Raw genomic sequence first — 56,756 nt, 5'->3', positions numbered from 1 at the left:
AGGACGCGATGTGCGCTTGAATGTGGGGGTTGGCGCCCTTATGGATGAGAGGCACGCGCGTGGCGTGGCCAACAAGATTGAACGCTGATCGATCTGCGATGCGGGTGTCCATGGTGACGTTCCCTTCTACGGTCAGTCGGAACCTGAGCTGTGATTGTGTGCGAAGGGGGCCGCCGTCTCGGCGGACGACGCCGGGCCCGACGCCGTGCACGGATCGGAACGCTCGACCGAAGGCTTCAGCAGACCCGTAGCCATGGCGCACCGCGATGCTCAGCAGATCTTCGCCGCCAAGTACCTCTGCCGCGGCGAGTGTCATTCTGCGGCGCCGGATGTACTCAGATAGCGGCATGCCAGCCAGCGACGAGAACATCCGTCGGAGGTGGTATTCCGTCGTGCCGAGTCCCGTTGCCAGAGCATTGATGTTCAGATCGCCAGTCATATGGTCCTCGACCAACTCGACGAGCCTGTTTAGTGCAGCGATCACGGCTCTCCCTTCACCAGCCATCCTTCCAACTCGACTCGATCGGCACCCTACTATCGCGGTCCGATTCGATCGCCCTAGCACCCGGCGTCCTGCCCGTAAGTTGATCCCCAAGGGCACCATGCTTCAAGTCTCAGACCAGCGGTCGGAGAACCCCGGGTCGACACGTACGGGTTCGGTCACGATGCGGCGTGGTGATTGGCATGGAGGCACCGCGGATCACGGTTTGCACGCGGCGCCTCCACGCTATATCCGGCGGGCCCAATTGTCGGTAGTGTCCACTTGGGGGATGAAGCAGGACAGGGTTCTTGTCGGGCGATTCCTTGCCGTCCACATTGCTTCGTTCTCAGGATTATCTCCATGCCCAAGCTGCCTTCCCTCCTCGCCCTCGCTGCGATCACGGCCCTCCTCGCAGGCTGCGCCAGCACCCCTGACGACGAGCCTGCTGCGGCTCCTACGGCTGCCGCCAAGACTGCTTCGGCATCCCCCAGTGCTCCAAAGCCGTCCGCCACACCCGTAGCGACCTCCGCTGCTGCCCCGCCAAGCACCCCTGCAGTGGAGTCGGCCGCACCGGAGGCTCCCGCGACGGTGCCCGCCGCGCCCGCGGTCGCCCCTCCAACCGCAGCGCCAGTTGAAACCCCCGCGGTGCCTGTAGTTCCCAAGGCTCCGACGGCGGCCACCACCATGGAGGCCGACCCAATGCCCGTCGTACCCGTAGGCGTGATCGTCACGCCGGAACCCGAGTACGGCATGGTGAACGCGAGCGTCACCCAGGGGGCCTCGTTCACGATCAACGGCGGTGGCTATCAGCCTGGGCAGCAGATCATCATCAACTTCGGGATCGCCCAGTCCGACGGCATGGTGATGGACGAGCAGTCGGCGATCGCCGACGCCGCTGGGAACTACAGCTTCACGATCACGGTCGGGACGGATCTTGCTCCCGGGACGTATGCCGTGCTGACGTACTCGGGTGCTGCACCGGGTGGTCCCGAACGCGAGGCGTCCAAGCGCTTCGCCATCATCGAGGTGACCGCACCCTAGGCGCGGGGAGTAAACGCCAACGTCATCGGCCTAATGACCCCCCCCGGCCTCACACAGTTCCCTTGAGAGCGGCCAAATCCCGGCTGCCCATGGACGGGAGCAGCGATGAGCGACGCGTACGAGAGCCAAGTCGACGGACGAATGCATTTGGCGGAACATGCCCTCGAGAAGGTGATCGAGCGCGACATCTCGCCCGCGGAGCTGGCCGAGGCCCTTTCGCGCCTGAACCGAATTTATCTGCAGGCCGGGTGTCGTTCTCACCCAATCGGGAAGGTGCGGCGGGGAACGGGCCCCTTCAACTGTCGACAGAAACACTCCTTGCTCGGCTTGATCGGGCCCTGGCAGCCGTGTGCGACAGCAACCACCGTTCAGGCAACGGGCACCGCAGTCGGCTGGGACCGACCTGAAGTGAAGCGTGACCGCAAGCCGGAGGCTCAGCGAGCGTGGTTCAGGACGCTCGGGCGCACCGAGGGATGGTTGAGCTGACCCCTTGATGGAGCGGTAGTTACCGTCGAGCTACGTCTCTACCCGGGGGGTGGGCAAACATCCCGAGACTGTAGGCGAGCAAGATCAAAGACATGACCAGCCCTGACCCAACGGCTGCTCCGAGAGCACTGGTCTGAGTGCCGATCAGCAGGCCCACACCACCCAGGACGGCAAGAACTCCGCCGAGGCTGTAGAACATGCGTTCCCTAAATGCCCACGCGAAGGGTATGAAGTGAAGCCCGACGACCAGAGCGATTAGCGCGGGTTGGAGCTCCAATTTGCCCATCGATGTGAGTCGTCCCGTGCCGAAAGCTATGAGCGCGAACTCCATCGCTACACATAGAAGGTAAATTCCGATTTGCTGCCCCCGAGGAGCAGTGAACGGGCCGAGGTAGCGCGGCGAGGCGAAGAGGAACCAGAGGGTGCAGGCAACGGCACCAACGACCAGGGTGCGAGAGACGACCACAAGGAGCTCTGCGATTCCTGGAGTGTAGGAGAACACGAAGACGCACGCGCCGAACAGCCCGATGAGAGTTCCCACTCGCCGCGGATCCGCGAAGCGCGGAGGCGCACCAGTCGAGGTCCACCCAGTGCTGCTGCTACCGCTCACAGAAAGACCCCCTGAGGATAAGTAGTTACCGCCGGCCGCCAGCTACAACTCGAGAACCACCGGCCGGCATCATTTCTGCGGGGTCTGGGAGGGTGTGGTCTCATCCTTGCTTGAGGTCTTTTGTGTCCCGAGGATGAGGAACGTGATGCCAATAGTGAAGAACGCGATCCAGGACGTCGTGCCCGTAAATATCATGCCAATCGCAACGACGAGGAACACGATCCCGATAGGCAGGAATGCTTTACCCCCGCCCCTCGATCGGCCGTCCGGCTCAGCCAGTGGTTCTCCGTCACCGTTCATCTGGCAGACGCTACGTCGGTGACTGGGAACGCGCAACGGTTGTCATGGGCCAGCGTCCGATACGCCCGTAAGACGAACGGCCTTCGTGCAGCGACGGTGGGGGTGAAGCCCTAAGCGCTGCCTTCTCGTGTCGAGTCGGCAGTCGTGGGTTTGCTGATGTCCAGCAAGCCCTCAGAGTTGCGTGCGTAGGTCGGTCTTTGTGAGATGTTCGGGGTTTGTAGGTCTCGCGAGCGGGAGACCGATGGTGCAGGCTGCCGAGGTGACCAGTAGTACTGACCAGCCCAGCAATGCGATGCCGATCCCGCCAATGTCTGCGGCCGCATTCTCAGCTGTGCGGAGTGAGAAGAGGTAAATGCCATTAGCGGTGAGCATCGGGATGGCAGCTATCGCGAGGAGGACGGCTCCGAGCTTGAGGAGATTGTGACGGCATCCCAGTGCTTTCCCGACCAGTAAGAAGGCTGTAGGGGCACCTACGCACAGCGAAGCGGAGCATATGTGCGCTGCGGCGAAGGGAAGTAAGCGGTCTTCCTGCGTCCATAGGTACCCGCTGAGAAAAGACAGCACCAGTGCGACCATCCCTGGCAGGAACCGCAGACGAGGAGGCATACATCACTGTCCCATATTCCACACATGTGGCTGCCCCGATAGCACTAGACAGACCGTCCGCAGGGGGATCCGTCAGTGGGGTCCCTTCGCGGGCGTTCAGAAGGACTTGTGCTATCACGGGGCCGGACGTGAGAAGAGGTTGACGAGGTTGCCGTCGGGATCGCGGAAGAGGGTAGATCTGTTGCCCCATGGCATGGTCGTGGGGCGGAGCGCGACGTTGTCGAGCACGTGGTGGAGGCGATCGAATTCAACGTCGACGTCTCTGACGAGAAACTCGATGATGATCGAGTTGTTGCTGGCAGTCTGTGGCGCGTTGTTGCCGAGCGCGGCGACGGTCGCGGTGCTTGCTATCGCCAAGATGCCCGAGGCCGTTCGCAGTTCGGCGAATACTGGAACGGGCCGTATAGCAGTGATACCTGTTACCTCCTCGTAGAAGCGGGTGAGGCGGTCGACGTCGTGCGTGATGATGCGAATTGATGCAAGATCCATGATCTTCCTTCCAGTCGCGCCATCCGGCCCTACGTCATTATCTTGGGTGGCCCGACCGACAACGTTGCGTCGGTGTTTAGGGCGTATTCTCGCCCAGCCCGACCGTTCGCAGCCGTCCCTCGCTAATGCCGAGATCCTCCGTTCGCAGCGATCGACGGGGTGCCCGCTCGATCAAAGGCTCAGCCCGCGCGATCCGGTCGCCCCGGAAATGCGCGAAGACCGTCGCGAAGCCGGGACCAAGCGATTAGATACCAGTTGTCACCCTTGCCGACGAAACCCATCGGTTCGACGTCCCGCTCGGTCGCGCCGCCATCACGATCGGTGTACGAGATCCGAAGGACTTTCCCCGTCCGTAAGGCTGCAGCCAGACCATCGGGCCCTCCGGTCGGTTTCTCGTCCGACGAAGTCGCCGCCCGCCTTGCCGAACTCGCCCTCGCGGAACCAGCCGGCCGTGTGGCCGATATCGTCGGACCGGAAGTGCTCGGCGTCGTCCAACTGCTCACCGTCTACTCGGACTTCTTCGGCCACCGTCACCCGAACCTGCCCATCCGCATACCCGGAGCGATCGGCCACGCCTACCGGGCTGGCGAGAATCTCGCCGGCCCGGGGGCGCAGCGCGGTGTGCGCAGCTGGGCAGAGTTCCTCGCCGAACAGGGTGTGGCAGCGCGAACAGCGTGATCGAGGAGAACCGGTGTGCATAAGGACCGGGAAACACCGTGCCTTCGAGGTGCACGTGCCCCGGGCAGGACGACGACGGCGACGCCGGAGCGCCCGCTCCAGCGTCGTATCATGAAGGGTCAGCTTTTTTCTACCTTTAGGGGCAAGTCGTGTCCACCGTTGAAGACAATTCGGCAACCACAGCGCAGACCGGTGGCAACCGGGTCAAGCGTGGAATGGCCGAGATGCTCAAGGGCGGCGTCATCATGGATGTCGTCACCGCCGAGCAGGCCCGCATCGCCGAGGACGCCGGTGCGGTAGCCGTCATGGCACTCGAGCGGGTTCCCGCGGACATCCGCGCCCAGGGCGGCGTATCCCGCATGAGCGATCCCGACATGATCGACAGCATCATCGAGGCCGTTTCCATCCCGGTCATGGCCAAGGCCCGTATCGGTCACTTCGTGGAGGCGCAGGTCCTGCAGTCCCTCGGCGTCGACTACATCGACGAGTCCGAGGTCCTCACGCCCGCGGACTTCACCAACCACATCGACAAGTGGAAGTTCACGGTTCCCTTCGTCTGCGGTGCGACCAACCTGGGGGAGGCGCTGCGCCGGATCAACGAGGGCGCCGCGATGATCCGCTCCAAGGGCGAGGCCGGCACCGGGGACGTCTCGAACGCCACCATGCACATGCGCAAGATCCGCTCCGAGCTCAACCGCCTGTCCTCCATGGCCGAGGACGAGCTGTACGTGGCGGCGAAGGAACTGCAGGCACCCTACGAGCTCGTCAAGGAGGTCGCCTCCGCGGGCCGCCTTCCCGTGGTCCTGTTCACCGCCGGCGGCATCGCGACCCCCGCGGACGCGGCCATGATGATGCAGCTCGGCGCGGACGGCGTGTTCGTCGGTTCAGGCATCTTCAAGTCCGGCAACCCGGCCGAGCGCGCCCATGCGATCGTCCAGGCGACCACGTTCCACGACGACCCCGACATGATCGCCAAGGTCTCCCGCGGCCTGGGCGAGGCCATGGTCGGCATCAACGTCGACGAGATCCCGCAGCCGCACCGCCTCGCAGAGCGCGGCTGGTAACAGCCACGCGAGCGAAAGGAAGGACCGCAGCCACCAGGCCGCGGTCCTTCCTTATTCCCGGTCGCGGGTGCTACCTCGTGAAGGGAACGGCGACGTCGCACACCTCCGCCTCGGGGTGCGCTGCGTCGAACGGGGCGAAGTAGATCTCCCGCGGTGGAAGCGATGGCGTCAGCCCCTCGCGCGCCAGCCACGCGTACACCGCGTCGTAGGCCTGCAGGATCTGCGGATACCGCACCTGCGCCTGGGTGATGCGGGTGAAGGCCTCCTCACCAACGGGCTCGACGAGGAGTTCGGCGGCTCCGTCGACGTCGTCCGGCGTGACGCCGTCCCGGACCGGGATGCCGTTCTCCACGACGCCGTCCGTCTCGTCGTTGACCGGGCTTCGGTAGATGGTCGTCAGCGGTCCTGCCCACCCGCCGAGCCGCTCGGCCACCGGCGCGAGGCGGGCACACGACGACTGGATGAAATCCGGGATCTCCTCCGGACTCACCCGTCGCCTCTCCGTCACATAGGTCCTGGCATCGCAGGCCCGCGTCGTCACATTCATGAGCTGATCCTTCCCCTCGGCGAGTTGCGACATCACGTAGGAGACCAGGTGCCGCTGGGCGAGCACGGTCGCTTCGACGCCGGCCCAGTACGCGGCGACGAGGTCCGCGCGTTCGCCGTCGTCGGCCACCAGGACGCGGGCAACCGTGTCGAGGGGCATGTCGAGTCCGCGGAGCAGGATGATCAGGCGCGCATCGGCAACCTGTTCGTCGGCGTAGTACCTGTAGCCGTTCCGCGCATCGACGTGCGCGGGCGGGAGCAACCCGCTCTCGGCATACAGGCGCAGGGCCTTACTGCTCAGGCGCGTCCTGCGACTGAAGGTCCCACTGCTCATCAGCGGCACTGCTGCCTCCTTGGATGCCTGCGTGGCGGTGGTGCCACGTTCCGACCTTCGGCCCGGCCCCAGGGGCAGGGTCAAGCGACCCGATCCTGCCCCGGTCGCACCGTCCCCGACGGCGGCCCGGTCAGAGCTGCAGGGAGTAGGTCCTGCCGCGCCCCAGCAGCGTAAACCCGCGGCGGGAGAAGAACGGGTACCCCTCGGGCGTGGCATGGACGCAGAGGTCGACGGCCCCGGCGTCGCCCGCCGCACGCGCCGTCGCGCTCAGCAGTGCCGTGCCCAGTCCACGCCGCTGGTGGTCGGGGAGGACTTCGAGGTGGTGGATCCCACCGAGCTTCCTGAGGCCGGCCACCCCGTGCGGGTAGAAGGAGTACGCGGCGCCCGTGACGGCGCCTCCCCGCTCGTCCCGCGTCAGCGCGTGCCATGCCTGCGTCGGCTGGGAGCGGGCGACGCGCAGTTCCTGCTCCAGTGGTCCCGAGTAGTCGGGCACCTCGGTGGTGAGGACGGCGGCGTCGTCGGCGGACCGCACCACGGCCGCGACGGGGGCCGCCATCCACCACGGCTGCCAGCTCGGGCTGAACCCCAGGGGGCCGAGCTCGGCGGCGTCGACCGCGCCGTTCAGCCAGACCCGGACGGTGGAGGCGCGCAGCCGCATGCCCTCGGCCAACGCGGGCTTCACGGCCTGCGCACTGACCTCGTCGGGGAACATCATCATCAGTTCGCGTCGAGCGGGCAGCCACACCCACGTGGTGCCGTGCGTCGAGAAGGTCTTCCCGCCCGTCGCCGAGGCGAGCGCGGTGAACCAGGCCGTGTGCAGCCGCTGGCTCTGGGCGATGGTCACCATGCGGGTGCGCCGCCCGCGACGCCGCTCACGCCAGGCCGCGGCGGACGAGCAGGGGATGCAGGTCCGCGTCCCGCCCGCGGAAGGTGCGGAATGCCTCCAGCGGGTCGATGCTGTTGCCCCTCGAGAGCAGTTCCCGACGGAAGTGGTCGCCGTTCCCGCGTGTCAGGCCGCCGGAGGACTTGAACCATTCGACGGTGTCCGCGTCGAGCATCTCGCTCCAGATGTAGGCGTAGTAGGAGGCCGCGTACCCGCCGGCGAAGATGTGCTTGAAGTAGGACGTGCGGTACCTCGGAGGGACAGGGGCGAAGTCGACCCCGGCGTCGGCGAGCGCCGCGGCCTCGAAGGCGAGGGGGTCCTCGACGACCGTGCCGGCGGGGATCGAGTGCCAGGCCAGGTCCAGCAGCGTCGCCCCGAGGTAGGCGGTGGTCTCGAAGCCCTCGCCCCAGGCCCCTGCTGCATGGATGCGGTCGATCACGTCCTGGGGGAGCGCCTCGCCGGTCTCATGGTGCCGCGCGTAGTTGGCGACGATGTCAGGCCAAAGGATCCACATCTCATTGACCTGCGACGGGTACTCCACGAAGTCCCGCGGGACGGACGTACCCGCGAACAGTGGATACGTGACATCGGAGAAGAGCCCGTGCAGGGCGTGTCCGAACTCGTGGAACGCGGTCACCACCTGGTCGTACGAGAGCAACGTCGGCTCGCCGGCCCCGGGCCTCGAGATGTTGAGGTTGTTGATGACGACGGCGCGCGTCCCGTCGAGGCGCGACTGGTCCACGAAGGAGTTCATCCAAGCTCCGCCGCTCTTCGTGTCGCGGGTGTAGTAGTCGCCGAGGAACAGGCCGAGTCCCGAGCCGTCCTCGTTGAAGACCTCCCACACGCGCACGTCGGGGTGGTACCCCACGAGGTCCGGGCGCTCGGTGAACGTCAGCCCGTAGAGCCGGTTGGCGGCGTAGAACACGCCGTCATTAATCACGCGTTCGAGCTCGAAGTAGGGACGGAGTGCGTCCAGGTCGACGTCGAACCTCGCCTTCCGGACCTTCCCCGCGTAGTAGGCCCAGTCCCAGGGCTCGATCGGGTGGCCCGCCTCGGCCTCCAGCTCGGCGGCCTCGGCCCGTGCATTGCGGACTGCCGGAGCAGCGAGCTCCCGCATCCGGTCCAGGATCGCCTCCAGCGACGGCGCCGTCTGGTTGTCCGTGGCGGCCGCGGCGTGCGTGTCGAAGCCGAGGAGGGCGGCGCGCTCCGCGCGGAGGGTGGCCATGCGGGTGGCGATCGCGAGGGTGTCGGCGTCGTTGCCGCGCGCGCCGCGATCGACGGACGCCTCGTGGAGCCGGCGCCGGACCTCGCGGTTGGTCAGCGACTCCAGGGCCGGCTGCGCAGTCGGCAGGATGAGTGTCAGGAGGTACTTGCCCTCGTGGCCTGCCTCGATGGCCGCCGAGGCGGCGGCGGAGATGGCATCGGCGGAGAGGCCGTCGAGCTCCCCCGCGGAGTGGAGCAGAAGCGCGGAATCGTTCGTGTCCTTCAGCAGTTTCTGCGAGAACTCGGTGCTGAGCGCCGACAGCTGGGAATTGAGTCCGCGGAGCGTGGCCTGGGCGTCGTCGTCGAGCTCGGCTCCTGCGCGCACGAAGCTGCGGACGTACTCCTCGACCAGGCGCGCGGACTCCTCGTCGAGCCCGTCGATCGGTACCTTCCGGAGGCGCTCGAACAGAGCGCGGTTGAGCTTGATGTTGTCCTCGTGCTCGGCGATGCGCGGAGCGACCTGCTGCTCGAGTTCCTGGATCGCCTCGGTCGCATGGCTGGAGGAGTTGCTGAAGAACACCCGCGACACCCGGTCGAGGGTCCTGCCGGCACGTTCGAGCGCGACGAGCGTGTTCTCGAACGTGGGAGCCTCGTCGGAGTCCGTGATGCGGTCGATCTCGGCCAGGTGCTCGGCGAAGCCGGCATCGAAGGCGGGCAGGTAGTGCTCGTCCCGGATGGCGGAGAAGGGTGGCAGCTGGTAGTCGAGGGTGCTGGGCTCGAGGAAAGGGTTGCTCATGGGAACTAACTTTTGCACGATGTCCTCCCTTGACGCACTACCTCCGTCGGGTTCCTGCGGTTGGGCGCGTCCGACGACGCCACCACGTCGGCTCCGCGAGGCCTCGGTCCTTGACAGCGTCCGGCTCCGCCGGAAGCCTTGCCGGATGGTACTGACAGCGGTGAAAGTGGTTCCGTCCCCGTCTCGGACCAGGAGCGGGCGCGCGATTTCTACGTGCAGTCGCTGGGATTCGTGGTGCTGTCCGACACGGTCATGGGGCCCGAGATGCGCTGGGTGATGGTCGCCCCCGCCGGATCGCAGACGGCGCTGACCCTGGTCACCTGGTTCCCCTCGATGCCGGCAGGATCGCTGAAGGGGCTCGTCCTCGAGACCGACGACCTGGACGGCGATTCCTCGCGCCTGAAGGCTGCGGGTGTGGCGGTCTCCGCCCTGCAGGAGGCACCCTGGGGGCGCTTCGTGCAGTTCGACGACCCGGACGGCAACGGCATCGTGCTGCAGGAATCGGCGCCGACGGACGGCCGCTGACAGCACGGCAACCCATCGGGGAGGGTCCGAAAGAAGCGTGCACGGGGAGACCCGGGGCGTTCAGCAGGCAATCTGCAGGGGTGCGGCAGGCGATCCGGAGCCTATCTGCCGGCGTGCAGTAGGCGGTCCGGAGGCGAGGCCGGCCGTCAGGGCATGACGGCGGCGACGGCACTGATCTCGACGAGGGCGCCCGGGACTCCCAGCCCGGCGACCAGGGGTGCTGTCACGAGTCCGGGTTCGTCCGACGCCAGGTCCGCCGCGATCGCTCCGTACCCGGTCGCAAGGTCGGCTCCGTCGACGAACAGCACCGCCCACTGCACGACATCGTCGAGAGTCGCAGCGCCTAGCGAGGCCTCGCGGCCGCGTGCTCCCGGGCCAGGTCCGCGAGGGAATCGTCCACGCCGTCGTCCTCGAACGCGCCGAACTTCCGTTCCGCCGCGGTGCGCAGCAGGAAATCGGCGATGGCGGGGTTCTTGGGCAGCAGGGAGCCGTGGAGGTAGCTCCCCACGATGTTCCTGTAGCGGGCGCCCTCGTGGTGCTCCTCGGCGTTGTTCCCCGCGCCCTTGAGGACGGTGGCCAGGGGCCTGAGCCCGTCGCCGAGGAAGGTCTGGCCACTGTGGTTCTCGTAGCCGTGGATCTCACCGAACTCGTCGCTCCGGGCGACGACGTTCCCGATCAGCCTCTCGGTGCCACCCCGCGTCTCCAGGTCCAGGACACCGATGCCCGGGATGACCGTGCCGTCCTGGGTGCGGAAGAAGTTGCCGAAGAGCTGGTACAGCCCGCAGATGAGGAGCATGGGGGTGCCGTCCTCGGCGAGCCCGCGCAACGTCGGGGCGATGGCCTGGAGGTCGTCCTGGATCACCACCTGCCCGCTGTCCTGGCCGCCGCCGCCGACGATGAGGTCGACGTCGTCCGGGAAGGCGTCCCCGGCGTTGTGCTCCAGGATCTCGGCGCCGTAACCGCGCCATGCGAGGCGCTGCTTCAGGACCAGGACGTTGCCGTAGTCGCCGTAGATGTTCATCTCCCGCGGATACAGCTGCAGGATGCGCAGGGAGCCCTTGGACGGGTCGGCGGGTGCCTTCGTCAAGGCGCCGGCGGATGGGGCGTCGCTCATCAGGAGACCACCTCGACCTTCGTGATCTTGGAGAGTTCGCGGCGCACCGCGAGCATGGCTGTGTAGGTGCAGAAGATGCGCTTGGGCCGTCCGTCGGAGCCGCGGATGAACTGCTGGAGAGCATCGGTGATGTCGGGTTCGACGGCGCCCACCCGGACGTCGTCGTACTTCAGCCGCAGTGCCATGTCGTACGCGCGGACACCGCTCACCACGTCCACCCCGCCGAGGCCGAGGGAATCGAAGTCGACGTCCCACAGCCAGGACATGTCCCGTCCGTCCGCATAGTTGTCGTTGATGGCGATCATCGTCGCGCACCCTGCAGGGTCGAAGGACTTCAGGCCCAGCCGGAACCCGCTCGGGTTCTTCACGAGGACCAGTTCGAGGGCCTGGCCGTCGACGACGAGGCTCTCGCCGCGTCCGAACGCGGGCTCCACCGCGGCCAGCGACGAGAACAGCCTGCCGTTGTCCGCCGTACCGCCGAGGACGGCGCGGGCCGCTGCCAGCGCCGCCGCCGCGTTGAAGATGTTGTAGACGCCGCGCAGGCGGAGATCGGTGCGCGTGGTCGTGCCCTCCACCTCGAACTCCGCCGAGTTGCCGTCGACCGATCGGAGGACGACGTCGGCCGGCAACGCTGAGGCGGGAGCGGTGCCCGCGGCGCCGCGCAGTTCGTCGTCGTTCGGGAAGGTGCTGCGGAGGGACGCGTCGAGGCCGAAGTAGACGACGCCAGCAGCCTGAATGGACGACGCCAGGCCGGCGACACGCGGATCCTCGCGGTTGAGGACCACCGTTCCCGTGGTGGCCAGTGCGATGCGCTCGAGCAGGCGGGTCGTGGCGTCGATCTCGCCGAAGCGGTCGAGCTGGTCGCGCAGGACGTTCAGGAGGAGCGAGTACCGCGGGGGCACGAGCTTCACGAAGTGCACGGCGTGCGCCTCGTCGAGTTCGAGCACGGCGACGTCGGCCTTCAGGCGCCCGCGCCAGTCGACCTCACCGAGCAGGGCAGCGGCGACGCCGCGCGTGAAGTTGCTGCCGGTCCGGTTCGTGAAGACGCTCAGGCCCTGGCCCTCGAGCAGTTCCACGACCATCTTGGTGGTCGTCGTCTTGCCGTTCGTCCCGCTCACGACGACGACGCCGTAGGGGAGGTTCGAGAGCGCGCGTCCCATGAAGCCGGGGTCGAGGCGCTCGACCACCAGACCGGGGAACGCGGAGCCGCCGCCACGCAGGCGGGAGGCGATGCGCACGGCCTTGCCGACGAGGACTGGAAGGGGATTCATGCCTACAAATTATCGCAGCCACGCCGACCTTTCCGGGACGCGGGAGGGAGGCGCTGCTCACGCCTGCCCCGACGGCGCCGGGAACCCGGGCAGGGCGACCTAGAATTGAGGGATGACTTCCCCGTCCTTCTCGGCCCCCCTGCCCACGTCCGGGCCTACCTCCGGGCCAGCATCCGGTGCCGCCTCCTCCGACAGTGAGGCCGGCGCGGCTGCCACGGCTCCTAGGACCGCCGGTGCGACGACCTCGCAGCGCCGCGACGTCGTCGTCGGCGTGCTCGCCGTGCAGGGCGACGTGCGCGAACACGTCGCCACCATCGAGTCCCTCGGCGGGCGGGCCGTTCCGGTCCGGCGGCCGTCGGAACTCCCAGCGATCGACGGCTTGATCATCCCGGGTGGCGAGTCGACCACGATCGACAAGCTGACCCGCACCTTCGGCCTGGCGGAGCCGCTGCGCGAACTCATCGCGGGCGGGCTGCCGGTGTACGGCTCCTGCGCCGGTATGATCCTGCTCTCCGACGTCATCGCGGATCCGTCCACGGACAGGCTCGGCAACCCGCAGCAGACGCTCGGCGGCCTCGACATGGTGGTGCGGCGCAACGCCTTCGGGCGCCAGCGCGAGTCGTTCGAGGCGGACCTGGACTTCCAGGGACTCGCCACCACCGGCAGCGCCGCGGGCGAGGACCCCGTGCGGGCCGTCTTCATCCGTGCGCCCTGGGTGGAGAAGGTGGGCGACGGCGTGCAGGTGCTGGCACAGGTGCCTGCCGCCGAGACGCCGCAGGCGGGCCCCCCGGCAGCTGGAGAAGCGGCTGGAGAGCACGGAGCGGAAGCCGACTTGGCGCCGGTCGCTAGAATTGTGGCAGTGCGTTCGGGGAACCTGCTGGCTACGAGTTTCCACCCGGAAGTGACGGGTGAGCGGCGGGTCCACGAATTGTTCATTCGGATGATCAGAGGAGAAGCGTAAGCATGTCGGGGCACTCTAAGTGGGCAACAACCAAGCACAAGAAGGCCGCGATCGACGCCAAGCGGGCGAAGTCCTTCGCGAAGCTGATCAAGAACATCGAAGTCGCAGCGCGCGCCGGAGGTGCCGATATCGCCGGTAACCCCGGGCTCGAACTGGCCGTCTCGAAGGCGAAGAAGACCTCCGTCCCCATCGACAACATCAACCGCGCCGTGAAGCGCGGGGCGGGCCTGCTCGGCGAGGCCGTCGACTACCAGACGATCATGTACGAGGCCCGCGGTCCCCAGGGTTCGGCCCTGCTGATCGAGTGCCTTACGGACAACAAGAACCGTGCCGCCTCCGAGGTGCGCGTCGGCATCACGCGCAACGGCGGAAGCATCGCCGATCCCGGGTCGGTGGCGTACCTGTTCGCACGCAAGGGCGTCGTCACCCTGCCGAAGAACGGCCTCACCGAGGACGAGCTGCTCATGGCCGTGCTCGACGCGGGCGCGGACGAGGTCAAGGAGTCCGACGACAGCTTCGAGATCATCTCGGAGCCGCAGGACGTCCGCGCCGTGGTCGGCGCGCTCGAGGAGGCCGGGATCGAGTACGACACCGACGAGATCGAGTTCGTGCCGTCCATGCAGGTGGACCTGGACGCCGACGGCGGCCGGAAGTTCCTTAAGCTGGTGGACGCCCTGGAGGAGCTCGACGACGTCCAGAACGTCTACTCCAACGCCAATCTCTCGGACGACGTGCTGGCCGAGCTCGAGAACGACGACTGACATCGCTCCGCTTGGGACCGCAGGGAGGGTAGCGCCGTGACCTACCGGGTCATGGGCGTGGACCCCGGCCTGACACGCTGCGGCCTCGCGGTCGTCGACATCGAGCCGAACCGGCGCTCCACGCTCGTCGCGGTCGGCGTCGTCGGCACGGAGGCGGGCCGGAGCCTCGACGAGCGGCTCCTGGTCATCTCGGAGGCCGTCGACCTGTGGCTGGACCTGCACGAACCCCAGGCCCTCGCCGTCGAGCGCGTGTTCAGCGGAACCAACATCAGTACCGTCATGGGGACCGCGCAGGCGTCCGGCGTCGTCATCGTCGCCGCGGCCCGGCGCGGCATCCCGGTGGCCCTCCACACACCCACCGAGGTCAAGGCCGCGGTCACGGGCAACGGCCAGGCGGACAAGGTGGCCGTCACGAAGATGGTGACGAAGATCCTCCGGCTCGAGACCGCGCCTCGGCCTGCCGACGCCGCGGACGCCCTGGCGCTCGCTATCACGCACGCCTGGCGCAGGGGAGTAGGGCTCCAGGGCGCTGCTGCATCCGGAGGCAGCGTGACCCCCGCGCAGCGCATCTGGGCCGAGGCGGAGGCGCGGGCGCGACGTCGCTAGCGCCGTTCCCGGTGTGGCTCCTCGCGTCCGGGGCGGGACGCCGGTACGGTTATCCATTAGAACGTATGTTCGACGCGGGCCCCGGCCCGCCGTCCCCGTCCCGCAAGTGCCTTGGAGCTCTTCATGATCAGTTCCCTGCGCGGAACAGTGACCCACGTGGGCCTGCACTCCGCCGTCATCGATGTCAACGGCTTCGGCATGCAGGTCCAAGCCACGCCGCAGACCCTCGCCGGGCTCCGCGTGGGCGAGCAGTCCACCGTCGCCACCGCGATGATCGTCCGCGAGGACTCGATGACGCTCTTCGGCTTCGAAGACGCGGACCAGCGCGAGGTCTTCGAGACCCTCCTGGCGGTCAGTGGCGTCGGCCCCCGCCTCGCCCTCGCCGTGCTGGCGGTCCACGCGCCGGACGCCATCCGGGTGGCCGCCTCCTCCGGCGACGACAAGGCCTTCAGCAAGGTGCCCGGCATCGGGCCCAAGGGAGCACGCCGCATCGTGCTCGAACTCGCCGGGAAGCTGGTCCCCCTGGAATCGGCACCGGGCGTTCCGAAGCAGACCTGGCAGGGCCAGGTGCTCACCGCCATGATGGGCCTCGGCTGGTCCGAGAGGGACGCCGGGGCAGCGATCGACGCAGCCGTCGCCGACGCGCCCGAGGTCGCGGCGACGGGTGATGTGGGCCAGATCCTGAAGCTCACGCTGCGCCGCCTCGGGCAGGACGGCGCGCGAAGCTCGGCGCGGGCGAAGGTCGGGTCATGACGGATCCACAGCCCCAGGACGCGCCGCTCGTCGCGCCGGCCGCCGATCCCGAGGACCGGGCCATCGAGGCCGCATTGCGGCCGAAGAACCTCGACGACTTCGTGGGGCAGAAGCGCGTCCGGCGGCAGCTGTCGCTCGTCCTCGAAGCCTCGCGACTGCGCGGACGCAGCGCCGACCACGTCCTCCTGTCGGGACCTCCCGGCCTCGGGAAGACGACGCTCGCCATGATCATCGCCGCGGAGATGAACGCACCGCTGCGCATCTCCTCCGGTCCCGCGATCCAGCACGCCGGCGACCTCGCCGCGATCCTCTCGTCCCTGACCGACGGGGAGGTGCTCTTCCTCGACGAGATCCACCGCATGTCCCGGCCGGCCGAGGAGATGCTCTACATGGCCATGGAGGATTTCCGGGTGGACATCATCGTCGGCAAGGGGCCCGGTGCCACGGCCATCCCGCTGGAACTGCCGCCCTTCACCCTCGTGGGTGCCACCACGCGCGCGGGACTGCTGCCCGGCCCGCTCCGGGACCGCTTCGGCTTCACCGGCCACCTCGAGTTCTACTCGACCGAGGAACTCGAGCTGGTGCTCCGGCGGTCGGCGATGCTCATGGACATGAAGGTGAACTCGGCGGCATTCGCCGAGATCGCCGGCCGCTCGAGGGGAACGCCCCGTATCGCCAACCGGCTGCTGCGGCGGGTCCGGGACTGGGCGCTCGTGCACGGCATCGACCTGATCGATGCGCGCTCGGCAAGCGCGGCGCTCGACATGTACGAAGTGGATGCGCGGGGACTCGACCGGCTGGACCGCTCCGTCCTCACCGCCCTCATCACCAAGTTCAACGGAGGTCCCGTGGGTCTCTCGACGCTGGCGATCGCCGTGGGGGAGGAGCCCGAGACGGTCGAGACCGTCGCCGAGCCCTACCTGGTGCGCGAGGGCATGCTCGGACGGACGCCGCGCGGGAGGATCGCGACGGCGGCCGCGTGGAGGCACCTCGGCCTCGAGATGCCCGAGACCGTCGCCGCAGCCATGCCGGAGGACCTGTTCTCCGTGGCGCCCGAGGACCTGCTCGGCAGCGAATCGGGCCTTGACAGCTGGGCCCGGCCGGACTCCTGACGCGGGATCGCCCAGCTTTCCCCTTTACACTGGTGTCTTCTAATGTGTGCCGGGGCACAGTCCTGCCGCCCACTCCCAGTCCCAGGAACGGAAATTCCCAGTGTTCGCACATGTAGTTGCCCAGACCGCCTCCGGAGATGCTCCTCCCTTCGACATCTTCTCCCTCCTCCTGCCGCTGGCGCTGGCTTTCCTGATCTTCACCATGTTCCGGCGCCAGCGAAAGGCGCAGAAGCAGGTGAAGGAGATGCGGACGAGCATGGAACCGGGTACCGAGGTCATGACGCAGTTCGGGCTCTTCGGCACGATCGTCTCGATCGACCAGGAGAACAACAAGGCAGTCCTCGAGCTGTCTCCGGGCAACCTGGCCACCGTGCATACCCAGGCCCTGTCCAAGGTCGTCGAGCAGGAGCGCGTCGACGACACCCGCGAGGAAGCCCTTCCGGGGACGCCGGTCGCGGAGGACACGTCCTCGATCGACGCCGTCGACCGCACCCCGTCCGCCGGTTCCACCGCCGCGGGAACCGCGGGTACCACCTCGGGCGTTGAGACGCCGGAGGAGACCCTCGAGCGGCTGAACAGGCAGTCCGCCCAGGAAAGCCGCGACTCGCGGGATCCCCGCGACCCCAAAGCGAACCCAGACAACTAACATTCCCAAGGCGTCGGTCCTCGCACCGCGCCTGTCAGAATCACCGCGGCCACGAGCCGCGCCACGAAATAAGGACACCCACCATGCCTCGTACCGGTCCCGGGACGGCAGCCAAGCGGACACTAGTCTGGCTGGGCGCATTGACAGCACTGCTCGCAATCCTGCTGGGAGCGGGTTCCTACTGGAGCACCGCGAGCTGGAGCCCCCGACTGGCCCTCGACCTCGAGGGTGGGACGCAGATGATCCTCGCCCCCCGCGTCCAGGGCGGCAGTGAGATCACTCCCGAACAGCTCGACCAGGCGGTGGAGATCATCCGACAGCGCGTGGACGGCTCCGGCGTCGCCGAAGCCGAGATCAACACGCAGTCCGGGCAGAACGTCATCGTGTCCCTCCCCGGGACACCGGACCCCCAGACCCGTGACCTGATCCAAGCATCGGCCCAGATGGAATTCCGGCCCGTGCTCGCGGGTGGCCCCGGACAGGCGGCAGCGGCGGAGACTCCGACGCCCGACGACCAGCTTCCCAAGCCGGCTGCGGAGCCGAAGGACGCCAGTGACCCGAACTGGATCACGCCCGAGCTCTACAAGCAGTTCGAGGCCCTGGACTGCCTCGATCCGGCGGCCCTCGAGCCTGCCGAGGAACCGGCTCCGGCCGACAAGCCCATGGTCGCGTGCGAACCCGACACGCAGGGCAAGTACATCCTCGGCCCCGTCGAGGTCCCGGGCACGGACATCTCCACCGCGAGCTACGGGCTGCAGCGCAGCCCGCAGGGCCAGGCACTCAACACCTGGGCCGTGAACATCGACTTCAACGACGAGGGCACCAAGACCTTCCGCGAAGTGACCGAGCGCCTCTACGCGATCGGCACCGGTGATCCGCGCAACCAGTTCGCCATCGTGCTGGACGGCCGGATCGTCTCGGCGCCGACCACCAATGCGGTCATCGCGGACGGCAACCCCCAGATCAGCGGAAACTTCACGGAGGAATCCGCCGCGGCCCTGTCCGAGCAGCTCAAGTACGGCGCCCTGCCCATCAGCTTCGAGATCCAGAGCGAACAGCAGATCTCCGCGACCCTGGGAGCGGACCAGCTCCGGCTCGGACTCGTCGCGGGCCTCATCGGGCTCCTGCTGGTCGCCGTGTACTCGATGTTCCAGTACCGCCTGCTCGGCCTCGTGACCATCGCCTCGCTCGTCGTCGCGGGTGTCCTGACCTACCTCGCGATCTGCATCCTCGGCTGGACCGAGAACTACCGGCTGTCGCTCGCCGGCGTCGCGGGCCTCATCGTCGCCATCGGCCAGACGGCGGACTCGTTCATCGTCTACTTCGAACGCATCCGTGACGAGCTGCGCGACGGCCGCGGCCTCATCTCCGCCGTCGAGAACGGCTGGCGCCGTGCCAAGCGCACCGTGCTCGCGTCGAAGGCAGTGAACCTGCTGGCGGCGCTCGTACTCTACTTCGTCGCCGTCGGCAACGTCCGCGGCTTCGCCTTCACGCTCGGCCTCACGGCGATCGCGGACCTCGTCGTCGTCTTCCTCTTCACCCACCCGGTCCTCCGGTTGCTGGCGAGGACGAAGTTCTTCGGCGAAGGCCACCCGTGGTCCGGCCTCGATCCGAGCCGCCTGGGCGGTATCCCGCTCTACCGCGGCGCCGGCCGCCTGCGCGATCCCGCCGAGAAGCCCGTCGTCATCACCCGGGCCAAGAACAAGGGCGCCTCGGCGGAAGCCGAACGGCGCATGACCATCGCCGAGCGCCGCCGCGCGGAGCAGCAGAAGGCCCTCGCGGGCCGCACCGGTTCTTCCCAGAAAGAGAACAACGAATGAGCCGCACGAGCTTCGCCACCTTCGGCAACGAGCTGTACTCGGGGAAGCGCTCCTACCCCTTCGTCGCCAAGCGGAACCTCTGGTTCCTCATCGCCGGCCTCGCCATCCTGATCTCGATCATCATCCCGGTGGTCAAGGGCGGCTTCAACCTCGGGATCGACTTCCGGGGCGGGTCCGAGTTCACCGTCTCCGCGACGGACAACACGGACGCCTCCATCGGTGAGGCGGCCGTGACCGACGTCGTCCCCGACGCCGTCCCGCGCGTCACCAACATCGCGGCGGACACGATGCGCGTCCAGACCGAGCGGCTGACGGACGACGAGACGCTCAGCGTCCGCGACAACCTCATCAGCGGCTACGGCGTGGGCGAGGACCAGGTGACCTCGAGCTTCGTCGGCCCGACGTGGGGCGAGGACGTCAGCCGCCAGGCCCTGATCGGCTTCGGGGTGTTCGTCCTGCTCGCCGCGATCCTGATGGCCATCTACTTCCGCACCTGGAAGATGGCCCTCGCCGCGATGGCCGCGCTCGTTGTGGTGATGGTCGTGACCGCCGGGCTGTACTCGCTCAGCAACTTCGAGGTGACGCCCTCGGCGATCATCGGCTTCCTCACGATCCTCAGCTACGCCCTGTACGACACGGTCGTGGTGTTCGACAAGATCCGGGAGAATACGGCGGACGGGGCCACCTCGACCAGGCGGACGTTCGCCGAGCAGGTCAACCTCGCCGTGAACCAGACGCTCGTCCGGTCGATCAACACCTCGGTGGTGGCGATCCTGCCCGTCGCCTCCATCCTGTTCATCGGCTCGTTCCTGCTGGGCGCGGGCACGCTGCAGGACCTCTCCCTGGCCCTGTTCATCGGCATCATCCTCGGCACGCTGGGCACGATCTTCATCGCGGCGCCGCTGTACGCGGCCCTGCGGCTCAACGAGCCGGACCTGAAGAAGCAGGAGAAGAAGGTCCTGGACCGCCGTGCGCTCGAGGCAGTGTCTGCGGGGGCGCACCCGGCGCGCTAGCACGCCGCGCACCGGGCCAGGGTGCATGCAGACGCCGCAGCCGCAGGATACCCACCGGGATCCTGCGGCTGTTGCCGTTCGAAGCGCGGCTAGACTTGGAGAGGTCGCGTTACCTGTGGCATCTTGAATCCTTCCGGGATTCTGGATCGAGATTGAGGGACTTGAATGGCTGAAGCGGTGAATCCCGCAGTGCGGCCCGACGACGGGGGCACTGCGGCGCCTGGATCTCCTGGTCCGATCGCCACGGATGGCCCACGTCCGGGTCCGTCCCGTGGGCTCGTACAGCCGGAGCCGCCGACGGTAGCGCCGGGATCGGCCCCGTCCGCGGCGAGTGCCGACCAGGTGGCGCCCGGCCGGCGCGGACGCACCCGGGCGCGCATCGCCCGGCTGACCGGTCGAGGCTCGTCCGGGTATTCGCCGGTCCTCGAACCGCTCCTGCGGACGGTGCGGGCGAACAACCCGAAGGAAGACCTCGACCTCATCCAGCGCGCCTACCTCGTCGCCGAACGCAGCCACGAGGGCCAGACGCGCAAGAGCGGCGACCCCTACATCACCCATCCGGTGGCGGTGGCCACGATCCTCGCCGAACTGGGCATGACGGGCACCACGCTCGCCGCGGCACTCCTGCACGACACCGTCGAGGACACGTCCTACACGCTCGAGGAGCTCAAACGGGACTTCGGCCCCGAGGTCGCCATGCTGGTCGACGGCGTCACCAAGCTCGACAAGGTGTCCTTCGGCGACGCGGCCCAGGCCGAAACCGTGCGCAAGATGGTCGTCGCCATGGCCAAGGACATCCGCGTCCTCGTCATCAAGCTCGCCGACCGCCTGCACAACGCCCGCACCTGGCGCTTCGTCTCGCCTGCCTCCTCGGCCAAGAAAGCGCGGGAGACCCTCGAGATCTTCGCCCCGCTCGCGCACCGCCTGGGAATGAACACCATCAAGTGGGAGCTCGAGGACCTGTCCTTCGCGGCGCTCCACCCGAAGGTGTACGAGGAGATCGTCCGGATGGTGGGGGACCGGACGCCGGAGCGCGAGAAGCACCTCAGCCTCGTGCGCAACCAGATCGAGGAAGACCTGCGCGCCGTGAAGATCAAGGCGACGATCACGGGCCGGCCGAAGCACTACTACTCCATCTACCAGAAGATGATCGTGCGGGGTAAGGACTTCGACGACATCCATGACCTGATGGGCGTCCGCGTCCTGGTGGACAGCGTGCGTGACTGCTACGCCACCCTCGGCTCGCTGCATTCGCGGTGGAACCCCCTGCCCGGGCGGTTCAAGGACTACATCGCCATGCCGAAGTTCAACATGTACCAGTCGCTGCACACCACGGTGATCGGCCCGGGCGGCAAGCCCGTGGAGATCCAGATCCGGACGCACGACATGCACCGCCGCGCCGAGTACGGCGTTGCGGCCCACTGGAAGTACAAGAACGGCGGCAGGCAGCTCGAGGCCTCCGACAACGGGGACATGGGCTGGCTGCGGAGCCTCGTGGACTGGCAGCAGGAGACCTCGGACCCCGACGAATTCCTCGACTCGCTGCGGTTCGAGATCAATGCGCGCGAGGTCTTCGTCTTCACGCCCAAGGGCGAGGTCATGGCGCTGCCTGCCGGTTCGACGCCGGTCGACTTCGCGTACGCCGTGCACACCGAGGTCGGCCACAGGACCATCGGCGCGAGGGTCAACGGCAAGCTCGTGCCGCTCAACAGCGAGCTCAACCACGGCGACTGGGTGGAGATCTTCACCTCCAAGGCCGAAGGCGCGGGTCCCAGCCAGGACTGGCAGGGCTTCGTCAAGAGCCCGCGGGCCAGGAACAAGATCCGCCAATGGTTCACGAAGGAGCGCCGCGAGGAGGCGATCGACAAGGGCAAGGAGCTGCTGACGCGCGCGATGCGCAAGCAGAACCTCCCGCTGCAGCGCATGATGACGCACAGCGCCCTGTTGACCGTCGCCCAGGAACTCCGCCACCAGGACATCTCTGCCCTCTATGCCGCCGTCGGCGACGGCCATACGTCGGCGCAGAACGTCATCGAGCACCTCGTGGCGCTCATGGGCGGCCACGAGGGTGCCGAGGAGAACATCGCCGAGACGGCGGTGGCCACGCAGCCGCGCCGCCCCAAGTTCTCCGACTCCGGCGTCACGGTCCGCGGCGTCGGCGATGTCTGGGTGAAGCTCGCCCGCTGCTGCACTCCGGTGCCGCCGGACCCGATCATCGGTTTCGTCACGAGGGGCTCCGGCGTCTCGGTCCACCGCAGCGACTGCCGCAACGTGCAGGAACTGCGTGACCAGCCGGACCGCATCGTGCCCGTCGACTGGGCGCCGACGCAGTCGAGCGTGTTCCTCGTGGAGATCCAGGTCGAGGCCCTCGACCGCAAGAGCCTGCTCTCGGACGTCACGAGTGTGCTCGCCGAGAACCACGTGAACATCCTGGCCGCCAACGTGAACACGTCGTCGGACCGGGTCGCCATGTCACGGTTCGCGTTCGAGATGGGTGACCCGAAGTACCTCAACCACATCCTGAGCGCCGTACGCCGCATCGACGGCGTGTTCGACGTCTACCGGACCACGGGCTCCCAGCGCCGACCCTGACGCGCGACGGTCACGTCCTTCCGCCCCCGGACGCTGGGCGGCGCGCAGCCTCGTCAGGGCACGCGTCTTGCCCGGCACGCGTGCCGTGGCGAGCAGTGCCGCCTCCACGAGCCGTAACGGGCAGTCGAGCTCGTGATCCCTGCCGATGGCGCTGAGGATTCGGACGGCATCGCAGTCCTCCCCGTGGATGGCGATGTCCACCGCCGTACGCAGCGGGGTCGTCACGGACACCCCTCCCACCCTGTTGACGTCGAAGGGGCCGAGCGCCACCTGATGCAGGACCGCGGGCGTGAAGGGCGGCAGGGCGGTGGTGCGACGGCGGTGGTCCGACACGAGGCTGATCAGGGCCGGCGGGGGCGCGCACCCGTAGATCCAGGCGGCGCACGTACGTCCCAGCGCCACCCGCGGGCGCAGGGAGCGCGGTACGCAGCGTGCTGCTGCCTGGGACCGCGTGGCCGGGTCCTCGCGGAAGTCGCTGCGGAGGTAGGAGTCCCCGATGACGAGGCGCACGAGTCCTTCCAGCCTCATGGCCTGCAACTCGGCCGAGGTGAAGATCTCACCGGCGTGGAAGAGGGCGCCCCCGGTGGAGGTCACCGGATTGCCGTCCGCGCCCCGGAGACGTTCGGGCGGTGCGGCAGCGGCGCTGTCCAGGGGAGGCATTGCTCCAGCATCCCACCGCGTCGTGCACGCAAAAGCCCTCCGGCACCGATGTGGACAACGGTGCCGGAGGGCCGTGGAACCGGCGCGGGCCGGGCGCTAGGAGAAGTCCTGGGCCGACTTCTGCAGCATCTCGAGCCACTGCTCGCGTGCCGCCAGAGCCTCCCGGGCGGATGCGATCTTCTTCGCGTTCCCCGCACGTTCGGCGTCGGTGAGGTCTTCCTTGAGCTGGGCGATCGTCGCCTCGAGCTGGCTCAGCGCGCTGTTGGTGCGGGCCTTCGTCTCGGGGTTCGTCTTCTTCCAGTGGTCGTCGTCGGCGGCCTTGATCGCGTCCTCGACCTGCCGGAGGCCGGAATCGATACGTCCCATGTCGGCGCGCGGCACCTTGCCCGCCTCGTCCCAGCGGTCGCGGATGGACTGCAGGGCCTTCTTGGCAGCAGCGAGGTCGCGGATCGGCAGGATCTGCTGGGCCTCCTTGAGCAGGGCTTCCTTCACCGTGAGGTTGCCGGCGTATTCCTCGTCGACAGCTTCATTGGCGGACTTGCGAGCCTCGAAGAAGCGGTCCTGGGCGGCCCGGAAGCGGGCCCAGAGGGCGTCGTCGTCCTTGCGGCTGGCGCGCTTTGACGCCTTCCACTCGTCCATGAGGTGCCGGTACTCGGCAGCCGTCTGGCCCCAGTCGGTCGAGCTGGAGAGCTGCTCCGCGCGCTTGATGAGCGCCTCCTTGGCCTGCTTCGCCTCGGCGTTGTCGCTGTCCAGCTGTGAGAAGTAGGCGCGCCGGTGCCGGTCGAAGACGGTGCGCGCGGACCGGAAACGCTTCCACAGCGCGTCCTCGGTGCCGCGGCCGAGCCTCGGTCCGTTCTTCTGCGCCGCCTTCCACAGTTCGAACAGTTCGTTCATGCGGGTGCTGCTGGCCTTCCACTGCACGGTGGAGGGATCCCGGCCCGCGAGTTCCTCGGCCTCGGCGACGATCGCCTCACGGGCCGCGAGCTCCTTGGCCTTCAGCTCGTCCTGTACCGCGCGTTCCGCCTTCTCGAGGCCGCTGATGTCGCCGAGCAGGGCATCGATCCGCGCCTCGAGGGCGACGACGTCGCCGACCATCTTCCGTTCGCCCACCTGGGCACGCAGGTGCTTGGCCGTCTTCGCCATGTCCGACGAGGGCGCCTTGGCCTGCACGCGCTGCTCGAGCAGTGCCACCTGGCTGACGACGTCGTCGTACTTGCGCACGAAGTAGGCGAGGGCCTCCTCGCGGGTCGCATCCGGGTACTGTCCCACCGGGTGCTCGGCGCCGTCGACCAGCAGGAAGACGTGCCCGTCGTCCTCGACGCGGGCGAACCTGCCGGCCTCCTCGAGGGAGGTGCTGTGCGCCAGGGGTGCGGCGACCGGCTGGGCGGCCTTCTTCAGCGGTCGGGGCGCCATCGCCGTGGGCAGCGGTGGGCGGGGAGCGGCGAGACTGGGCGACGGCGTGGTCAGGGGAACGGGCTCGGGGGCCAGGGGGACCGACGCCGCGGGGGCGTCCGCTGCGTCCGCAGCTTCGATTGCGTCGCCTGCACCTGGTTCTTCGCCTGCACCGGTTGCGTCGCCTGTATCGGGCTTCTCACCTGCGCCGGCCGGAGCAACCGATGGTTCCGCCGACTCGGCCGGGGCGTCCGGAGCAGGGGAGTGCGCGCTGGTGCCGACGCCGGATGGGTCGACATCGACCGGCGCCGAGGCCTCGGCCTCGGCCGTACCGGCTGCGTCTGCGGTGGCAGCGTCGGCTTCCTCGGCGGGGCCGGACGCCGCCGGCTCTGTCCCGTCCTGCGGGGAGGTGGCTGCGGTCACGTCGCCCGTGTCGGTACCCGTGTCCGTGCCCGTTGGCGCATCTGCTGACGTGGGGCCGCCGGCGCCGTCGCCTGCCACCGTGTCCTGCTGTGCGTCCTGGCCGATGGTCGTTTCGTCGGATTGCTGACTGTGTGTCACCGCTAGAAGTCTTTCGCTCGTCGGATGGCCGTGAGCAACGCCGGGGCCATTTCATGCAGGGTCTGGGAGTCTGCCCTGAGGTTACTTTACCCACTGGGCCGTAATCCGGGTTCCGGTGTGGAGGCACCCTTCGCTCTGGACGTGCGGGGAGCAGCCGCTCTTCCGCTGCTCCCGACCGCAGGCTCTTCCCGTTTTCCCGGGAACCAGCCACGACACCTAGGATTGAGGCCGCAGAACGGACCGCTTCCCTGCAGGGAAGCGGGAACCGGCAACCCCGCGCAGGAGGAGACCCACCCCATGGCCCGCAAGGCATCACTGTCCGGCTTTCCCGAATGGCTTCCGGAGGAGCGCCTGATCGAGCTCCATGTGCTCGAGGTGCTGCAGCGGACGTTCGAGCTGCACGGCTTCTCCAGCATCGAGACGCGGGCGGTCGAGACGGTGGACCACCTGCTCCGGAAGGGTGAGATCGACAAGGAGGTGTACGCGGTGTCCCGCCTCCAGGCCGACGAGGCGTCCGCCTCCGAGAGCGGCCTCGCCCTCCACTACGACCTGACCGTGCCGTTCGCCCGCTACGTCGTCGAGAACGCCGGCCACCTCGCCTTCCCCTTCCGCCGATTCCAGATCCAGAAGTGCTGGCGCGGGGAGCGACCCCAGGAGGGCCGTGCCCGCGAATTCACCCAGGCGGACATCGACGTCGTCGGCGATGGTGTGCTGCCGTTCCGGTACGACGTCGAACTCGCCCTCGCCGTGGTCGAGGCCCTCGGCGCCCTCCCCATCCCGGACTTCACGCTGCGCGTCAACAACCGGAAGCTCGCGGAGGGCTTCTACCGCGGCATCGGGCTCGAGGACACCGCAGCCGTCCTGCGGAGCATCGACAAGCTCGAGAAGATCGGCGCGGAGAAGGTGGGCACGCTGTTGCGGGACGAGGTCGGCGCTGACGACGACCAGGTGCGCCTCGCACTCGAGCTCGCCGGCATCCGTACGTCCGACACCTCGTTCGTCGAGCGCGTCCGCGCCCTCGGCGTGACGAACGACCTCCTCGACGAAGGCCTCGAGGAACTCCGGCAGGTCGTGGGCGAAGCGTCCCGACGGGCGCCGGGCCGGGTGGTGGCGGATCTCAGCATCGCCCGCGGGCTCGACTACTACACCGGCACCGTCTACGAGACGGTGCTCAACGGGCACGAAGGCCTTGGATCGATCTGCTCCGGCGGCCGCTACGACTCCCTGGCCCGCAAGGGCAACCGCACGTTCCCCGGCGTCGGCCTGTCCATCGGCGTCACGCGGATCGTCTCCCGCATCCTGAGCCAGGGGTTCGCCACGGTCTCGCGGTCCGTCCCCACCGCCGTCCTCGTGACACTCGCCGACGACGATTCCTGGTCGCAGGCACAGGACGTCGCGGCGGCGCTGCGAAGCCGCGGGATCTCCGCGGAGGTGGCAGCGGGCGCCGAGAAGTTCGGCAAGCAGATCAAGTTCGCGGACCGCCGCGGCATCCCCTTCGTGTGGTTCACGTCGCCCGACGGCTCGCACGAGGTGAAGGACATCCGGTCCGGGGACCAGATCGCGGCGGACCCTGCAGCCTGGACGCCTCCCGCCGAGGACCTCCGGCCGGTGGTCGCGACCGCCTGACGCAGCGCGTCCTGCCTGATGTAGTCGTGATGGCTCGACGTCAGCAGTTGGACCCAGCCGCCAGTGCAGCCGGCGGGACCCGGCCGGGGCAGCAATGCGCCGTTCACCCTTGACCACGGCATGCGGCGGTACTACGTTTCACGGCACCAGCACACGAAGGAGAGTGCAATGAGGCGTACTGCTGCTGCAACCGTTCTGGCTTTCGCTGCAGGGCTGGCGACGGCGGCCTCCGCCGTCGCGGTCCCGCCAGAACGGACTGTCTCGGAGGTGTATGACGCCGATGTCACAGTCACTGACGAGTTCTTCACGAAGGCCTGTGGTTTCGAGGTGACGGCGCAGTTGTCGGGCCATTACCGGGAGACGGCATTCTTCAACAAGGACGGCTCGCTGAACAGGGTCACGGCCCACCCGAGCTTCAGGTCCACCCTCACCAGTCCGACGGCGACGATCACGACGACCGACGTGGGACTCGACAGATCCGTTGAAAATGCCGACGGCACCATCAGCATCTTCGGCACGGGCGTCCACCTGAAACTGAAGGACGGGCCAAAGGCCATCGGCCTGTGGCGGCTGGTTGTCGATCCTGAGGCAGGGGAACTGATTTCCGAGGAATACCATGGTCAGTTCGACGTGACCGCAGAGGGAACGGTTGAAGCCATCTGCGACGCGCTCAGCTAGGCGCCTTCTGGAGCGTCCGGCGTCGCGCCGTTCGCGTGTCGCGGCCACTTTTGGTGGGCCAGGCCAGGATCAGCAACGGAGCCCCCTCGTCCGCAGCCGGCTGAACCTGGCCGGGGCAGCAAGGCCGGCCGTTCAGACTGCCCTCCGCCGCGCCAGGACGACGGCCCGGACGATGAGTCCGACCGCGAGCACCCCGAGCATGGTGAGTACCGACGTCGCCGGCAGGGTGAAGGCCAGGACGAGGCAACCGGCTGCGCCGACCGTGTTCAGCCAGCGCGGGGAGTACCACTGCCTCTCGGTGAGGGTGAAGGCCGCGATGTTCGCGATCGCGTAGTACAGCAGCACGCCGAAGCTTGAGAAGCCGACCACGGTCAGCACGTCGGTGGCCAGCAGGAGGACCACGACGACGACGGCCGTCACGATATCGGCGACCCAGGGCACGGAGTACCGGGCGGAGATCCGCGACAGCACCCGTGGCAGGTCTCCGCCGCGGGCCATCGCCAGGCTCGTCCTGCCGACTCCGGCGATGAGGGCCAGCAGGGCGCCCAGGCTCGCGAGCGCAGCCGCGAGGGTGATGACCCCACCGCCCACGCCGGCGGCTGCGCCCGGTGTGGATGCGTCGAAGACCTCCCGCAGCGGAGCAGTGGTTCCGGCGAGGCGGGTCGGCCCGAAGGCGTGCAACAGGGACAGCGCCAGCAGCAAATACAGCAGCAACGTGAAGCCGAGGGCACCGAAGATCGCCGCCGGGATGTTCCTGCGCGGTTCGCGGACCTCCTCGCCCATGGTCGCGATGCGCGCATACCCGGCAAAGGCGAAGAACAGCAGAGCCGCTGCCTGCAGGACCCCGACCGCCCCTTCGGAATCGGCGGCGGCCGGGCCGGAGGCCGCGGGGGAGGCGAACGCGACGACGACCACGAAGGCGAGGACCGGCACCACGAGCGAGACGATGACGCGCGTCGCGAGCGCGGTGCGGGTGACCCCGAGGAGGTTGACGAGCGTCAGCCCGACGACGGCGGCGACCCCCGCGGCCTTCTCGGCACCCGGCGCTGCATACAGGCCGAACGTGAGGGCCATGGCCGCGCACGACGCCAGCTTGCCGGTGACGAACGCCCAGCCGGCGAGGAACCCGGGCCAGGGACCGAGCTGTTCACGCCCGTAGACATAGGTGCCACCGCTCGTGGGATACCGCACGGCCAGGGAGGCGGTCGCCGAGGCGTTGCAGTAGGCGATGAAGCCCGCGATCACGACGGCCAGGGGCAGGAGCGCCCCGGCGGAGGCACTGGCCGGGGCGAACACCACGAACGCGCCGGCGCCGATCATCGCGCCGATCCCGACGGTCGTGGCATCGAAGCCGCCCATCGCGCGGCGGAGTCCCGGTTCCTGGGACATGGTTCTCCTCTCGATCGGAAGCAGCACCGCCGGACAGGCGGGCGGGCGACGGGACGACAACGACAACGAGGACGGGACGGGGCGGGTGCGGCCGGCGCGCTGCCGGTCTGTCCGGGCGGCCAGACCGGGACCGGTAAAGTTGGACGGGCTTGAACCAACTCTAGGCAGGTGCAGTTCCGCCTGCGACTCATCGAACTTATCTGTGGGAAGGAATGCTGTGCTCCGCACGCATGAACTGGGCTCCCTTCGGCCCGAGCACGTAGGACAAACGGTCACCCTGGCAGGCTGGGTGGCCCGCCGCCGGGACCACGGCGGGGTGGCGTTCCTCGACCTCCGCGACGCTTCCGGCGTCGCCCAGGTCGTCGTGCGCGAGGAGGACGTCTTCTCGACCCTGCGCAACGAGTACGTCCTCCAGATCGTCGGCAGCGTGCAGCAGCGGCCGGAGGGCAATGAGAACCCGGCACTGCCCACAGGTGCGATCGAGGTCATCGCGGACACCGTGACCATCCTCAACACGTCCGACCCCCTCCCGTTCCAGATCGACGAGCACGTCGAGGTCGGGGAGGAGGCGCGCCTGCGCCACCGTTACCTCGACCTCCGTCGGCCCGGCCCCCAGGCCAACCTCCGCCTGCGCTCCGAGGCGAGCCGGGTGGCACGTGAGCTCCTGCACCGGGACGGCTTCGTGGAGATCGAGACACCGACCCTGACGCGATCCACGCCCGAGGGAGCCCGTGACTTCCTGGTGCCGGCACGGCTCGCGCCGGGCTCCTGGTATGCCCTGCCGCAGTCGCCCCAGCTGTTCAAGCAGCTCCTGCAGGTCGGCGGGTTCGAGAAGTACTACCAGCTCGCCCGCTGCTACCGCGACGAGGACTTCCGCGCCGACCGCCAGCCCGAGTTCACGCAGCTCGACATCGAGGCGAGCTTCGTGGAGGAGGACGACATCATCGCCCTCGGCGAGCAGCTGGTCTCGGCGCTGTGGAAGCTCATCGACGTCGAGGTACCGCTGCCCATCCGCCGCATGACCTACGCGGACGCCATGGCCAAGTACGGCTCGGACAAGCCGGACCTGCGCTTCGGCCTCGAGCTGACCGAGCTGACCGAGTTCTTCAAGGACACGGAATTCGGCGTCTTCAAGGCTCCCTACGTCGGGGCCGTCGTCATGCCCGGAGGAGCCTCCCAGCCCCGCCGGCAGCTCGATGCCTGGCAGGAATGGGCCAAGCAGCGCGGCGCCAAGGGCCTCGCCTACGTGCTGATCGACGACGACGGCGGCCTCCGCGGTCCCGTCGCCAAGAACCTGACCGACAAGGAACGGGACGGCCTCGCAGCGGCGGTCGGCGCCAATCCCGGCGACTGCATCTTCTTCGCGGCGGGAGACACGCCTTCCTCGCGCGCCATCCTCGGTGCGGCGCGCGTGGAGATCGGACGACGCACGGGACTCATCAAGGAGGGCGACTGGGCCTTCGTGTGGGTCGTCGACGCTCCCATGTTCGAGCCCGCCTCCGCCGCCGTCGCGGCCGGTGACGTCGCGGTCGGCGCCGGCGCGTGGACGGCCGTCCACCACGCCTTCACGTCCCCGAAGCCCGAATTCCTGGACACCTTCGACACGGACCCCGAGAACGCCCTGGCCTTCGCGTACGACATCGTCTGCAACGGCAACGAGCTCGGCGGCGGGTCCATCCGTATCCACCGGCGCGACGTGCAGGAGCGCGTGTTCGCGGTCATGGGCCTGAGCGCCGAGGAAGCCCAGGAGAAGTTCGGCTTCCTGCTCGAGGGCTTCAAGTACGGCGCGCCGCCCCACGGCGGCATCGCGCTCGGCTGGGACCGCGTCGTGTCGCTGCTCGCCGGTGCGGATTCCATCCGCGACGTCATTGCTTTCCCGAAGTCGGGCGGCGGGTACGACCCGCTGACGGCCGCTCCCGCGCCGATCACGGCGCAGCAGCGCAAGGAAGCCGGCGTCGACGCCAAGCCGAAGACCGAGGGCTGACCTCCCGCTCCAGGCGCGCGACCGCTCCGCGCTCGCGACCGCTCTGCGCGACCGCGGGATCGGAACCGTGCAGTCGAAGGACAGGGCACCCCGCACGGGGTGCCCTGTCCCGCATCCGGCCCGCGTGCCGATCCGGCCGGTCCGCTCTCGGACGAAATGTGACGGAAGAGCCGGTGCCGCGGGTCTGCTGTGAAATAATCAGGACCAGTACGTGCTCCGGGGTCGGTGTAAGTCCGAACCGGCGGTGATAGTCCGCGACCCGTCCGTCCTTCCGCACCCGCGGGAGGCAGACGGTTGAGCCGGTGGAATTCCGGGACCGACAGTTAAAGTCTGGATGGGAGAAGCACGAACAGCAGGGGTCTGCGGCTGCCCGATCACCGGGCGCCCATCCCGTCGCGGCACTGCCGTGGCGTCCTCCTGCTGCCATCGCCCGGAGCCGTCGTAACGGCGAAGGATCGGCATGGATTTTCTGCAGTGGCTCTTCGAAGCCCGCATCCCCGTAGGCAGTGGCTCCCTCCTGCTGCGCGAAGTGGTGGGCAACGTCTTCGGGCTCCTCAGCGCCCTCGGGGGCATGCGCCGCCGCGTCTGGGCCTGGCCCGCCGGCATCGTGGGCAACCTCCTGCTCCTGACGGTGTTCCTCGGATCACTCTTCGGCGCCGCGAGCACCGCGAACCTGCTCGGCCAGGCCGGCCGCCAGGTCATGTTCATCGCCGTCTCGGTCTACGGCTGGCGGCAGTGGCAGGCCAGCCGGCACAGCGGGGGACAGGCGGTCACGCCCCGGTGGGCCGGCACCAGGACACGGTTCGGCATGGTCGCCTTCCTGATCGTCGGGACCTTTCTGCTGACCCCCCTCTTCCGCATGCTCGGGTCCTACGAGCCCGTGTGGGCGGACGCGTGGACCTTCGTGGGGTCCCTGCTCGCCACCTACGGCATGGCCAAGGGCTGGGTCGAGTTCTGGCTCGTCTGGGTCGCCGTGGACATCGTCGGGGTGCCTCTGCTCTTCAGCGCCGGCTACTACGCCAGCGCCTTCATGTACCTGTTCTACGGCGCCTTCACCCTGGTGGGCTTCTTCGTGTGGGCACGTGCCCAAGGCACTGCGAAGCCCAGCATCGAGACGCTCCTGCCCGACCCGACGCTGCGATGAGCACTCCGCCAGTGACCGCAGTGGAGTCGGAGGCGATGCTGCGTGCCCTCCGACTCGCAGGTCAGGGCGTGCGTGGCGCCAATCCCCTCGTGGGTGCCGTCGTCCTCGGCGCGGACGGTGCCGTGCTCGGAGAGGGCTACCACCGGGGCGCGGGCACGCCCCACGCCGAACCGGCAGCCCTCGCCGACGCCCGTAGCCGCGGCAACGACCCGCGCGGGGCCACCGTGGTGGTCACCCTCGAGCCGTGCAACCACACCGGCCGGACCGGCCCCTGCAGCGAAGCCCTCATCGAGGCGGGCATCGCCCGCGTGGTCTACGCCGCCGACGATGTCAACGGAGCCGCAGCGGGAGGAGCCCACCGGCTGCGCGGTGCGGGCATCGACTGCGTCGGGGGTCTCGAGGCCGCTCGATCACGCGACCTCAACGACCGCTGGACCGCAGCCCTCGCCGGTATACGCCCCTTCGTCACCCTGAAGTCGGCGCAGTCCCTCGACGGTCGTGTGGCCGCCCGGGACGGGTCCAGCCAGTGGATCACCGGCCCGGAGGCGCGCGCCGACGGGCACAGGATCCGGGCTCTGGCCGATGCCGTCCTCGTGGGCACCGGGACCGTCCTCGCCGACAACCCCCGCCTCACCGCGCGGACGGACGGCGCGCAGGACAGCCAGGTTGCCCGGGGCGGTCCGCGCCTGCGGGTGGTCCTGGGGCAGGGGACGGTGCCGGACGACGCCGCCATCAGGGGGCCCGGCTTCCTCCACCTGGCCACCCGCGACGTCCATCTCGCCCTCGGTGAGCTGTACGGCAGGGGGGTCCGCCACCTGATGGTCGAGGGAGGCCCGCGCGTCGCCTCCGCCTTCCTCCGGGCCGGCGTCGTGGACGAGCTGTTCAGCTACGTCGCCCCGCTGATCCTTGGTGACGGAGCAGCCGCCTTCCCGGAGCTTGGCGTCACCACCCTCGGCGAGGCGGAGCGCTGGCGCCTCGACAGCGCCGGGGGCCCGGCCGTGCAGCAGCTCGGTGCTGACGTCCGGGTCCACCTGCGACCCCCGCCCTCAAGCCCGGGCCGGACCTCACCAACCCCGGCCTGACCCTGTACGACCCGGCCTGACCCCGCCCGCAATCAATCCCCTCCCGAAGGAAGTACCAGTGTTCACAGGAATCGTGTCCGAGCAGGGCAGCGTGGTCTCACTCGAGCTCGCAGCCGACGGTGAAAGCGGCCTCCTCGTCTTCGAAGCGCCCGAGACCGGCCGGGACCTCACCCCCGGGGCCTCCATCGCGGTCAACGGCGTGTGCCTCACGGCCGTCACCCTCGACGGCGGGCGCGTCGGCGTCGACGTCATGGGGGAGACCCTCCGCCGGACCACCACGGGCGAGTTGCAGCCGGGCGCGCCGGTCAACCTCGAGCGGTGCGTTCCCGCCGGGGGACGCCTCGACGGGCATGTCGTCCAGGGGCACGTGGACGGCATCGGTGTGCTGCTCGAGCGCGAGGACCTCGGTGCGTGGCACCGGCTCCGCTTCGGGCTGCCGTCGAAGCTGGGGCGCTACGCGGCGGAGAAGGGTTCCGTGGCGATCGACGGCGTCTCGCTGACGGTCACCGCCGTCAGTGCACCCGAGGAGACCGGGCAGTGGTTCGAGGTCGGGCTGATCCCGACCACGCTCAAGGAGACCGGCCTGGGTGCGAAGTCGATCGGGGACCCGGTCAACCTGGAGATGGACGTGCTGGCCAAGTACGCCGAACGCCTGCTCGGCTTCGCCGCCGTGGACGCGCAGCAGCACCGCGGCGCCGGGACAGAGCAGTGACGGAGGGCGGTGCAGTGGCGCAGGACAGCGCCGTTGCCCAGGACAGTGCAGTAGCCCAGGACAGTGCAGTGATGGAGGACAGCGCAGTGACGGAGGACGAAGCAGTGACGAAAGGCAGCGCGGTGCCTGACGACAGTGCAGTTGCCGAGGACAGTGCAGCGGCCGAAGACCAGGCAGCGATCCGACTGGATCCCATCCGGGACGCCGTCGCGGCCATCGCCGCGGGGCGGGCCGTCGTCGTCGTCGACGACGAGGACCGGGAGAACGAGGGCGACATCGTCTTCGCCGCAGAGGACGCCACGCCCGAGCTGGTGGGCTGGACCATCCGCTGGACCTCCGGCGTCCTGTGCGTGCCGCTGCCGGGTGCCGACGCGGACCGACTCCTCCTGCCGCCGATGACCGCCGTGAACGAGGACTCGAAGGGCACGGCCTACACGGTCTCCTGCGATGCCGCGATCGGGGTCAGCACGGGCATCAGCGCCGCGGACCGCGCGCGCACCATGAGGGTGCTGGCGGATCCCGCCAGCGTCCCCACCGACCTCACCCGGCCGGGCCACGTCTTTCCGCTGCGCGCAGCCGACGGCGGCGTCCGCCAGCGGCCCGGACACACCGAGGCCTCCGTCGAACTCAGCAGGCTCGCCGGCAAGCGCCCCGTGGCCGTCATCGCCGAACTGGTGCACGACGAGGGCGACATGTTGCGCCTTCCTGCCCTGCGCCGCTTCGCCGACGACCACGGGATCCCGCTCGTCTCGATCGAGGACCTCGTCGAGTACCTGCGGGAGCGAGACGCCTCCGACGCCGTCGACGGGCAGGCGGACGCGGCCGGCGCCTGAACCAGCAGGGCGGAACGGGCGGCCGGCCATGCGGCACTGATCGCGCCACCGGCAGACGCACGGTCCGACCCGACCAGCACCACGCACCAGCGCCACGCACCATTCAGCAGCACCACCCATCGAATACCACCCACCGAATACCACCCGAAGGAGAGCCATGAGCGGCCACGGAGCACCCAGCATCGACATCAGCGGACTGACCACGGAGGGCGTGCCCCTCCGCCTCGCCATCATCGCTGCGAGCTGGCACACGCAGATCATGGACGGACTGCTCGACGGCGCACGCCGCGCAGCAGCGGAGGCCGGAGCCGAGGTCACCGAGGTGCGCGTCCCCGGAAGCTTCGAGCTTCCCGTCGCCGCAGCCCGCCTCGCGCCGCACTTCGACGCCGTCGCGGCCCTCGGCGTCGTCATCCGTGGCGGCACGCCCCACTTCGAGTACGTCTGCCAGGCCGCGACGTCGGGCCTCACCGACGTGAGCGTCAGCACGGGCGTGCCGGTCGGCTTCGGCGTCCTCACCTGCGACACGGAGCAGCAGGGACTCGACCGCGCCGGCCTGCCGGGCTCCTCCGAGGACAAGGGGCACGAGGCGGTCTCGGCGGCGCTGGCGACGGCCGCCGTGTTGAGGTCGTGGACGCGGTGAGCCCGGAGGCGTCCGTCACACCAGGGACGCGGAGGAACGGGTCGGCTCCGCGAGCCGATAGCCTAGGGGACGTGAAAACCTTTGATTCCCTGTTCGAGGAACTCAGCGCGAAGGCCGCGGAACGGCCGGCCGGTTCGCGGACCGTCGCGGAGCTCGATTCCGGCGTGCACGGCATCGGCAAGAAGGTCGTCGAAGAGGCCGCCGAGGTGTGGATGGCCGCCGAGTACGAGTCCACCGAGGACGCCGCCGAGGAGATCTCCCAGCTGCTCTACCACCTGCAGGTGCTCATGATCGCGAAGGGACTCACCCTGGAGGACGTCTACAAGCATCTGTAGCCGCGCCGGCGCATCCCGCCCGCGGCCCCCGCTTGCACCTCCTCCCTCCAGCGAAAGATCCCCATGCTCCGTGTAGCAGTTCCCAACAAGGGCGCCCTCTCCGAGGCCGCCTCGTCCATGCTCGCCGAGGCCGGCTACCGCCAGCGTCGAGACCCCCGTGAACTCGTCCTCGTCGATCCCGAGAACGAGATCGAGTTCTTCTTCCTCCGTCCGCGCGACATCGCCGTGTACGTCGGCTCGGGAACCCTCGACGTCGGCATCACCGGCCGCGACCTCTTCCTCGACGCGCAGGTGAAGGCCGAGGAGCTCCTGCAGCTCGGCTTCGGAGCCTCGACCTTCCGGTTCGCCGGTCCCGTGGCCGACTTCTCGTCGGTGGCGCAGCTCGAGGGGAAGCGCGTCGCGACGAGCTACGAGGGACTCCTGAAGGACTACCTCGCCGAACGCGGCATCACCGCCGCCGTCGTCAGGCTCGACGGCGCCGTCGAATCCTCGGTGCGCCTCGGCGTGGCCGACGCCATCGCCGACGTGGTGGAGACGGGCAACACGCTTCGTGCCGCCGGGATGGAGATCTTCGGCGAGCCGATCCTCAAGAGCGAGGCCGTGCTGATCGGCCGCGCCGGCGTGGAGCCCCCCGCCGGACTGGACGTGCTGCTGCGACGCCTGCAGGGCGTCCTCGTGGCACGCCAGTACGTGATGATGGACTACGACATCCGCAAGGACCTCGTGGACGAGGCCGCCGCCCTGACACCCGGTCTCGAATCCCCGACCGTGTCGCCGCTGCGCGACTCCGACTGGGTGGCCGTGCGCTCGATGGTCCGGCGGAACCAGACCAACCGCGTCATGGACGAGCTGTACGAGCTCGGCGCCCGCGCCATCCTCGTCAGCACCATCCACGCCTGCCGGATCTAGGGGAGGGGCAGCCATGACCGTCGCAGTCCGTGTCATCCCGTGCCTCGACGTCGACGCCGGACGTGTGGTCAAGGGCGTCAACTTCGAGGACCTGCGGGACGCCGGCGACCCCGTGGAACTCGCCCACCGCTACGACCGCGCGGGCGCCGACGAACTGACGTTCCTCGACGTCACCGCCTCCTCCGGCAACCGGGAGACGACGTTCGACGTCGTCGCCCGGACCGCCGAGGAGGTCTTCATCCCCCTGACCGTGGGCGGGGGAGTGCGCGAGATCTCCGATGTCGACCGCCTGCTGCGCTACGGCGCGGACAAGGCCTCGATCAATACGGCCGCCGTCGCGCGCCCCGCCGTCATCAACGAGATCACCGGGCACTTCGGGGCGCAGGTCCTGGTGCTCTCCCTCGATGCGCGCCGCACGCGCGACGCCAGCACTCCGTCCGGCTTCGAGGTCACGACGTACGGCGGCCGCAAGGGCACCGGGATCGACGCCGTCGCCTGGGCCCGCGAGGCGGCGGATCGGGGCGTGGGGGAGATCCTGCTCAACTCGATCGACGCCGACGGCACCAAGGAGGGCTTCGACCTGGAGCTCATCCGCGCCGTGCGGGCCGCCGTCGGCGTTCCGCTGATCGCCTCCGGCGGAGCGGGCAAGCCGGAGCACTTCCCGCCGGCGGTCCAGGCCGGAGCCGACGCCGTGCTCGCTGCGTCCGTCTTCCACTTCGGGCCCGTGGACGCCATCGCGCAGGTCAAGGCCGCCATCCGCGAGGCCGGTTTCCCCGTCCGCTGACGGACCGGGACGTTCAGGGTCCCGGCCGGGCACCCTGCCGCGTCCCACGCGGCGTCGGAAGCCCCGACGGGTCCCGGAAGGTCTCCGGGGTTCGGAGGGTCAGGGTCCGACGTCGGCGGTCTCGAGCAGTGCAACGGCGTCGGGCTGGCCCTCGAAGGTGACCAGCGCCTGCTGCCGCCGGCCGTGCGCGTGCAGCAGCAGTTCCCCCGGATCACCGATGATCGCCACGGAGACCGGCGCGCGCTTCGCGACGTGCCGCGGACCGCCCGGACGCACCAGGACGATGCCGAGGTCCGCGCCCCGGTACAGGAGCGCCGCGCGCTTGAGCAGTTCCTCCCAGAGGGCATCCGCGTAGTCCTCGTCCAGTGCCCGCGGGGCCCACCGCGTGGTGGCACGGCGGACGTCCTCGGTGTGCACGAAGTACTCGATGAGGTTGGCGCTCCTGTCGACGGCGCCGACGCGCATCGGCGAGAGCGCGGGCGGTCCGGCCCGGAAGCGGTCCACGAGCGCTTCGTAGCCCGCGGGCGAGGCCGCACGTTCCGCCGTCTCCCGGACGAGCCGCTCCGTGAAACCTGCCAGCTTCGGGATGAGCCCCAGTCCCATGGCCGGGTTGTGCTCGCGCAGGTAGAGGTGCGCTGCAAGGTCGCGCGTCAGCCAGCCCTCACACAGGGTGGGCGCGTCGTGGCCGGCTGCCAGAAGTGTTTCGGCCAGGACCTCGCGGGACGGGGCTACGTAGTGCATAGCTGCTGAAACTAGCATGTCGTGCCGGGGACGGGGCGGGCGCGCCGCGCGGCGACGGGGACGGCACTAGAATCACAGGTGATGCCTTCCTCCACCTTCTCCCCGAACGACCCTTCCACCTCCTCGCCCCGGAGCCCTGCAGGGGAGCTGCCGCTCCTCGATCCGGCCATCGCCGACGCCCTCAAGAAGGACGACGCCGGGCTGGTCGCCGCCGTCGTGCAGCAGTACGACACACTCGAGGTGCTGATGCTGGGCTGGATGGACGAGGAGGCACTCCGGCGCACGCTGACCAGCGGCCGGGTGACGTTCTACTCGCGGTCCCGCTCCGAATACTGGCGGAAGGGCGACACGTCCGGCTACCGGCAGTGGGTGAAGGGGGTGGCCCTCGACTGCGACGGCGACGCCCTGCTCGTCACGGTCGACCAGGAGGGCGCGGCCTGCCACACCGGCACACGCACATGCTTCGACGGCCGGGCCCTGCCTGCCGTGACCGCGAGCCGAACCGACGCAGAAGGACTCTGACTCCATGCAGCAGCTGGGCACCATCCGCCCCACACTCGAGGAATTCCGCGAACTGGCCCAGGCCCGGCGCGTCGTGCCCGTGCACCTCAAGGTCCTCGCCGACGCGCACACGCCGATCGGCATCTACCGCAAGCTCGCCGCCGGGCAGCCCGGGACGTTCCTCATGGAATCCGCCGCCGTCGGAGGTGTCTGGTCGCGCTACTCCTTCATCGGCTCCCGTTCGCGCGCAACGCTGACCACCCGGAACGGGGAGGCGCACTGGCTGGGCGAGCCGCCGGCGGGAGTCCCCGTGGGCGGGAACCCCGTCGAGGCGCTCCGCCTGACGGTCGAGGCCCTGCGGACCGAGCGCTTCGAGGAGCTTCCCCCGTTCACCTCCGGCATGGTCGGCTTCGTCGGCTGGGAAGCGGTCCGGCGGTGGGAACGCCTCACCAGCCCGCCCGAGGACGACCTCCTCCTGCCCGAGCTGGCGATGAACCTCGTCTCGGACCTGGCCATCCACGACAACTCCGAGGGTTCGCTCACCCTCGTCGCGAACGCCATCAACTTCGACGGCACCGACGCCCGCGTGGACGAGGCATGGCACGACGCCGTCGCACGGGTCCGCGCGATGCTCGCCAAGCTCGCCGAACCCGCCGAACCCGCCATCTCGGTGATGGCCGAGGACGCGCCGAGCGCCGAGGCGTCCATGGACCGCGTCCGCGAGTCCTGGTTCGAACCCGACTACCTGCGGGCGATCGAGCGCGGCAAGCGCGCAATCGTCGACGGCGAGGTCTTCCAGGTGGTCATCAGCCGCCGCTTCGAGATCGAGTGCGACGCCTCCGCCCTCGATGTGTACCGCATCCTGCGCACCACCAACCCCAGCCCCTACATGTACCTGTTCAGCCTCGAGGACGCGGATGGGCGGGCCTACTCCATCGTGGGGAGCTCCCCGGAGGCCCTCGTCACCGTGACGGGCGACGAAGTCATCACGCACCCGATCGCGGGATCGCGGCCGCGCGGCAGGACCACCGAGGAGGACCGCGACCTCGCCGTCGAACTCCGGGCCGACACGAAGGAGAAGGCGGAGCACCTCATGCTCGTCGACCTGGCCCGCAACGACCTGTCCAAGGTCTGCGAGCCCGGCAGCGTCGACGTCACGCAGTTCATGGAGGTGGAGAAGTTCAGCCACATCATGCACCTCGTCTCCACCGTGGTCGGCCGGCTCTCGCCCTCCAAGAGCGCCTACGACGTCCTGGCGGCGACCTTCCCCGCTGGAACGCTCTCCGGCGCGCCGAAACCCCGGGCGCTGCGCCTCATCGACGAGGTCGAGCCGCACCGCAGGGGCATCTACGGGGGAGTGGTGGGGTACCTGGACTTCGCCGGGGACATGGACATGGCGATCGCCATCCGGTCGGCCCTCCTACGCGAGGGCAAGGCGTACGTGCAGTCCGGCGGCGGGATCGTCGCGGACTCGGTCCTCGAAACCGAAGCGCTCGAAACGGTCAACAAGGCCGCCGCGCCCCTCCGGGCGGCGCTGACGGCTGCGGGCCTGCGACCGGCGACCGCGGAGGCCCCGTGAGCACCTCCGAGCCTTCAGTTCCGCGCCGCTTCACGCGCCGCGGCGTCGTAGTGATGGGGATCGTCCTCCTCGCGCTGCTCGCCTTCGGCTCGACCACCCAGACCTGGCTCACGGTGCGCCTGCCGCAGGACGCCGTCCAAACGCCCGACCTCACCATCCCGGGCAGCGACGCGTCGACCCCCGTCACGGCCTTCGCGCTCGTCGCGCTTGCCGCCGCCCTCGCCGTCTCGATCGCGGGCCGCCTGGCCCGCTGGATCATCGCCGTCATCCTCGTGCTCTCCGGCCTCGGGATCGTGCTGTCCAGCGCCTCCGTGGCCCTCGATCCCGAGGCCGCTGCCGAACCCGCCATCGGCACAGCCATCGGCGTCAGCGGACTCGCGGGAGCCGAGGCCACCGCGAGCGCTCTGCCCTGGCTCGCCGTGGCCGCCGGCGTCCTGCTGATCCTCGCCGCCGCGTGGGTGGTGCTCGCCGGCCGCACCTGGGGTGTGAACAGGCGCTACGACGCGGGTGCTTCCCGGTCCCCGCAGGCGCCCGCAGGAACCTTTCAGCCCGGTGCGCCCGACCCGTCGACCGGTGACGTGCCTCCCGGCGTCGTGCCCGACGGTGCGCCGGACTCCGACGGCGCCCGGGACTTCGACCGTTCCGGTGCGCCGACGAGCGCCCGTTCCGACGCTCGGACGAGCGACCAGCCCGAGACGAGCGACCGTTCCGACGTGCCGACGAGCGCCCGTTCCGGCGCGACGGCGTCGCACCCCGACCCGGAGGGCGACGCGCCCGGAGTGACTCCTCCCGGCACCGGGCGTCCGTCCACCCGCCGCACGAGCGCCCACGCCGACGAGATCGACAGCTGGGACGAACTCTCGCGCGGCAACGACCCCACGGGCTAGGTCCGCCCCTCCCGCGCAGGCCATGCCGGTCTCCGCCACCTCCCAAGGGCCGGTCATCGTTCCGCCGGGCCGCCGCATCGATGGCAGAATGGGACGAGACCCGTTCGAAGGAGATTTCCCATGGCATCCGACACCCGTAGCGCCGCTACCCGCAACACCCCCGCGAACCACGCCCAGATGGGCGACGAGACGATCGGTCACGGCAACAGCCCCGCTGCGTGGACGTGCGTGCTGATCATGCTCGCCGGTGCCGCGCTCTCCTCCTTCGCCTACATCTTCGCCAGCACCGAGGGGAACCACGACTTCGGCACGCTGCTCTTCTGGGTGGGTATCGGCATCATGGTCGTCGGCCTGATCGTCGGCTTCGTCCTGCGCAAGATCGGCTACGGCGTGGGCGGCTCGAAGCTCAAGAACAACGGCCACTAGATGACGGTCCTCGACGACATCATCGACGGCGTCCGGGAGGACCTCGCGGAGCGCCGTCGGGCCCTGCCCCTCGAGGACGTGAGGGCCACGGCCCTCGCGGCTCCGGCTCCGCTCGACGCCTTCCGGAGCCTCGGTGCGGGTGAGGGCGGTTCGCTGGCCGTCATCGCCGAAGTCAAGCGCAGCAGCCCGTCCAAGGGCGCGCTGGCCGACATCGCCGACCCTGCCGCCCTCGCCGCCTCCTACGAACAGGGCGGCGCAGCCGTCATCTCGGTGCTGACCGAGGAGCGGCGCTTCGGCGGGTCCCTCGCCGACCTCGACGCCGTCCGCGCCGCCGTCGGGCTCCCCGTGCTCCGCAAGGACTTCACGGTCGACGAGTACCAGATCTGGGAGGCCCGCGCGCACGGCGCCGACGTCGTCCTCCTGATCGTCGCGGCACTCTCCGACGACGACCTCAGGTCCTTCCTCGCCCTCACCCACCAGCTCGGCATGAACGCGATCGTGGAGACCCACACGGCGGACGAGGTCCGGCGCGCGGTCGCGGCGGAAGCACGCATCATCGGTGTCAACGTCCGCAACCTGAAGACCCTCGACATCGACCGCGGCGTCTTCGCCGAACTCGCGCACCTCATCACGTCCGGCACGGTGGTCGTCGCCGAATCGGGTGTGCGGGACGCCGCCGACGTCGCCGACTACGCAGCCAGCGGCGCCCACGCCGTCCTGGTCGGGGAAGCACTCGTCCGCCACCAGGACCCGTCGGCGACCATCGACGAATTCCGTCGGGCTGGTCGCACCGCCTGGAGCAGCAGAGGAGCGGCAGCGCGCAGCTGACACCGTTCGAACCTGCTGCGGCGCGGGGCGCGGCCCAGGACAGCAGGAAACGAACCGGTCATCACCGGTTCACCACCCGGAGGAACTACCGCCCGGGTCAGCACCAACAGGACAGGAACGCTGAAGTCATGACCGATACGCACCAGGGCACGGGCCGCGACGGCGCCGAGGCCGGAGCAGCGGACACCATCGACGCCGGAACGGCCGAGGCATTCCTCAGCCACGACCAGAGCCTGCGCCACGCCCCCGGTCCCTACTTCGGTTCCTACGGCGGACGATGGATGCCGGAGTCGCTGATCGCCGCGCTCGACGAACTGCAGGACACGTTCGATAAGGCCAAGGCGGACCCCGACTTCACGGCGCAGGTCGCCGACCTGAACAAGAACTATGCCGGCCGGCCGTCCCTCCTGACGGAGGCCCAGCGTTTCGCCGAGCACTGTGGCGGCGTGCGCGTCTTCCTCAAGCGCGAGGACCTCAACCACACCGGCTCCCACAAGATCAACAACGTGCTCGGCCAGGCCCTCCTGGCCAAGCGCATGGGCAAGACGCGCGTCATCGCCGAGACGGGTGCCGGACAGCACGGCGTCGCGAGCGCCACGGCGGCCGCGCTGCTCGGCCTCGAGTGCGTGGTGTACATGGGCGCCGAGGACACGCGCCGGCAGGCCCTCAACGTCGCACGCATGCAGCTGCTCGGTGCGACGGTCATCCCCGTCACCAACGGTTCGCAGACCCTCAAGGACGCCATCAACGACGCCCTGCGCGACTGGGTGGCCAACGTCGAGACCACGCACTACCTCCTCGGAACGGCTGCCGGCGCGCACCCCTTCCCGGCCATGGTGCGGTACTTCCACGAGGTCATCGGTGAGGAGGCGCGCTCACAGATCATCGAGCAGACCGGAAAGCTCCCCGACGCCGTGTGCGCCTGCGTCGGTGGCGGCTCCAACGCCATCGGGATCTTCCACGGTTTCCTCGACGACCGCGAGGTCGCCCTGTACGGCTTCGAGGCCGGGGGTGACGGCGTCGAGACCGGCCGCCACGCGGCGACCATCACGCTCGGCCGGCCCGGCGTGCTGCACGGAGCCCGCTCCTACCTCATGCAGGACGAGGACGGGCAGACGATGGAATCGCACTCGATCTCCGCAGGGCTGGACTACCCGGGCGTCGGGCCCGAGCACGCTTACCTCGCCGACATCGGACGGGCGAACTACGAGCCCATCACCGATGCGGAGGCCATGGAGGCGTTCAAGCTGCTCAGCCGGACCGAGGGCATCATCCCCGCCATCGAGACAGCACACGCCCTCGCCGGGGCCATGAAGGTCGGCCGGCGCCTCGCCGCCGATCTCGGGCCGGGGGAGCAGGCGTCGGACAGGGTCCTCATCGTGAACCTCTCCGGCCGCGGCGACAAGGACGTGGCAACCGCCGCGGGCTACTTCGATCTGCTTCCGGACGACAGTGCCGAGCAGGAAATCGCCCAGGAGGGTGAACAGCTGTGACCAGGCATTCCACGGACCGCCCGACCGTCCGCACGAGCGACCGCACCGCCGACCACCCCGCCGACGCTCCCGTCGGCCGGCACGCCGGGACCATCGCGGACGGTTCGAAGGCGGCCGCCGCGATCGAGAAGGCACGGAGCGAGGGACGCGCCGCGCTGATCGGCTACCTGCCGGCGGGCTTCCCCAACGTCCAGGCCACCATCGACGCCGGCATCGCCATGGCGGAGAACGGGATGGACCTCATCGAGATCGGCATCCCCTACTCCGACCCCGTCATGGACGGCCAGGTCATCCAGGAGGCGACGGTCGAGGCGCTGGCCAACGGCTTCACCGTCCCGCAGATCTTCGACGTCGTCGAGGGGATCACCCGCAGCACCGATGCGGCCGTCCTCGTCATGACCTACTGGAACCCGGTCATGCGGATGGGCGTGCGGAACTTCGCCGAGCGCCTGAAGGCGGCGGGCGGAGCCGGGCTGATCACGCCCGACCTGATCCCCGACGAGGCCGCCGAGTGGCTCGAGGCCTCCGAGGAGCTGGGCCTGGACCGCGTCTTCCTCGTGGCGCCCTCCACGTCGCCCCAGCGCATGCAGAACACCGTCGACGCGAGCCGGGGATTCGTCTATGCCGTGTCCGTCATGGGTGTGACCGGTGCCCGGTCCTCCGTCGGGGCCGCGGCCAGCGCGGTGGTCGATGCCGCCCACGGTGCCGGCGCCGAACGGGTGTGCGTCGGCCTCGGTGTCTCCTCGTCGGCGCAGGTCCGTGAGATCGGCGCCTACGCCGACGGCGTCATCGTCGGCACGGCCCTCGTGGCCGCGCTGCGCGACGGCGGAGTGGCAGCAGTCGCCGAACTCACGCGCGAACTGAGCACCGGGACGCCCAAGGCATCCTCGTGATCGGCCTCGCTGCGTCGATCCCGAGCCCGCCCGCCGGGTGGGCGAGCTTCAGCCTCGGCCCGGTCACCATCCACGCCTACGCGCTGTGCATCCTGGCCGGCATCATCCTCGCGCTCATCCTCACGCAGAAGCGTTTCGTCTCCTTCGGAGGCTCCGCTGACGCCGTGTGGGACATCGCGATCTGGGCCATCCCGTTCGGCATCATCGGCGGCCGGCTCTACCACGTCATCTCCTCGCCCGACGCCTACTTCGGGCCCGAGGGCGACCTCGCCCGGATCCCGCAGATCTGGCAGGGCGGCCTCGGTATCTGGGGCGCCATCGCCCTCGGCGCCGTCGGAGCGTGGATCGGTGCACGACGGGCCGGAGTGAAGCTCTCGGCCTTCGCCGACGCCGGGGCTCCGGGCGTCCTGCTCGCACAGGCCGTCGGCCGGCTGGGGAACTGGTTCAACCAGGAACTCTTCGGCGCGCCGACCACCCTGCCCTGGGGCCTGGAAATCGATGCCGACAACGCCAACTTCCCGATCGATCAGGAACCGGGCACGCTCTTCCACCCGACCTTCCTCTACGAACTCCTCTGGAACCTCGCGGGAGTAGCGCTCCTGCTGCTGCTGGCACGGAAGTTCCGTCTCCGCGGCGGGCGCATGTTCTGGCTCTACGCCGCGTACTACACGCTGGGACGCGTCTGGATCGAGACGCTCCGCATCGACGACGCCGAGATGGTCACGCTCTTCGGCGTGACGCAGCGGCTCAATGTGTGGACGAGCATCGCGGTCTTCGTGGTCTCCCTGGCCATCCTCGTGTTCCTCGCCGTCAAGCGCCGTCCCGTCGATGCGCCGTCGGTCTACCTCCCGGGCCGGGAGCCGCAGGCCGACGCCTCGGCAGATGCATCGGCGAACGCCGCATTGGGCGCCTCGTCTGATGCATCGGCAGGCGCATCGGCCGACGGGCCTGCCGGCGGGGCCGGGGCCGGTACCTCCGGTGCCCGCTCCGCGGAGACCGGTCCGACGGCCGGATCCGACCCGGGGGACACGCCTGGATCCGCCGGGACCGACACCTCGCGGAACGGCGGCGCCGGGTCGCAGGAAGCTGCCGAAGCAGCTTCCCCGCGCGGGTCCCGTAACGCTTCAGCCACAGGTGCCCACCCAGCGGACAAAGGGCCGAGCACGCGGAATGATCGTGGTAATCTTTCCGAGACAAACGGCTCCTGAGTGACGATCCGCGTTCCGGGACCCCGCGAAAGCGGAGCCGCGGGACTCGGCCCCCGAAAGCAGTCCCCGGGCCACCGCCCCTCAAGGACGCGACACCACACTGTTGTGGACCCTGGTGCGACGGCCGGATAACCTTCCTGCCCGCACCGACACCGCCCCCGACCGGCGCAGGACGACTACACCCATTGCCCGCCAATAGCGCCGGGCAGCGCCGGCCAGGCGATGGGCACACGATACAAGAACGGCAACCGCTCCCAGACAGCGGTGCCTGCGGGGCCAAGGCTGTCCCCTCCCGACGCTCCATCATGGGGGAAGGATCCTTTCGATGACTGCTTTGACGCCAGGAAAGTCGACCGGGACACAACCGGATACGACGCCCTCCGAGGCCCCTGCCGTGGAGTCGCCCTTCACACGGTTCGCCTCCATCCCGGAGGCCACAGGCCTGTACGACCCGGAGAACGAGAAGGACGCGTGCGGCCTCGCCGTCATCGCGACCCTTCGCGGCGAGCCGGGCCACGACATCGTGGATGCCGCACTGACGGCCCTGCGCAACCTCGAGCACCGCGGAGCCGTGGGCGCCGACGAGGGCACGGGCGACGGCGCGGGCCTGCTGACCCAGATCCCCGACGAGTTCTTCCGGGCCGTCGTCGACTTCCCGCTCCCTCCCGCCGGTTCCTACGTCGTCGGAACGGCGTTCCTCCCGTCCGAGGCGAAGGAGGAGGAGACGGTGCGCGCCGGCCTCGAGTTCCTCGCCGAGTCCGAGGGCCTGACGGTGCTCGGCTGGCGGGTCGTCCCCGTGGTCGCCGACCTCGTGGGTGCGATGGCCCGCGCCTGCATGCCGCACTTCGTCCAGCTCTTCCTGGCGCCCGCGGACGGCGACCCGGCCGACCTCGACGCGAAGGCCTTCCGGGTCCGGAAGCGCGCGCAGAACAAGTACGGCGTCTACTTCCCCTCCCTGTCCTCGAAGACCATCGTCTACAAGGGCATGCTGACCACGGCGCAGCTCGAGCCGTTCTACCCCGACCTGTCGGACGAGCGCTTCAAGACGCGCCTCGGCATCGTCCACTCACGGTTCTCCACCAACACCTTCCCGTCGTGGCCGCTCGCCCAGCCGTTCCGGACCATCGCACACAACGGTGAGATCAACACCGTCAAGGGCAACCGCAACTGGATGCGCGCTCGGCAGTCGCAGCTGGCGAACCCCCTGCTCGGGGACTCGCCGGAGGAGCTGTACCCCATCTGCACGCCGGGTGCGTCGGACTCCGCGTCCTTCGACGAGGTCGCCGAACTGCTCACCCTCTCCGGGCGCCCGATCACGCACTCGATCATGATGATGATCCCGGAGGCGTGGGAGAACCACGCCACCATGGATCCCGCCCGGCGTGCCTTCTACCAGTACCACTCCATGCTGATGGAGCCCTGGGACGGACCCGCCGCGGTCTCCTTCACGGACGGGCGCCTCGTCGGCGCCGTCCTCGACCGCAACGGCCTGCGCCCGGCGAGGTACTGGGTCACCGAGGACGGCCTCGTCATCCTCGCCTCGGAGGTCGGCGTGCTCGACGTCGAGCCGTCCCGCGTGGTCCGCAAGGGCCGTGTCTCGCCCGGCAAGATGTTCCTCGTCGACACCGAGGAAGGCCGCCTCATCGAGGACCAGGAGATCAAGGCCGAGGTCGCCGCCGCCAACCCGTGGGGGGAGTGGGTCAAGGAGAACCTGATCCAGCTCGAGGACCTCCCGGAGCGCGAGCACGTCATCCACACCAAGGCGTCGATCAACCGTCGCCAGCGCACCTTCGGCTACACGCAGGAGGAACTGCGCATCCTGCTCGGCCCCATGGCGAAGAGCGGTGCCGAGCCGCTCGGTGCGATGGGCTCCGACACTCCGATCGCCGTACTGTCGAAGCGCCCGAGGCTGCTGTTCGACTACTTCGTGCAGTCCTTCGCCCAGGTGACTAACCCGCCGCTAGACTCCATCCGCGAGGAGCTCGTCACCTCGATGGGCGTCACCATCGGCCCGGACGGCAACCTGCTGTCCACCGGGCAGGTGCGCTCCAAGCAGATCGCCCTGAAATTCCCCGTCATCAACAACGACGAACTCGCGAAGATCGCCAACCTGGAGACGGACGACGGCGACCGGCTGACCGTCCGCGTGCGCGGCCTGTACCGGCACGACGGCGGTGAGGCCGCCCTGCGGGCGCGGCTCGCGGAGATCTGCGAGCAGGTGTCCAGCGCGCTGAACCGCGGGGTCGAGTACGTGGTGCTGTCCGACCGCGACTCGAACGCGCAGTGGGCCCCCATCCCGTCCCTGCTGCTGACCAGCGCCGTGCACCACCACCTGCTCAAGAGCGCCAACCGCACCAAGACCTCCCTCGTCGTCGAAGCCGGCGACGTCCGCGAGGTCCACCACGTCGCGGTCCTGATCGGCTACGGTGCGTCCGCCGTGAACCCGTACCTCGCGATGGAGAGCTGTGAGGAACTCGTCCGCAACGGCGACATCACCGGCGTCACGGCCGAAGCCGCCGTCGCGCACCTCCTCAAGGGCCTCGGCAAGGGCGTCCTGAAGATCATGTCCAAGATGGGCATCTCCACGGTCAGCTCCTACTGCGGCGCCCAGACCTTCGAGGCCCTGGGCCTGTCGCAGGAACTCGTCGACGAGTACTTCCACGGCACGCAGACGCAGCTCGGCGGCGTCGGACTCGACGTCGTCGCAGCCGAGACCGCGGCCCGCCACGAGAGCGCCTACCCGCAGGACGGCATCGAGGATCCGCACCGCGGCCTCGACAACGGAGGCGAGTACCAGTGGCGCCGCGAGGGTCCGCCGCACCTCTTCAACCCGGAGACCGTCTTCCGCCTGCAGCACGCGACGCGTGAACGCCGCTACGACATCTTCAAGGCGTACACGCAGGGCGTGGACGACCAGTCGAGGGACCTCATGACGCTCCGCGGGCTGCTCAAGCTCCGCGGTGACGCCCGCGAGGCCATCAGCATCGACGAGGTCGAGCCCGTCTCGTCCATCGTCAAGCGCTTCTCCACGGGTGCGATGAGCTACGGCTCCATCTCCAAGGAAGCGCACGAGACGCTCGCCATCGCGATGAACCGCCTCGGCGCGAAGTCGAACACGGGTGAGGGTGGCGAGGACGTCGAGCGCCTGCTGGATCCGGAGCGCCGCTCCGCCATCAAGCAGGTCGCCTCGGGCCGGTTCGGCGTCACGAGCCTGTACCTGACCAACGCGGACGACATCCAGATCAAGATGGCGCAGGGAGCCAAGCCCGGTGAGGGCGGACAGCTCATGAGCCAGAAGGTATACCCGTGGATCGCCCGCACGCGGCACTCCACGCCCGGCGTCGCCCTGATCTCGCCGCCGCCGCACCACGACATCTACTCCATCGAGGACCTCGCCCAGCTCATCTACGACCTCAAGCGGTCGAACCCGAGCGCGCGCGTCCACGTCAAGCTCGTCTCCGAGGTGGGCATCGGCACGGTCGCCGCGGGCGTCACGAAGGCCAAGGCCGACGTCGTCCTGGTGTCCGGGCACGACGGCGGCACCGGCGCGAGCCCGCTGAACTCGCTCAAGCACGCCGGCATCCCCTGGGAGCTCGGACTCGCCGAGACGCAGCAGACGCTCATGCTCAACGGTCTGCGCGACCGCGTGGTCGTGCAGGTGGACGGCCAGCTCAAGACCGGGCGCGACGTCGTCATCGCCGCCCTGCTGGGCGGCGAGGAGTTCGGTTTCGCCACGGCGCCGCTGGTGGTCTCCGGCTGCATCATGATGCGCGTCTGCCACCTCGACACCTGCCCGGTGGGCGTCGCGACGCAGAACCCCGAACTGCGCAGCCGGTTCAACGGCAAGCCCGAGTTCGTCGTCAACTTCTTCGAGTTCATCGCCGAGGAGGTCCGCGAGATCCTCGCCGAGCTCGGATTCCGGACGCTCGAGGAGGCCATCGGCCACAGCGAGCTGCTCGACGCCCGCGAGGCGATCGAGCACTGGAAGGCCGACGGCCTGGACCTCGACCCGATCCTGCGCGGCAACGAGTCCGATTCCGGCGAGCCGATGCGGAACATGCTCCCGCAGAACCACGAGCTGGACCAGCACTTCGACAACAAGCTCATCGAGATGAGCGCGGACGCGCTGCAGCACCGCTCGCCGGTGCGCATCTCGGTCGACGTGGTCAACACGGACCGCTCGGTGGGCACCATGCTCGGCCACCAGGTGACGAAGACCTTCGGGCTCGACACGCTGGCGACCAACACCATCGACGTCACCCTCACGGGCCAGGCCGGGCAGTCGCTCGGCGCGTTCCTGCCGGCCGGCATCACGCTGCGCCTGCTCGGGGACTCGAACGACTACGTGGGCAAGGGACTGTCCGGCGGACGCATCATCGTGCGCCCGGACCGCTCCAACGTTTTCCGCGCGGACCACAACGTCATCGCCGGCAACGTCATCGGCTACGGCGCCACGAGCGGCGAGATGTTCCTGCGCGGCCAGGTAGGGGAGCGGTTCCTCGTCCGCAACTCGGGTGCGACGGCGGTGGCCGAGGGGATCGGCGACCACGGCTGCGAGTACATGACGGGTGGGCAGGCACTGATCCTCGGACGCACGGGCCGTAACTTCGGCGCGGGCATGTCCGGCGGCACGGCCTTCGTGCTCGACCTCGACCGCGCCCGCGTCAACAAGCAGAGCCTCGAGAACGGTGAGCTCCTGCTCGTCGACCTCGACGCCGAGGACATCGAGATCGTGCGTCGACTGCTGATCCAGCACGTCGAGGAGACGGAGTCGAACCTGGCCGAGAGCCTGCTGGAGTCCTTCGAGGACACCGTTTCCCGATTCACGAAGGTCCTGCCGCGCGATTACGCCGCGGTACTGGACGCCCGCGCCACCGCCGTCGAACAGGGCCTCGACCCTGACGGCGAAGAGGCGTGGACCAAGATCCTGGAGGTAACCGGTGGCTGACCCACGCGGATTCATGAAGGTGCGCGAGCGCCAGACCCAGCCCCGACGCCCCGTCCCGGTGCGCATCATGGACTGGAAAGAGGTGTACGAGGCGCAGGAGAAGGGCGTGCTGAAGGCCCAGGCGGGCCGCTGCATGGACTGCGGCATCCCGTTCTGCCATCAGGGCTGCCCCCTGGGCAACCTCATCCCCGAGTGGAACGACCTCATGTTCCGCGACAAGGGACGCGAGGCGATCGAGCGCCTGCACGCCACGAACAACTTCCCCGAGTTCACCGGCCGGCTCTGCCCCGCACCGTGCGAGTCCTCCTGCGTGCTCGGCATCAACCAGCCGCCGGTGACGATCAAGCAGGTCGAGGTGTCCATCGCGGACCAGGCGTTCGGTGAGGGCTGGGTGGAACCGCACCCGCCGGAGCGCCTGACCGACCGCACGATCGCCGTCGTCGGCTCCGGACCCGCCGGGCTCGCAGCGGCACAGCAGCTGACCCGCGCCGGCCACACCGTCGCCGTCTACGAGCGTGACGACCGCATCGGTGGCCTGCTGCGCTACGGCATCCCGGACTTCAAGATGGAGAAGGTCCACCTCGAGCGCCGCCTCGCCCAGATGGAGGCCGAGGGCACACGTTTCCGCACCGGCGTCGACGTGGGCAAGGACATCAGCTGGGGCCAGCTCAGGCGCCGGTACGACGCCGTCGTCATCGCGACGGGCGCCACCCTGCCGCGTGACCTCCCCATCCCCGGACGCGACCTCGAGGGCGTCCACTACGCGATGGACTACCTCGTCCAGGCCAACCGGGTCGTGGCGGGCGAGTCCGTCGAGGACCAGATCCACGCCGAGGGCAAGCACGTGGTCATCCTCGGCGGCGGCGACACCGGGGCGGACTGCCTCGGTACCGCCCACCGGCAGAAAGCCGCGTCCGTCACGACGCTCGCCATCGGGCAGCAACCGCCTACCGAGCGGCGTCCTGACCAGCCCTGGCCGACGTTCCCCACGCTGTTCGACATCGCGAGCGCCCACGAGGAAGGCGGTGAGCGCCGCTACCTGGCCTCCACCGTCGAGTTCGTCGGGAACAACGGCGTGCTGCGCGGCATCAAGGTGGCGGAGACCGAATTCGTCAACGGACGCCGCGTCCCCAAGGCGGGCACCGAGCGCGAGATCCCCGCCGACCTGGTCTTCCTCTCGCTCGGTTTCACGGGCGCCGAGCCGGCCGGCATCACCGAGCAGGTCCAGGCCGAGTTCGACGACCGCGGAAACGTGGCGCGGGACGGCTACTACATGACCAACACGCCCGGTGTCTTCTCCGCAGGTGACGCCGGCCGCGGCCAGTCGCTGATCGTCTGGGCCATCGCCGAGGGGCGCGCCTGCGCTGCCGCCGTGGACCAGTGGCTCATGGGTTCCACCAAGCTCCCCGCACCCGTGGCACCGACCGACCGCTCCATCGCCGTGCTCTGACCGGCCCGCACACCTCACCCCCCACCCCAACACGACTAGGCTAGGTTCATGAGACGCGCAAAAATCGTTGCAACATTCGGCCCCGCAATCGCCAGCTATGAGAACACCCTCGCCGTGCTCGAGGCGGGCGTCGACGTAGCCCGGATGAACATGAGCCATGGCGACTACGACGTGCACAGCACCACCTACGAGAACGTCCGCCGTGCGTCAGCGGAACTCGGCAAGCCCGTCGGCATCTTCGCCGACCTGCAGGGTCCCAAGATCCGCCTCGGCCGCTTCGCCGACGGCCCCCACGCCCTGTCGCCGGGCGACGTCTTCACCATCACCGTCGAGGACATCCAGGGCACCCAGGACATCTCGTCCACCACCTTCAAGGGACTGCCGCAGGACGTCAACGTCGGAGACATGCTCCTCATCGACGACGGCAAGGTCGCGCTCCGCGCGACCGCTGTCGACGACGTGTCGGTCACCACCGAGGTGGTCGTCGGCGGCATGGTGTCGAACAACAAGGGCATCAACCTGCCCGGCGTCGCCGTCAACGTCCCCGCGCTCAGCGACAAGGACGAGGAGGACCTCCGCTGGGCCCTCCAGATCGGCGTCGACATGGTCGCCCTGTCCTTCGTGCGCGACGCCGGAGACGTGAAGCGCGTCCACGAGATCATGGACGAGGAGGGACGCCGGGTCCCGGTCATCGCGAAGATCGAGAAGCCACAGGCCGTGGACGCCCTCGAGGAGATCATCGACGCCTTCGACGCCATCATGGTGGCGCGAGGCGACCTCGGCGTCGAGCTGCCGCTGCAGGACGTACCCATCGTCCAGAAGCGGGCCGTCGAACTGGCACGCCGCTGGGCGAAGCCGGTCATCGTCGCCACGCAGGTGCTCGAATCCATGATCGACAACCCGCGCCCCACGCGCGCCGAGGCCTCCGACTGCGCCAACGCCGTGCTCGACGGCGCAGATGCCGTCATGCTGTCCGGCGAGACGAGCGTCGGTAAGTACCCGATCGAGACGGTCCGCACCATGGCGGACATCATCGAATCCACCGAGCGCCACGGCCTCGAGCGCGTTCCGCCGCTGGGCAGCAGGCCGAAGACCCGAGGCGGCGCCATCACGCGTGCCGCCGTCGAGATCTCCGACCAGCTCGACGCCAAGTACATCTGCACGTTCACGCAGTCCGGGGATTCCGCCCGACGCCTCTCACGCCTCCGCCCGAAGAAGCCGGTGTTCGCCTTCACCCCCGTGCAGTCGACCCTGAACACCATGTCCCTCATCTGGGGTATCCAGCCGAAGCTCGTCGAGTTCGTGGAGCACACGGACCAGATGACGGCCCAGGTGGACCGGGTCCTCTTCGAGCAGGGCCTCGTCGAGGTCGACGACCTCGTCGTCATCGCCGCCGGGTCCCCTCCCGGACAGGCGGGCTCCACCAACTCGCTCAAGGTGCACCGCGTCGGTGACATCACGGATGCCGGGCAGCTGCCCGACGGCCACACGTCCTACATCAAGGAAGGCGTCGGCCCCTGGCCCCTCAAGAAGAAGTAGCCTGACCGCTTCCGGGCAACAGAAGACCCCCACCCGATCGGGTGGGGGTCTTCTCTGCTTCGGCCGCCGTCGTCGCGTCTGCCGCTCCAGCGGTGTCGTCCGGGAACTGGCGTCAGTTGACCTGGTTGATGATCGTCTCGGCGACCTCGCGCATGCTGAGGCGACGGTCCATGGACGTCTTCTGGATCCAGCGGAAGGCCTCCGGTTCGGTGAGGCCCATCTTCGTGGTCAGCAGGCTCTTCGCACGCTCGACCAGCTTGCGGGTGGCGAACTGCTCCTGCAGGTCGGACACCTCGGCTTCGAGCGCCTTGATCTCCTCGTAGCGCGACATGGCGATCTCGATGGCGGGGATGAGGTCGGCCGGGGTGAAGGGCTTGACCACGTAGGCCATGGCACCGGCGTCACGCGCACGGTCGATGAGTTCCTTCTGGCTGAAAGCGGTGAGCAGGACGACAGGCGCGATACGGGCCTTGACGATCTGTTCCGCCGCCGTGATGCCGTCCATGACGGGCATCTTCACGTCCATGAGCACGAGGTCCGGCTTGTGCTCCTGGGCGAGGGCGACGGCCTTCTCGCCGTTGTCGGCCTCCGCCACGACCTCGTAGCCTTCCCCACGCAGGATCTCGATGATGTCGAGCCGGATGAGCGTCTCGTCCTCGGCCACGATGACCCGGCGTGCGGGTCCGGCGGGCGTGGATTCGGTGGGTTCAGACACTGTTGCTCCTTGATGACGATGGCGTTCCGATGGGCCCGCGGAGCCATGCTCCCGTTCCCGGAAACAGCCTATCGGCATGTAGAGTGGATTCGCGCACCGGGCCCCGAGGAAGTCATCCCTGGGCAGGTGCGGCTACGGCCCGAATGGCGGAATTGGCAGACGCGCTGCACTCAAAATGCAGTATCGAGAGGTGTGTGGGTTCGAGTCCCACTTCGGGCACCAGTCTTCAGCAGGGTCCGGCCGGGGCATCACTACTCCGCAGCGGGCCGCTGTCGCTGGCGTTTCGTGGCTGACCGGTGTTCCTTGGCAGCCAGTCGCCGGCGGACGGAGCCCCGGGTGGGTCGGGTCGCCCGGCGGGCGGCCGGTTCGGGCGCGAGGGCCTCCGCCACCTGCTCGGCGAGCTTGGCCAGGGCGATCTCGCGATTGCGCAACTGTGAGCGCCGCTCCGAGGCCGTCACGGTGATCACCCCGGAAACCAGACGGGGCCCGAGACGCGTGAGCAGCATCGTGCGCTGGCTGTCCGAGAGCGCCGCCGAGCGCGCGACATCCCACAAGAGGTCTGCGCGGCTGTCCGAGGTGTTGACGTGCTGGCCGCCCGGCCCGGACGAACGCGAGAACCGCCAGCCCAGTTCCGACGCGGGAATCGTGAGTGCGGGTGTCACCTCGAGATCCATGTACCCAGCGTCGCACGACCAGGAGCAGGGAGGGTCCTCCTCGAAGGCGCCGGGGGTAGATTGAGCCCATGGCCAGCGAAGCGATGATCCTCGATGTCGACGGTCCGGACGGCGTGCGTCCGGTCCGCCTGTCCAGCCCGTCACGGGTGCTCTGGCCGCAAGTGGGGCTGACGAAGCTGGACCTCGCTCGCTACCTCGTCGAGGTCGCGCCCGCCTTCCTGCGGGCGAACGGCGGGCGTCCGGTCTCCCTCCAGCGGTTCGGCGGCGACGTGGACGGCGAGTACTTCTTCAGCAAGAATCCGCCCAAGGGCGCGCCCGACTACGTGCGGAGCGTGACCGTCGTCTATCCCAGCGGCCGCTCGCACCCCCAGCTGGTCCTGGACGAACCGGCGTCGGCTGTCTGGGCGGCCCAGATGAACACGGTCGTCTTCCACCCGTGGGCATCGCGCGCGGACGCCCCCGACCTGCCGGACGAGCTGCGGATCGACCTCGACCCGCAGCCGGGCACCACATTCCCCGACGTCGTGGCGGCGGCCCGTGAACTCCGTGCCGTCCTCGGTGAGGCGGGCCTGACCTGCTTCGTGAAGACGTCCGGCAACCGCGGCCTCCATGTGTTCGCGCCGATCGAACCGGTGCACGAGTTCCTCGAGGTCCGCCGGGCCGTGATCGCCGCCGCACGTGAACTGGAGCGGCGGATGCCGGACCGCGTGACGACGGCGTGGTGGAAGGAGGAGCGCGGCGCCCGCATCTTCGTGGACTACAACCAGGCGAACCGGGACCGCACGATGGCCGGGGCCTACAGCCCGCGGGCGCTCCCGCACGCCTCCGTGTCCTGCCCCCTGACCTGGGACGAGCTGACCGGCGTCGACCCTGCCTCCTTCACCATCACGACCGTGCCGGAGCGCCTCCGGACGATCGGCGACCCGTGGGAGGACCTTCACGCAGAGCGGGGAAGCATCGACGTCCTCCGCGGCTGGTGGGACCGCGACGTCGAGGCCGGGCTGGGCGAGCTCCCTTTCCCGCCCGACTTCCCAAAGATGCCGGGCGAGCCCAAGCGTGTGCAGCCGAGCCGGGCCCGTAACCGCGACTGATCCGCCCTGTCAACGGGCGTTCCGCAGCGCCCCGTCCGGGCGCGCCCGGGAGTGCGCTGGTAGAACAGGAATGAAACGTTGCCGCGCCCCGGCGTCGAGCCGGGCCTGAGCCGTGCCGGCCCCAGCGCCCGGCCGCTGGGAGACCCATGAAGAACACCCTGCTGTCATCGACCCTCCTGCTGATCCTCCTGACCGGATGCGGTGGCAACCCTGCCACCGATGAGGAGCCTGCCGGCCCCACACCCGATCCTGCCGAGACGAGCGCGCCGGCGTCGACACCCTCGGAGGCCCCGTCGGTCGAGGGCCTGGCCGATGCCGCCAGCGGCACGTTCTCCTTCCGGATCGACCAGGCCCAGGGCGACG

At 69.1% G+C, this 56,756-nt stretch carries 54 protein-coding genes, 1 tRNA gene, 1 pseudogene and 1 riboswitch (2 of these 57 only partly in view); of the genes and pseudogenes, 39 read left to right on the top strand and 17 right to left on the bottom strand.

The features are described 5' to 3' along the window. A protein-coding gene (locus P5G52_RS13075; RefSeq protein ID WP_301228012.1) for an AraC family transcriptional regulator crosses the window boundary here: on the bottom strand, window positions 1-484 show its 5' portion. It extends 386 nt beyond the left edge of the window; 484 of the gene's 870 nt are visible here — the first part of the coding sequence; it begins with the start codon at window positions 482-484; the stop codon falls past the left edge of the window. Between the two features lie 357 nt (window positions 485-841). Here P5G52_RS13075 and P5G52_RS13070 point away from each other — a divergent pair, with 357 nt between their 5' ends. Continuing rightward, complete coding sequence (locus tag P5G52_RS13070; protein WP_301228010.1) at window positions 842-1,522, top strand: hypothetical protein; 681 nt, start codon at window positions 842-844, stop codon at window positions 1,520-1,522. A gap of 105 nt (window positions 1,523-1,627) precedes the next feature. After that, window positions 1,628-2,008 carry a hypothetical protein gene (locus P5G52_RS13065; protein WP_301228008.1) on the top strand — a complete coding sequence of 127 codons (381 nt, stop codon included), beginning with the start codon at window positions 1,628-1,630 and terminating at the stop codon, window positions 2,006-2,008. 19 nt (window positions 2,009-2,027) lie between these two features. Here the strand turns inward: P5G52_RS13065 and P5G52_RS13060 are convergent, their stop codons facing one another. From P5G52_RS13060 to P5G52_RS18320, 4 genes are all read right to left on the bottom strand, one after another. Further along, on the bottom strand, window positions 2,028-2,549 hold the full coding sequence (locus tag P5G52_RS13060) for a DUF7010 family protein (RefSeq protein WP_301228006.1): 522 nt from the start codon (window positions 2,547-2,549) through the stop codon (window positions 2,028-2,030). Window positions 2,550-2,687: 138 nt separating this feature from the next. Next, a complete protein-coding gene (locus P5G52_RS13055) occupies window positions 2,688-2,918 on the bottom strand; it encodes a hypothetical protein (RefSeq protein WP_301228004.1) in 231 nt (76 codons plus the stop codon). A 720-nt stretch (window positions 2,919-3,638) separates the two neighbouring features. Beyond that, window positions 3,639-4,013, bottom strand: coding sequence for a VOC family protein (locus tag P5G52_RS13050; protein WP_301228002.1), 375 nt, complete (start codon window positions 4,011-4,013; stop codon window positions 3,639-3,641). Window positions 4,014-4,192: 179 nt separating this feature from the next. Further along, window positions 4,193-4,345, bottom strand: coding sequence for a WYL domain-containing protein (locus tag P5G52_RS18320; protein WP_363321909.1), 153 nt, complete (start codon window positions 4,343-4,345; stop codon window positions 4,193-4,195). Between P5G52_RS18320 and P5G52_RS13045 the strand changes: the two genes are divergently transcribed. Together P5G52_RS13045 and pdxS are read left to right on the top strand one after the other, a co-directional pair. Continuing rightward, window positions 4,278-4,691 (top strand): hypothetical protein, encoded by a 414-nt coding sequence (locus P5G52_RS13045; protein WP_301228000.1) that lies wholly within the window; start codon window positions 4,278-4,280, stop codon window positions 4,689-4,691. The two genes, P5G52_RS18320 and P5G52_RS13045, sit on opposite strands and share 68 nt — an antisense overlap. A 149-nt stretch (window positions 4,692-4,840) precedes the next feature. Next, on the top strand, window positions 4,841-5,755 hold the full coding sequence (pdxS, locus tag P5G52_RS13040; protein ID WP_087073377.1) for a pyridoxal 5'-phosphate synthase lyase subunit PdxS: 915 nt from the start codon (window positions 4,841-4,843) through the stop codon (window positions 5,753-5,755). 70 nt (window positions 5,756-5,825) lie between these two features. Here pdxS and P5G52_RS13035 read toward each other — a convergent pair whose 3' ends face one another. The 3 genes from P5G52_RS13035 to P5G52_RS13025 all read right to left on the bottom strand — a co-directional run bounded on the left by P5G52_RS13035 (window position 5,826) and on the right by P5G52_RS13025 (window position 9,517). Next, a complete protein-coding gene (locus tag P5G52_RS13035; RefSeq protein WP_301228812.1) occupies window positions 5,826-6,635 on the bottom strand; it encodes a MerR family transcriptional regulator in 810 nt (269 codons plus the stop codon). A 130-nt stretch (window positions 6,636-6,765) separates the two neighbouring features. Continuing rightward, on the bottom strand, window positions 6,766-7,482 hold the full coding sequence (locus P5G52_RS13030; RefSeq protein ID WP_301227997.1) for a GNAT family N-acetyltransferase: 717 nt from the start codon (window positions 7,480-7,482) through the stop codon (window positions 6,766-6,768). Window positions 7,483-7,507: 25 nt separating this feature from the next. Beyond that, a complete protein-coding gene (locus P5G52_RS13025) occupies window positions 7,508-9,517 on the bottom strand; it encodes a M3 family metallopeptidase (RefSeq protein WP_301227995.1) in 2,010 nt (669 codons plus the stop codon). Between the two features lie 138 nt (window positions 9,518-9,655). Here P5G52_RS13025 and P5G52_RS13020 point away from each other — a divergent pair, with 138 nt between their 5' ends. After that, complete coding sequence (locus tag P5G52_RS13020; RefSeq protein ID WP_301227993.1) at window positions 9,656-10,042, top strand: VOC family protein; 387 nt, start codon at window positions 9,656-9,658, stop codon at window positions 10,040-10,042. A gap of 146 nt (window positions 10,043-10,188) precedes the next feature. On the opposite strand, the pseudogene P5G52_RS13015 reads toward P5G52_RS13020, so the two are convergent. From P5G52_RS13015 to P5G52_RS13005, 3 genes and pseudogenes are all read right to left on the bottom strand, one after another. After that, a pseudogene (locus P5G52_RS13015) lies at window positions 10,189-10,380 on the bottom strand (RidA family protein); the annotation flags it as partial. Window positions 10,381-10,385: 5 nt separating this feature from the next. Beyond that, window positions 10,386-11,156: a type 1 glutamine amidotransferase gene (locus P5G52_RS13010; RefSeq protein ID WP_301227991.1), complete on the bottom strand. Its 771-nt coding sequence runs from the start codon at window positions 11,154-11,156 to the stop codon at window positions 10,386-10,388. Next, complete coding sequence (locus P5G52_RS13005; RefSeq protein WP_301227989.1) at window positions 11,156-12,427, bottom strand: Mur ligase family protein; 1,272 nt, start codon at window positions 12,425-12,427, stop codon at window positions 11,156-11,158. The genes P5G52_RS13010 and P5G52_RS13005 overlap by 1 nt, the downstream gene beginning before the upstream one ends. 112 nt (window positions 12,428-12,539) lie before the next feature. Between P5G52_RS13005 and pdxT the strand changes: the two genes are divergently transcribed. The 9 genes from pdxT (at window position 12,540) to P5G52_RS12960 (ending at window position 22,691) form a co-directional block, all read left to right on the top strand. Next, on the top strand, window positions 12,540-13,388 hold the full coding sequence (pdxT, locus tag P5G52_RS13000; protein ID WP_301227987.1) for a pyridoxal 5'-phosphate synthase glutaminase subunit PdxT: 849 nt from the start codon (window positions 12,540-12,542) through the stop codon (window positions 13,386-13,388). A gap of 2 nt (window positions 13,389-13,390) precedes the next feature. Beyond that, window positions 13,391-14,149: a YebC/PmpR family DNA-binding transcriptional regulator gene (locus tag P5G52_RS12995; RefSeq protein WP_301227985.1), complete on the top strand. Its 759-nt coding sequence runs from the start codon at window positions 13,391-13,393 to the stop codon at window positions 14,147-14,149. A 36-nt stretch (window positions 14,150-14,185) separates the two neighbouring features. Then, window positions 14,186-14,755 (top strand): crossover junction endodeoxyribonuclease RuvC, encoded by a 570-nt coding sequence (ruvC, locus tag P5G52_RS12990; RefSeq protein ID WP_301227983.1) that lies wholly within the window; start codon window positions 14,186-14,188, stop codon window positions 14,753-14,755. A 123-nt stretch (window positions 14,756-14,878) separates the two neighbouring features. After that, on the top strand, window positions 14,879-15,508 hold the full coding sequence (gene ruvA, locus P5G52_RS12985; protein WP_301227981.1) for a Holliday junction branch migration protein RuvA: 630 nt from the start codon (window positions 14,879-14,881) through the stop codon (window positions 15,506-15,508). Then, on the top strand, window positions 15,505-16,620 hold the full coding sequence (gene ruvB, locus P5G52_RS12980; protein WP_301227979.1) for a Holliday junction branch migration DNA helicase RuvB: 1,116 nt from the start codon (window positions 15,505-15,507) through the stop codon (window positions 16,618-16,620). Before ruvA ends, ruvB begins: the two co-directional genes overlap by 4 nt. Window positions 16,621-16,720: 100 nt before the next feature. Further along, window positions 16,721-17,266 (top strand): preprotein translocase subunit YajC, encoded by a 546-nt coding sequence (yajC, locus tag P5G52_RS12975; RefSeq protein ID WP_301227977.1) that lies wholly within the window; start codon window positions 16,721-16,723, stop codon window positions 17,264-17,266. 83 nt (window positions 17,267-17,349) lie between these two features. Beyond that, complete coding sequence (gene secD, locus P5G52_RS12970) at window positions 17,350-19,086, top strand: protein translocase subunit SecD (RefSeq protein WP_301227975.1); 1,737 nt, start codon at window positions 17,350-17,352, stop codon at window positions 19,084-19,086. After that, complete coding sequence (gene secF, locus P5G52_RS12965) at window positions 19,083-20,099, top strand: protein translocase subunit SecF (RefSeq protein ID WP_301227973.1); 1,017 nt, start codon at window positions 19,083-19,085, stop codon at window positions 20,097-20,099. The genes secD and secF overlap by 4 nt, the downstream gene beginning before the upstream one ends. Window positions 20,100-20,264: 165 nt before the next feature. Next, window positions 20,265-22,691, top strand: coding sequence for a RelA/SpoT family protein (locus P5G52_RS12960; protein WP_301227971.1), 2,427 nt, complete (start codon window positions 20,265-20,267; stop codon window positions 22,689-22,691). On the opposite strand, the gene P5G52_RS12955 is transcribed toward P5G52_RS12960, so the two are convergent. Both P5G52_RS12955 and P5G52_RS12950 read right to left on the bottom strand, forming a co-directional pair. Further along, complete coding sequence (locus tag P5G52_RS12955; RefSeq protein ID WP_301227969.1) at window positions 22,572-23,351, bottom strand: hypothetical protein; 780 nt, start codon at window positions 23,349-23,351, stop codon at window positions 22,572-22,574. The genes P5G52_RS12960 and P5G52_RS12955 overlap by 120 nt on opposite strands. Before the next feature lie 96 nt (window positions 23,352-23,447). Next, window positions 23,448-25,304, bottom strand: a complete 1,857-nt coding sequence (locus tag P5G52_RS12950; protein WP_363321888.1) for a DUF349 domain-containing protein — start codon at window positions 25,302-25,304, stop codon at window positions 23,448-23,450. Between the two features lie 297 nt (window positions 25,305-25,601). On the opposite strand from P5G52_RS12950, the gene hisS reads away from it, so the two are divergent. Next, window positions 25,602-26,930, top strand: a complete 1,329-nt coding sequence (hisS, locus tag P5G52_RS12945; RefSeq protein WP_301227967.1) for a histidine--tRNA ligase — start codon at window positions 25,602-25,604, stop codon at window positions 26,928-26,930. 168 nt (window positions 26,931-27,098) lie between these two features. After that, window positions 27,099-27,608, top strand: a complete 510-nt coding sequence (locus tag P5G52_RS12940) for a hypothetical protein (protein WP_301227965.1) — start codon at window positions 27,099-27,101, stop codon at window positions 27,606-27,608. Window positions 27,609-27,740: 132 nt separating this feature from the next. Here the strand turns inward: P5G52_RS12940 and P5G52_RS12935 are convergent, their stop codons facing one another. Then, window positions 27,741-28,997, bottom strand: coding sequence for an APC family permease (locus P5G52_RS12935; RefSeq protein WP_301227963.1), 1,257 nt, complete (start codon window positions 28,995-28,997; stop codon window positions 27,741-27,743). A gap of 217 nt (window positions 28,998-29,214) precedes the next feature. Here P5G52_RS12935 and aspS point away from each other — a divergent pair, with 217 nt between their 5' ends. From aspS to hisF, 9 genes are all read left to right on the top strand, one after another. Further along, on the top strand, window positions 29,215-30,981 hold the full coding sequence (aspS, locus tag P5G52_RS12930; RefSeq protein ID WP_301227961.1) for an aspartate--tRNA ligase: 1,767 nt from the start codon (window positions 29,215-29,217) through the stop codon (window positions 30,979-30,981). A gap of 208 nt (window positions 30,982-31,189) precedes the next feature. After that, a riboswitch (FMN riboswitch) is annotated at window positions 31,190-31,331 on the top strand. A gap of 110 nt (window positions 31,332-31,441) precedes the next feature. Further along, the gene (gene pnuC / locus P5G52_RS12925; protein ID WP_301227959.1) at window positions 31,442-32,125 is read left to right on the top strand and encodes a nicotinamide riboside transporter PnuC; all 684 of its coding nucleotides are present in this window, start codon (window positions 31,442-31,444) and stop codon (window positions 32,123-32,125) included. Further along, the gene (gene ribD / locus P5G52_RS12920; protein WP_301227957.1) at window positions 32,122-33,207 is read left to right on the top strand and encodes a bifunctional diaminohydroxyphosphoribosylaminopyrimidine deaminase/5-amino-6-(5-phosphoribosylamino)uracil reductase RibD; all 1,086 of its coding nucleotides are present in this window, start codon (window positions 32,122-32,124) and stop codon (window positions 33,205-33,207) included. Before pnuC ends, ribD begins: the two co-directional genes overlap by 4 nt. A gap of 58 nt (window positions 33,208-33,265) precedes the next feature. Continuing rightward, on the top strand, window positions 33,266-33,919 hold the full coding sequence (locus tag P5G52_RS12915; protein ID WP_301227955.1) for a riboflavin synthase: 654 nt from the start codon (window positions 33,266-33,268) through the stop codon (window positions 33,917-33,919). Window positions 33,920-33,933: 14 nt separating this feature from the next. Next, window positions 33,934-34,752, top strand: coding sequence for a 3,4-dihydroxy-2-butanone-4-phosphate synthase (ribB, locus tag P5G52_RS12910; RefSeq protein WP_301227953.1), 819 nt, complete (start codon window positions 33,934-33,936; stop codon window positions 34,750-34,752). Window positions 34,753-34,909: 157 nt separating this feature from the next. Then, window positions 34,910-35,392 carry a 6,7-dimethyl-8-ribityllumazine synthase gene (ribH, locus tag P5G52_RS12905; protein ID WP_301227951.1) on the top strand — a complete coding sequence of 161 codons (483 nt, stop codon included), beginning with the start codon at window positions 34,910-34,912 and terminating at the stop codon, window positions 35,390-35,392. A gap of 71 nt (window positions 35,393-35,463) precedes the next feature. Then, window positions 35,464-35,727, top strand: coding sequence for a phosphoribosyl-ATP diphosphatase (locus tag P5G52_RS12900; protein WP_301227949.1), 264 nt, complete (start codon window positions 35,464-35,466; stop codon window positions 35,725-35,727). Window positions 35,728-35,790: 63 nt separating this feature from the next. Beyond that, on the top strand, window positions 35,791-36,636 hold the full coding sequence (gene hisG, locus P5G52_RS12895) for an ATP phosphoribosyltransferase (RefSeq protein ID WP_301227947.1): 846 nt from the start codon (window positions 35,791-35,793) through the stop codon (window positions 36,634-36,636). 13 nt (window positions 36,637-36,649) lie between these two features. Further along, window positions 36,650-37,420 (top strand): imidazole glycerol phosphate synthase subunit HisF, encoded by a 771-nt coding sequence (gene hisF, locus P5G52_RS12890; RefSeq protein ID WP_087073328.1) that lies wholly within the window; start codon window positions 36,650-36,652, stop codon window positions 37,418-37,420. A gap of 99 nt (window positions 37,421-37,519) precedes the next feature. Here the strand turns inward: hisF and P5G52_RS12885 are convergent, their stop codons facing one another. Then, on the bottom strand, window positions 37,520-38,161 hold the full coding sequence (locus P5G52_RS12885) for a TIGR03085 family metal-binding protein (protein ID WP_301227944.1): 642 nt from the start codon (window positions 38,159-38,161) through the stop codon (window positions 37,520-37,522). An 81-nt stretch (window positions 38,162-38,242) separates the two neighbouring features. Between P5G52_RS12885 and hisI the strand changes: the two genes are divergently transcribed. The 11 genes from hisI to pyk all read left to right on the top strand — a co-directional run bounded on the left by hisI (window position 38,243) and on the right by pyk (window position 53,913). Continuing rightward, complete coding sequence (hisI, locus tag P5G52_RS12880) at window positions 38,243-38,683, top strand: phosphoribosyl-AMP cyclohydrolase (protein ID WP_301227942.1); 441 nt, start codon at window positions 38,243-38,245, stop codon at window positions 38,681-38,683. Window positions 38,684-38,687: 4 nt separating this feature from the next. Then, window positions 38,688-40,241 (top strand): anthranilate synthase component I, encoded by a 1,554-nt coding sequence (locus tag P5G52_RS12875; RefSeq protein ID WP_301227940.1) that lies wholly within the window; start codon window positions 38,688-38,690, stop codon window positions 40,239-40,241. After that, window positions 40,238-41,128: a Trp biosynthesis-associated membrane protein gene (locus tag P5G52_RS12870; protein ID WP_301227938.1), complete on the top strand. Its 891-nt coding sequence runs from the start codon at window positions 40,238-40,240 to the stop codon at window positions 41,126-41,128. Before P5G52_RS12875 ends, P5G52_RS12870 begins: the two co-directional genes overlap by 4 nt. Window positions 41,129-41,248: 120 nt before the next feature. After that, the gene (locus P5G52_RS12865; protein ID WP_435868677.1) at window positions 41,249-41,554 is read left to right on the top strand and encodes an HGxxPAAW family protein; all 306 of its coding nucleotides are present in this window, start codon (window positions 41,249-41,251) and stop codon (window positions 41,552-41,554) included. After that, a complete protein-coding gene (gene trpC / locus P5G52_RS12860; protein ID WP_301227936.1) occupies window positions 41,555-42,382 on the top strand; it encodes an indole-3-glycerol phosphate synthase TrpC in 828 nt (275 codons plus the stop codon). Between the two features lie 128 nt (window positions 42,383-42,510). Next, complete coding sequence (trpB, locus tag P5G52_RS12855; RefSeq protein WP_301227934.1) at window positions 42,511-43,875, top strand: tryptophan synthase subunit beta; 1,365 nt, start codon at window positions 42,511-42,513, stop codon at window positions 43,873-43,875. Between the two features lie 92 nt (window positions 43,876-43,967). Continuing rightward, complete coding sequence (gene trpA, locus P5G52_RS12850; RefSeq protein ID WP_301228806.1) at window positions 43,968-44,768, top strand: tryptophan synthase subunit alpha; 801 nt, start codon at window positions 43,968-43,970, stop codon at window positions 44,766-44,768. Then, the gene (gene lgt, locus P5G52_RS12845) at window positions 44,765-45,976 is read left to right on the top strand and encodes a prolipoprotein diacylglyceryl transferase (protein WP_301227932.1); all 1,212 of its coding nucleotides are present in this window, start codon (window positions 44,765-44,767) and stop codon (window positions 45,974-45,976) included. The genes trpA and lgt overlap by 4 nt, the downstream gene beginning before the upstream one ends. Before the next feature lie 325 nt (window positions 45,977-46,301). Further along, window positions 46,302-50,924 (top strand): glutamate synthase large subunit, encoded by a 4,623-nt coding sequence (gltB, locus tag P5G52_RS12840; protein WP_301227930.1) that lies wholly within the window; start codon window positions 46,302-46,304, stop codon window positions 50,922-50,924. Continuing rightward, the gene (locus tag P5G52_RS12835) at window positions 50,917-52,374 is read left to right on the top strand and encodes a glutamate synthase subunit beta (RefSeq protein ID WP_301227928.1); all 1,458 of its coding nucleotides are present in this window, start codon (window positions 50,917-50,919) and stop codon (window positions 52,372-52,374) included. Before gltB ends, P5G52_RS12835 begins: the two co-directional genes overlap by 8 nt. A gap of 48 nt (window positions 52,375-52,422) precedes the next feature. Beyond that, entirely contained in the window at window positions 52,423-53,913 is a 1,491-nt protein-coding gene (pyk, locus tag P5G52_RS12830) for a pyruvate kinase (RefSeq protein ID WP_301227926.1), read from the top strand. A 112-nt stretch (window positions 53,914-54,025) separates the two neighbouring features. On the opposite strand, the gene P5G52_RS12825 is transcribed toward pyk, so the two are convergent. Then, a complete protein-coding gene (locus P5G52_RS12825; RefSeq protein WP_087073309.1) occupies window positions 54,026-54,628 on the bottom strand; it encodes an ANTAR domain-containing response regulator in 603 nt (200 codons plus the stop codon). Window positions 54,629-54,765: 137 nt separating this feature from the next. Here P5G52_RS12825 and P5G52_RS12820 point away from each other — a divergent pair. After that, window positions 54,766-54,850 (top strand) — tRNA-Leu (locus tag P5G52_RS12820). A gap of 29 nt (window positions 54,851-54,879) precedes the next feature. Here the strand turns inward: P5G52_RS12820 and arfB are convergent. Beyond that, the gene (gene arfB, locus P5G52_RS12815) at window positions 54,880-55,302 is read right to left on the bottom strand and encodes an alternative ribosome rescue aminoacyl-tRNA hydrolase ArfB (RefSeq protein ID WP_301227924.1); all 423 of its coding nucleotides are present in this window, start codon (window positions 55,300-55,302) and stop codon (window positions 54,880-54,882) included. 68 nt (window positions 55,303-55,370) lie between these two features. Here arfB and ligD point away from each other — a divergent pair, with 68 nt between their 5' ends. Both ligD and P5G52_RS12805 read left to right on the top strand, forming a co-directional pair. Further along, window positions 55,371-56,393 (top strand): non-homologous end-joining DNA ligase, encoded by a 1,023-nt coding sequence (ligD, locus tag P5G52_RS12810; protein WP_301227922.1) that lies wholly within the window; start codon window positions 55,371-55,373, stop codon window positions 56,391-56,393. A 146-nt stretch (window positions 56,394-56,539) separates the two neighbouring features. After that, window positions 56,540-56,756 carry the 5' end (the start) of a hypothetical protein gene (locus P5G52_RS12805; RefSeq protein WP_301227920.1) on the top strand. The gene runs 401 nt beyond the window's last position, so only the first 217 of its 618 coding nucleotides appear in the window; its start codon is at window positions 56,540-56,542; its stop codon lies off the right edge, out of view.

Source organism: Arthrobacter burdickii (genome assembly GCF_030433645.1).
Classification (GTDB): Bacteria; Actinomycetota; Actinomycetes; order Actinomycetales; family Micrococcaceae; genus Arthrobacter_D; species Arthrobacter_D burdickii.
Note: the sequence above shows the minus strand (reverse complement) of the source record. Positions and strands in the feature narration are given on the sequence as shown.

Coding starts and splice junctions, on each gene's coding strand:
- gltB (WP_301227930.1), top strand. CDS start 46,302: ATGACTGCTTTGACGCCAGGAAAGTCGACCGGGACACAACCGGATACG.
- ruvA (WP_301227981.1), top strand. CDS start 14,879: ATGATCAGTTCCCTGCGCGGAACAGTGACCCACGTGGGCCTGCACTCC.
- pyk (WP_301227926.1), top strand. CDS start 52,423: ATGAGACGCGCAAAAATCGTTGCAACATTCGGCCCCGCAATCGCCAGC.
- hisF (WP_087073328.1), top strand. CDS start 36,650: ATGACCGTCGCAGTCCGTGTCATCCCGTGCCTCGACGTCGACGCCGGA.
- P5G52_RS12955 (WP_301227969.1), bottom strand. CDS start 23,351: ATGCCTCCCCTGGACAGCGCCGCTGCCGCACCGCCCGAACGTCTCCGG.
- secD (WP_301227975.1), top strand. CDS start 17,350: ATGCCTCGTACCGGTCCCGGGACGGCAGCCAAGCGGACACTAGTCTGG.
- P5G52_RS12875 (WP_301227940.1), top strand. CDS start 38,688: ATGCAGCAGCTGGGCACCATCCGCCCCACACTCGAGGAATTCCGCGAA.
- P5G52_RS13010 (WP_301227991.1), bottom strand. CDS start 11,156: ATGAGCGACGCCCCATCCGCCGGCGCCTTGACGAAGGCACCCGCCGAC.
- P5G52_RS12935 (WP_301227963.1), bottom strand. CDS start 28,997: ATGTCCCAGGAACCGGGACTCCGCCGCGCGATGGGCGGCTTCGATGCC.
- P5G52_RS12960 (WP_301227971.1), top strand. CDS start 20,265: ATGGCTGAAGCGGTGAATCCCGCAGTGCGGCCCGACGACGGGGGCACT.
- hisS (WP_301227967.1), top strand. CDS start 25,602: ATGGCCCGCAAGGCATCACTGTCCGGCTTTCCCGAATGGCTTCCGGAG.
- ribH (WP_301227951.1), top strand. CDS start 34,910: ATGAGCGGCCACGGAGCACCCAGCATCGACATCAGCGGACTGACCACG.
- P5G52_RS12865 (WP_435868677.1), top strand. CDS start 41,249: ATGGCATCCGACACCCGTAGCGCCGCTACCCGCAACACCCCCGCGAAC.
- P5G52_RS13070 (WP_301228010.1), top strand. CDS start 842: ATGCCCAAGCTGCCTTCCCTCCTCGCCCTCGCTGCGATCACGGCCCTC.
- arfB (WP_301227924.1), bottom strand. CDS start 55,302: ATGGATCTCGAGGTGACACCCGCACTCACGATTCCCGCGTCGGAACTG.
- P5G52_RS12940 (WP_301227965.1), top strand. CDS start 27,099: ATGAGGCGTACTGCTGCTGCAACCGTTCTGGCTTTCGCTGCAGGGCTG.
- pnuC (WP_301227959.1), top strand. CDS start 31,442: ATGGATTTTCTGCAGTGGCTCTTCGAAGCCCGCATCCCCGTAGGCAGT.
- ligD (WP_301227922.1), top strand. CDS start 55,371: ATGGCCAGCGAAGCGATGATCCTCGATGTCGACGGTCCGGACGGCGTG.
- P5G52_RS13050 (WP_301228002.1), bottom strand. CDS start 4,013: ATGGATCTTGCATCAATTCGCATCATCACGCACGACGTCGACCGCCTC.
- hisI (WP_301227942.1), top strand. CDS start 38,243: ATGCCTTCCTCCACCTTCTCCCCGAACGACCCTTCCACCTCCTCGCCC.
- trpB (WP_301227934.1), top strand. CDS start 42,511: ATGACCGATACGCACCAGGGCACGGGCCGCGACGGCGCCGAGGCCGGA.
- P5G52_RS13065 (WP_301228008.1), top strand. CDS start 1,628: ATGAGCGACGCGTACGAGAGCCAAGTCGACGGACGAATGCATTTGGCG.
- P5G52_RS13025 (WP_301227995.1), bottom strand. CDS start 9,517: ATGAGCAACCCTTTCCTCGAGCCCAGCACCCTCGACTACCAGCTGCCA.
- pdxT (WP_301227987.1), top strand. CDS start 12,540: ATGACTTCCCCGTCCTTCTCGGCCCCCCTGCCCACGTCCGGGCCTACC.
- P5G52_RS13035 (WP_301228812.1), bottom strand. CDS start 6,635: ATGAGCAGTGGGACCTTCAGTCGCAGGACGCGCCTGAGCAGTAAGGCC.
- P5G52_RS13055 (WP_301228004.1), bottom strand. CDS start 2,918: ATGAACGGTGACGGAGAACCACTGGCTGAGCCGGACGGCCGATCGAGG.
- trpC (WP_301227936.1), top strand. CDS start 41,555: ATGACGGTCCTCGACGACATCATCGACGGCGTCCGGGAGGACCTCGCG.
- P5G52_RS12885 (WP_301227944.1), bottom strand. CDS start 38,161: ATGCACTACGTAGCCCCGTCCCGCGAGGTCCTGGCCGAAACACTTCTG.
- hisG (WP_301227947.1), top strand. CDS start 35,791: ATGCTCCGTGTAGCAGTTCCCAACAAGGGCGCCCTCTCCGAGGCCGCC.
- ribD (WP_301227957.1), top strand. CDS start 32,122: ATGAGCACTCCGCCAGTGACCGCAGTGGAGTCGGAGGCGATGCTGCGT.
- secF (WP_301227973.1), top strand. CDS start 19,083: ATGAGCCGCACGAGCTTCGCCACCTTCGGCAACGAGCTGTACTCGGGG.
- ruvB (WP_301227979.1), top strand. CDS start 15,505: ATGACGGATCCACAGCCCCAGGACGCGCCGCTCGTCGCGCCGGCCGCC.
- P5G52_RS12995 (WP_301227985.1), top strand. CDS start 13,391: ATGTCGGGGCACTCTAAGTGGGCAACAACCAAGCACAAGAAGGCCGCG.
- P5G52_RS13030 (WP_301227997.1), bottom strand. CDS start 7,482: ATGGTGACCATCGCCCAGAGCCAGCGGCTGCACACGGCCTGGTTCACC.
- P5G52_RS13005 (WP_301227989.1), bottom strand. CDS start 12,427: ATGAATCCCCTTCCAGTCCTCGTCGGCAAGGCCGTGCGCATCGCCTCC.